A 57,319-nucleotide genomic window follows, 5' to 3' on the forward strand; every position below is an offset into this window, starting at 1 on the left:
AATGTTTCGTGTGAAATTACAATAATATTAAATGAAATTTTAACCCAAAAATGGTCAACCTATATCAGGATAATACAGAGGATTAAAGTTTATTCGTTTATTAAAAAAAGCCATCACTCATATAGTGATGGCTTAAGTTTACATACTTTAAAGCTACTTAATCATTAACTATAAAGGCGTGAATTACGCCTGGTAACCAACCAATCAAAGTAAGTAAAAGGTTTATTAAAAATGTTCCACCAAGACCGTGCTTCATAAAGACTGCAACTGGCGGTAATAGAATATTGAGTATAATTGTTAGTGCTGACATAATATCTGTTTTTTAAATTTGTTATATTCTTTCTTCTTCTAAGTGCTCTTCATCTACTGTTAATAACGGCGAACCTACTGCACCACCTGCAAAGGCAGCACCTGCACCAATAAGAAATAAGAAAAATGCTATAATACTGTATTTTCCGGTGGCATCGGTCGCTTCCTCAGCTGCAATTGTTGCTTTACGTTTAACTTTACCGTAATAACGTTCGGCCTTATCTACAGCTCTATTTATCTTTCTATCCCATTTATTAATTACACCATTAATCTCGGCTTCTGAAAGTTCGGTATTTCAGCTAAGTAATCCTTAATTTCTTCTTTATTCAAAATCTCATCCGCACTTTCTGCATTAATAGTTAAATCGCCATTTTTATCTAAATCTACCGTTAACTCATTAAAAAATTCTTCAATGTTCTCATCGAGATTTAAATCGTTCATAAATGCCTGTGAATCACTTTGAACTTCGTTCATCGTACCTCGTACTTCCTCAGATGCATCATTAGGTAAAATGTTGTTTCGCTCTGCTCTATTTATGAGTTGAAAAGCATCTTGTTTCAACTTTTCAAGTGAGTAATTGGCATCCTTGTTTCCTTTATCTTCCGCTTTTTGTAATGCCTGTGCGAAATTCTCGGCTTTTGTGTCTGTAAAAATAGAGCTTGCAGCACTTGCCATACCATTAAATACGCCACCTATTGTAGATGTAACTAAATAAATGGATAAAATAAGATATAGCGACCAAGCTAAAAACCCGTGCAAACCGCCATCACTATTTGCTGGCATACCGCACATACGTCCTGCGACCATACCACCTATAAAAAGGGCTGCCAGATTAGAAACTGCCCACCATATTAATGTTCCCGTTCCTAAGCCATCCATTGGATTGGCCTCTGTCATAGGATCTATTGTGGTTAGACCTATTCCCAATCCCAATAAATTGAGCAGAAACGCTACTACAATAGCTGTAAGCGTACCTGCTAAAATTGCGCCCCAAGAAATTCTCGATATCTTGGGAAATTTGTTCTGAATGTTGATTAATTGATTCCTCATAATTTTGTTAGTGTTATTACTGGTTTTTGAAATGAATGAAATTTGAACCTTCAAAATTCATCCTCAAAAAAATAATATAAACGAAAATTTAATAGTGACACAATGGAAGAAAATATGAATGGTTTTGAAACAAAGATGAAATTTCAGTTGTGTATTAAAAAAATATTATTTTTATACTAGATATAGAAATTTAAAAGGTAATTATATTCTTAATAGAGTACAAAAATGATTGCATATTATGCACATAGCATCGGTTCTGGACACAGTAATTGTGGACAAGAATTTTGCAAGGTTTTCAAAAATAGAGCGCTTGTCATCACGACTTCAAACTTCAAATTTGATGAGGATATTAAAGTTATCACAATTGAGGGCGAGAATGTTACTCATTCTGAGTATTTAAAAACAACCCATAATCTTCCCAAATATGCACACTTTCTTCCCAAGGACCACTTGAAAATTCTTTTCAGAAACTTTAAGATTTTAGAATCTTGTATTTCTGAACATATAAATTTTGCAGTCATAGATGTCAGTGTAGAAACTGCATTACAGTTTAGAATTGCTGGTATTCCTTATGCATACCATAAGATGTTAGGTAACCGTGATGATGTTCCTCATCAAATAGCGTTTGAAGCGTCAGAATTTTTGTTCGCCCTTTATCCAGTTCAAATGGAAACTGAGACTAGAAAGTCATTACTAAAAAAAATATACCATATAGGTTTTATCTCGCGTTTTCCGTTTAAAAAGCAAAATTTAGATATTAACATTAATTTGAATTCAGAATTAAAGATTTTAATAATTCTGAGTTCAGAAACTAAACTATCTTCTACAGATTTACACACGCTCTGTAATCAAATGAAGAATAGTCAATTCTCTATAATTAGTAACCTTAATGTTGTCAATATTAAAAATGCGACACTACTTGACTATACTAGAAATTTAAAACCTATCATTCTAAATCACGATATTGTAATTGCTTCTTGCGGTTTAAATATGACTTCTGAACTATTGGCGCTGAAAAATAAATTTATTGCCATCGCTGAAAATAGGTACTATGATGAACATCTTGAAACTTTAAAAGGTTTAAAAAAAAATAATTTAGCTGTAGAGCTTGATGTTAGCAACCTCAAAAAAACAATAACGGAATACTTAGAATTACCAGAAGTCAAGAATTTAAAATCCTACTTTGGCACTATGGACTCTTTCAAGAAAATTAAAATATTACAGCCATATTTATTGAGTAGATAAAATAATTAATGTGTTTTTACCCATACTTCAAGTCTGTAGTATTCGGTTCTTTGGTTTGCTAGCATTTTGTAATTTTCTTTTTCTATCATAAATTTTTTTAATTTATTATGTACATCGTTGCCACTCAAAGGATAATCAGGCACAAAACCAATCCAATGAACAACTAAGAATCGACCATATTTAACGAGCGCGCTATCAATTTTTTGATACAATTCTAATAAAGAATCCTTCTCGAAATAATAACCCACCTCACATAGTGTTATTAAATCGAATGTACCTGATGGAAAATCTCGTAAGATATTGGTTACTTTAAATTCAATATTGGTATTCTCATTACAAATTTTCTTTGCCTCACATATTGCTTTTTCGCTTATATCTACTGCAATTAACGAATTACAAATCTTCGCTAAAAGATTTGTCTGTACACCAATTGAACATCCTATTTCTAAACCTTTCTTAAAGTCTGTTTTATTCAATGCAGAGATAGAATTTTTATATTTTTCAATTTCATACGTACTATTTTTAAAATTCCAAGGATCATTACTATTATGGTATATTTTATCAAAATAATCTTTTTCAAGTGCTTTTTGATTTCTTTTGTTTTCCGTAAAAAAATATTCATAATTACCATCAAAAGGTTTCAATAAATCATCAGTTAATACAAACCCATTAGGGTCATCATTTATTATTTTACCTAATTGTGATTTATGTTTTTCAATAGCTCTTTTTTTTATTTTATAATAGTCAGAAATATTAAGTCTTACAGGATTTATTTCACTTTGGAATGGCCAATCATCACACTTACCATTTTTCCAAAGCCATATTGGATATTCTAATTGGATTAACTCATTGTTATATCTCTTTGTAACTAACTTTCCAATAGTGTTGGTAACTATATGATCCGGATGCGGATCTCTACGCCAAGGAAAGAAAATAGATTTTAAACTCTTATTTGCCGTAATACAAACTATGTTGTCAACAGTTTCTATAATTTTTACCGAATCTAATTTTATGAGTTGACCATCTTGAAATCCTAAAAAATGTATATTTTCTTGTAATACACCTAATTCTAAACACGCATTAGTTGCTTCCTTTTCTCGTAATTTAGCCAATTTTTGCGGTGGGTATAAGGATGAATTTAGATGGGAAGCAGAGCCACTTGTTATGTATATAACTATCACATTCTTTCCTGAAGATCTTAACATAGCAATCAAACCACCACAGCCCAAAGACTCATCATCTGGATGGGGCGCAAGTATAAGACTATTTCCAACATCCTCGGCAATACGCTCTTTATTCAGGAATGGTGCTTCTTTTAAATCCAATTCTGTAATTCTATCCTTCATTGGTTAATTCTTTATGAAAGCTTGTCCAATATTTAAAAGCGTACTATCTGGACCTGGTTGTTTTAAATAAACAGATAAATCCCGATGGATTCTTTCCATCGGATGTGGTTTTAAAAATCCTTGTAAACCTACGCTCATTTCACAAAGACTCATTACTTCTTCACAGATTTCCCTTGTAATTGTCCTGAACATATTCGCCTTGTGCAGACAGTCTATTGGATTGGTATATCGATTGTCAAATGCTAGACCTGCATTTTCTAACCACAAATGTCCCGTTTCTTTTAAGAGCGCAAGTTTTGCCATTCTGGAAATCTGGTTCAAATCTTCAGTACGATTCATTTCTTTTAGGTGTGCTAAAGTTATTGCTATCATAGCTTCAGCACCACCTAATTGAACAGCTGCAAAACGAACAGCACCACCAGAAAAATCTGGCTGTTCAAAATACGCATTGGGCGAACCTAAGAATTGCGATTTTGTAATCTCTAAGCCTGTAAAGTTAAATCGACAACTAACGGAAGATTTCATTCCTAATGGTTGCCAATAGGTATAATCCTCTTCAAATTTTCTCTCTTTCAAATCAAGCACTAGCATTTGTTGCTGTCCGTTATGCTCTGCAGTAACAATAGGTCTCAAAACGTTATTCGCACCTGAGCAGAACACTTTTGAACCTTCTAATTTTAATTTTTCTTCAGATTTCTTAAGCTTTAAAGGCTCGTTTGGCATTTGGGAATTCCAAATTCCAAAAAGAACGCCACTTTTAGCTTCGGAAAAATAAACTTCTTTTTGAAGTTGAGTGCCATACCTTTCGATAAGTAACATTGCATTGAGATGACCTTCAAAAATTCTACCAGCTGATAAATCTCTAGCACCAATACCTTTGAGAATATTTAAAATATGATAGTTTGATTTTTCTAGCTTACCAAAACCACCACCAAATTCTGAGGGTACATTTAAAACCATTAACTCGCTAGATTGAATTTTATTCATTAAATCCCGAGGATAATCTTCTGAGTCTATGGTGTAGTTTGAATCTAGAAAAGGATAAGGGTTTTTTTTATTTTCTGTTTTTGAACTGGTCATTATTGCTAATTGACTTAATTAAATTAATAAGTTTGAAAATCTATTTTAATAAATTAAGAAGTTGAGTGTTATTCCATAGTCTTCTTTATTTTATTAATTGAGCGTGTCCACTTACCTAAAATTTCTTGAGGTTTGGGATACGCTTTAATGTTATATTCCCAAGGCAGATAAATGGTATTATCATCAATCGCACTTAGTTCAGAAACATACTTTTGAATAAATTCCTTTGAATTGTATTTTAAAGATTGGTGTATAGGATTGGTGTACCAAATCTCATACGCCTGATAGTGCCAATTCATCCAATTAGCACTTACGTCATAATCTATTAGCTTGTTCTCAAAATAGGCTGCACCCCAAGTCCAATCTACTTTATAATCATACACTAAAAAACTGGCACAATTTACACGACCTCTATTGCTCATAAAACCAGTTTTGTTTAACTGTCGCATATGGGCATCAATAAATGGCAGACCTGTTTGACCATCGCACCATCTTTGAAATAGATTTTTGTTATTTTCCCAATCTTTCCCTTTTCCTTTAAAACCTTCGGTCTTAAACATTTTATTTCCAACATTCATTCCCCTAAACGTAAAATAATCCCGCCATACCAATTCAAAAACTAACCACCAAGTACTCTGATTTTTCTTGATGAGTTCTTCGTACTGTTTTACTTTTTGAAAAATCAAACGTGGCGAAATTGCACCTACTGCAAGATAAGGCGAAAATTTAGAGCTGTAATCCATACCCAAAGACCTATTGCGAGTCCAACGGTAACTTGTAAGCTGTTGTGTCTCGAATGTGTAATGGTGTAAGCGTTCTAAGGCAGCCTTCTCGCCAGACTTAACATACAATTCTAATTCAGAATCTTCCTTGAAATTGAATGTTGAGAAATCTGGAATATGACTTTCTGGAAAATCATCAATTGTAGAAATTGATTCAGGTGCTAGAAAAGGCGCTCTCACTTCGGTGGTTTTTCCCGTATGGATGCGATAGGTCTTACTCGTTTTTGGGATGTCCTCAATAGCATAGGGAATATCATCTATATGGTAAAGCGTTTTACCCCACGTAAGATGTAGTTCGCAAGACTTGGGAAGTCTGTGTTTTAGAGCGTCTAAAACTTGAAGTTCTTCATAGGCATATTCATCCTCGGCATAAATTCTGGTTACATTATATTCTTCAACTAGCTTTGGAATAATTTCTTCGGGAATACCATATTGAATATGTAAATTTCCACCGATTGCTTTTAGATTTTCTTTAAGTTCGAGCACAGTCTCACGTAAAAAATGAAATCTGTTATAGCCTGCTTTGCGAAAACCTAAATCCAAATCATCGTATAACCTGCTATCAAAAATAAAAATAGGAAGTACTGGCAGTCCATCCGCTATCGCTTTACACAATGATTCGTTATCGTGCAATCGCAAATCGTTTTTAAACCATAAGATGTTACATTCCTGTTTCATTTCGAATTCTTATAATTACGTTTAATTGTATGCTTATCTAAAATGCGCTGTCTTTCAGATTTAAAGTAATCAGACTTTCGCATTCCATATAATTTATCAAGTGCTTCTTTTCGAGTTATGGACATATCTATAATACGGTTGGGATAATCTCTACCAACTTTAAAACGATACATCGTTTCATCCATTTGGGTCATAGACCAAGGTTCGATTGCTAATTTTGGTGGTAAATGAGCCAGCTCTTTAACCCAATTTTTAATGAACATAGCCTCATTGTCGTGGTCGTGTACATTTTTTGTAGGATTATATATCCGTATTGTATTAGTTCCCGTAAAACCAGCCTGCATTTGTAACTGACCATAATGAATTCCAGGTTCAAAATCCAAAAATTGCTGTGCCAACCAATCACTCATATATTTAAAATGCTGAAATAGATGGTGGCAGAAAAAACTTGTAATCATTGTCCGCATCCTAAAATTGAGATACCCTGTTTCTTTTTAGAGCTCTTACACTTGCATCTACTAACGGGTAACCTGTTAATCCACTTTTCCAAGCATCGATAAATCTTTCATTTTTAGGTTGTGGTAGTTCTAAAAAGACTCTATTTACTGCCTGAAATTCCATACGAGGTTCCATCTCAAATTTTTGGATAAAATGGCTTTGCCAACGTAACCGTGCTAAGAATGCATTAATCGGTCTTTTGTCCGTAGCCTCATTTTTAAGTTGTATTGCACGTTTATAAATCTCACGAATAGATAGATTTCCCCAAGCAAAATAGGGCGATAATCTGCTGCACGTTTTACGGGACAGTTCTGGTTTTGATATACCTTCATTATAGTGAAAGATTCGATTTTGAAAAAACGAATCTGCCCACCGAATTGCTTCATTCCTACCACCTTTTTGAAACTTGTGTTTAGGTGTCTTACAATCGATTATCTTAAAATTTCTTTGAATACTTTCAACATCATCTATCAATAATAAATTAGAATCGTCTAGATTAGGATAACATTCTTCAGCGTTCATATACTTTTTCCAAGCATAGGACCATCCTTTTCTGTTCTTTAATCCTCTTATAACGCCATTGCACTGGGTTTCTGTCCAAACTATATTTTTCTCTTCAAACCATTGCGCCATTTCTATGTCACGCTCATAGGTAATACTAATGCCAATTTCTTGCGTACTGAAAACGGTCTTAATATTGTATTCAGAATGTAATTTTTGAAAGGTAGGTTTTACTTCATCTTGCACTAAAAGAATTTGAGTATTAAAAGCTTTTAATAGCGTATTGAGGTTAAATAGGCTTTCCTTTATAAATTGAACGTGTCGAAGACTGGTATGTTGATTTTCGATTAATGATGGCTCTAATATATATACTAGAAGCAATGGTTCAGGAAATTCACAAGCTAACTGCAAAGCCGCATTATCCTCTAATCTCAAATCTCTTTTAAACCAAACAACATTCATATTTTAGTTTTTCTTATCTACCTTTTCATTTGTGTCAATATCTTCATTATCATCTACTTCTTCAATATCATCGTTTTCAGTAGCCAACATCCTATGGTCATCCATTCCTAAACCAACAATAGCAATAATGTTAGTTACAGTTCCATACAGCATTAATATAGTTGTAACCATCATTCCGCTAATAATTGAAGATGCGAATAAGGTTGCCCAATAAATATATTTAAACCAAGATATTTCTACCTTGTCTGCTTCAGTAATCGGAATATTGAAAAATTGAAACAAAACCAAAGCACTAATAAATAAAATAGTATCAAATTTGGCAATATTCATCACTTGCTTGTAGTGCCTATCCTTTAAGGTGGTATCGGTACCTGTACTTATACCCAATAAAGTTAATAGCAAAGCCAGTATGGTAGCTGAAGCTAATACAATAGTATTACACAACATATTTAAGCCTTGCATAGAAGTATTCAACAAATTTTTAGCCTCATACCCAGAAATGTTTCCAAGCAGAAAAACACCCAAGCCAATTATTACAGTAGTTATAATCCCACCAGTAAATGCCTTTTTATTTACAGAAAAGAAATCAATTATGTTTTTCATAAATCCTTTGTTTTAATCAAATACGCAACATTTTTGAAATTTAATTATCCTATTAAATAGCCTGAATTATAAGTACCATTGTTATTCCAAAAATTATATGTGCAGGGATTAGCTGCAACAAATAACCTATTTTATTAATTTTTGGTGGATTTGGATGAAGTTTTAAAGTTGTTCCCCAAAATAAAGCCCCTATTAACCCAGCTAAAAAACCAAAGATAGCACCATCGAGCACAGTTGTATCAAACAATTCCATTGGCAAACTAACATAATAACATACCACAAAGGCTATCCCGATTATAAAATGTATTGTCCATCCTAAAATATGTTCTCGAACCAATGGAAAAGAAAATGTACCTGCTCTCTTAAACAAGATATTAATTAACTGCGGTTCTTCAAATTTGCTATTAGTTATAGCAGATAGCGCATAACTAAATGCCGTCATTGCTAAGGTTGCAATGATTCCGATGGCAATTATGTTTAAGGCCAAGTTCATATTTTATGATAGTTTTACATCCTTTAACAACCAATTTTTTAGCTCTTTATCTTTGTCAGTAGAATGCATTACAACGATATTTCCAGTAGTCTCAAAAACTACTGCTCTAATATCTTCTAAATCCAAAACATTTGCTTCTCGAAGTTTAGACCTTAAATCGCCTTCTGAAAGTCTTGCCTTCCTTAAATTATCTTTTAGGATTTTGCTTCCGGACATTAGTAACAATGGACTATTGTCAACCGCATTTCTGAATAGTTTCCACCTTCTACCGAAAGCGACACTTAGTTGAAAAAGATATATCATAAAGAGTCCCACTAAGCCATCCATTAAAGAAACCGAAGGCGACAGCGAGGTGGTTGCTATAAGCGAACCAACTGCAACTGTCATTGCAAAGTCAAAGCTGGACATTTTGGAAAGACTACGCTTCCCAAACATACGTGTATAAGCGATGACTGCAATATATATAGCCAATGTTGAAAGGGTTATTGCCAAAATAGCTTGCGGTGACGACACAAACCATTTTTCTATACCTTCGGTTATTTGAGATAAATTTTCCATAGAATTATTTTTTTAATCTAGTATTTCATAACCAATAGGCTTAAATGTACCACCGTTACTGTCCTTTGCAGAACAAGCAGTTAATGCTACAATTAAATCCATTTGTGCCTCAAAAATTATATAATCTTTTGCTTTCGAAGTGGGCGGTACTACACTCACTTTACCATCTGGCTTGAATTGAACATTCATAAATATATTGAAGGCGCTGGGTATATCATCTTTTTCAATGCCAAATTGTTGCAAGTTTTTATACAAATTTTCAAAACAACTGGGATGATACCCGTCCATATTATAGAAATGTTCAAACGTTTTCATATCGCAAGGTGCTAACAAAAAATCGTTTCTACCATTAATGTCCTCAACAATTCTTACCATTTTGTTACTTCGGTTAGACCATAAATAATTTCCTTTGGTTAATAGAATGGTCTCTTCATAATCGAATGTTTTGCCTGATGATAATTTTTCAGCAACGTCATCTCGATTATAAAAAAGGATATCTGAAACTTGCATTCCTTCAATATCTGTAACTTTAAGCCTTTGACCACTTTTTAGAACTAACGATGCGCCTGATTTTGGTGGTATAATATTCATTATTCAGATTTAAAGTTATATGGGCATTTCCAATCGTCTTCTACAGCTCTACCACTATATTGTCTGGCTTCGCTATTAGTTCCAAAATCTTCGAGCATTGGATTTACTGAACCTTGAAATGCTTTATCTCTCTTTCGTATTAAATCACGAACCCTAGAATAACGACCCACACTACGCAACAGTTCAAACTGGCTATGTAAGTTAAAAACAATCATAGGAAATGGGGATGACCTAGCAAAACGTGAGGAATTAGGATGCATCCCAACAATATAAAAAGATGTACCTAACAAACTAAAACTGAACTTTGATGATGTTGTGTCTGGACTCGTAGTTTTATCCCACGGATGGGTATCTATGGAATGTAAGGTGTGCAATAATTTCCAAAGTGCATTTTCAAAATCTTTTTCGGTTTCAAAATGTGAATCCTCGAACGTAGCGATAAAGCTTTGAAATTTCATAGAATTTTCTTCTACATCAGCCACATATTCTTTTAAGTCGTTTAATAGATTATTAGGGCAAAACCCTTGCATTGTTCCATAGCTTTCAATGGTGACATTATCATCTGCAATAACACTTTGTGCCATCACGCAAGGATGGTCATCGAGAATAAAATCACGTACCATACTAACTATATCGTTCTTATTATCTATACTATCTATCATCATCTTTTAATTTTTTATTTAAATATATTCCTAGCATTATAGCATTTAGAATAAATGAAATACCATTGGTTAGTATAATTGGCCAATCGTTTTTCAAAACACCATAAACTGTCTAAAGTCCAACACCTACAAGAAGTATGCTAAAGAAAAAGGGACTTATATCATCCACTTTTTTTGTTTTAATGGCCTTATAAATTTGTGGAATTACCGCAATGGTTGTAAAGATTCCGGCAAGCATCCCAATTATTTCAGTAGTATTCATAACATTCTATTCCTTTTGAACACCTGTTAAAATATCTTCAGATAAATTACCCTCTTTACCTTCCGAATGAATTACAGAAATATCGCCTGTGCTTTCTAGTATTACCGCAAATACTTCATCTTTATTTTTAACATTAGCTTCCCTAAGTTTTGCATATACATCTTGTTTACCAACATTTGTCCTTTTTAAATTATCTTCTAAAAATTTGCCATTGCGCATTAATAACATTGGCTTATTAGTAAATAAACTATCAAACCAATCCCAATTTCGCTTTCCGTAAGAAAATAGACTTTGAAAAAATATAATACCAGCAAGTGCCATACCACCCTTTACAATGGATTGCCCTGAGTTCATAACCACACTAGCCAAAATTGAACCTACAGAAATAGTGGATGCAAAATCGAAACTAGACATTTTTGCAAATGTTCTTAACCCAGAAATTCTAGTGATTACAATAATTATTGTGAAAATTGCAATAATGGTAATAAGCACCTTTAATAAAATTTCGAAAGAAGGATATAACCAATTTTCCATATTATTGAGATTTAATTATTTAGCGGCATAAAAATAATTATTCCCGACTGCAAAAATGGCAACTTACGAGAAAAATACTATCGCTATCCGTAATAGCCTAGCTATTAAAAACTAGATTTTTATTAATTTACTTAGCGATGGCTAACTGAGAAGTACCACCTTTATTTTCCTCTAAAACCAACAATGCATTCCTTGCACGTTCCCACATTAGTTTTGTCCGTAGTTTACTCGCTTTTTTTCTAGAATCTTTTTTAGATTGACTAAGAATAAGGTCTGAATCCAGTAATTTGAAACTGGATAAAGTATCTGTGATAAATAGTGATGGTTTTTCTAAAAATGCCATATCCCAGTTATCAAAAGTCTTACCCGATTTGAAACCTTGATAGATAACTTTTATATTTCTATGACGCTTATCGTTCTGTATTGCATTGAATGTAGAGAGTACAACCTCTTTAGGACCTTCTAAAATTTGAAAAAAATTCTGTTTATGATAAATAAGACAACCCGTAATATCATTGGCTTCGTTATTCATTCTTGCTTCTTGTAAAATATTCTCAAAGTCTTCACTCAAAAGCGCATATTTTGCTGTAGAGTAATAAGATAGTTCATAGGTGGGATTATGAATATGAAAATTTTTACGATATTCACTAGGTAACAAACCATACTTTACCGAAAAAATCTTTGAAAAATAACTACGACTATTAAAACCAATAGCATAAACAATTTCAGAAATATTTAAATCTGTGGTCTCTATTAGTTCTTTTGCCTTCAAAATTCTCAGATTACCAATATATTTATTTACAGACATTTGGAAAAAGTATCTAAAACCGTCTTGAATTCTCTTTTGGTTTAAACCACACTCTCTCTCAAGATTTACTAATTTTAAAGGTTTATCCAAGTTGGCAGCTATGTATTCAGTTAGCTCTATGACAGAACGCAATTCAGATTTTGATAGCTTAACGGACTTCTTACGTTCACGCTTTAAATTCAATTCTCTATTTAAAAATTGACACGACAATACATTGAGAACACTTGCTTCAATTAAGAGCCTATTGGTTAAATTATTAGGCAATGTTTTCAGTATTGTTTTAACATAAGCAGATGCTCTATTTGAAAAATTACCAAAATAACCATAAGACTTTTCCGAAGCTAAACTTTTAAGCACATCATTTAACAATTCCTGTAATCTACCTCTTTTGAAATTATTTGTAGATTCCGTCTTTTCCAACGTAATTATCACAAATTTAAGCTTTGTATCCTTGGGTAATTTTAGTGTACTAAAATCTTTGGAATTACTACTCAGAATAACATTCTGAAATCTTGAAGCATTTGTGGTATTATCGGAATTTTGAAATTTATGGTCTAAGAATCCTTCCTGAATGAAAAGGCAATGCAAATAAGACTCGCTAAAATTTAGATAATCAAAATTTAAAGATTTGGTAAGGCATATATTAAAACTGAGAACTTCAAGACCAAAAAAGATCTTTAAGGCCTTAATTTTACCGTTCCCATACTCATTGTTAAATATGAAGTAACCAGTATCTGTTCCTTCATTAAAATTAGCATTAAGTACCAACGCTAAATTTCTAACTACTTCTACAGAACTCGTTTTATCCATACCTATAAATTTTCAGCAAACCTAAACTGAAAAATTTATTTGCGCTATAAATAAAAAATCAAAAATTATAAATTATGGTTTTTTTATTGGCTCTTAATTTTCTAGTATTTAGTAATATATGTAATCAAGAATACGGTTCATCGACAACTAAAGTGGCTTCAATTTCTAATATTGTAGGTTGCTTTAAAATCTCGATAGGTTCTGTTCTGTCTTCATTCCAGATAACAAGTCCGCGCTCTGCAAATTTCTGTAAATGATTTATCATAGGCCAATGCTTCCATTTACTATAAAAATAGTTGCAATTTTTTATAATGGAATTCATACTATTTAAAGGTGGTCGGTAAAAGGAATGTTGTTGGTGATAGACTTCAAAAGGTGTTAGTATAAATTTAATACCCAAAGATTCGGCATTAAAAGCAAAATCTGTGTCCTCTGCACCATAGCCGGTGTAATTTATATCGAACCCATCTATTTTTGAAAATGTCTTATGGGTTAAAAAAAATGTTAGTGACCAGAACATTCCATAATCATCTATTTGTCTAACGGAATTTTGCTCAGGACGGTGTGGATGAATTTCACTTTTTGATTTCAATTTGTATTCATCGACTGTTTTAACCTTTTCTGAAAGATATTTGGGCAATCCCATATATAAACAATCGTCTTGTATTTGTAGATTTTCGATGGATTTCATATAATCAGCGGAAGGAATGCAATCCACATCCAAGAATGCAAGAATATCCTTTGTTGACCAATATGCACCAAGATTTCGAGCTTCAGCAATTGTTAGACTACTAGTTTCGGTAGTTGGTAATAAATAATGTTTAATATCCAGAAGACTTTCTGGAATAAAAGATTTTTTAATATCCATTTCAACTAGAATAATCTCATCAGGAATCATTGTACCGTTCTCAACCCCTTTGAGCACTTGCCTAAGATGTTTTAGCCTTTTATGAAATATTACAATTAAGGATATTCCTCTATTTCTCATATTCCTCTATTTTATTTTTAAATGCACTCAATAGTTCATCGTTAACAAACCAATTCTTTAATTCTTTAGGTGGTTTTAATTTTAAACATTTTTTTATACAACCCTGTATATCATCTGTATTGAAACGTATTGCAAGATTATTTTTCTCTAAGGCCTTACACATAATTTCCTGTTCATTATACGGTCTTTCTTCTGGGACAGCTACAAACTTATTTTTTAGCGCTAAAATTTCTGAAGTTAAATTGAGACCACAACTGCTTATTACAACGTCTGCCTTTTTTAAAAAATGTTCAATATCGTCAACAAAACCAATATAATTATAGGTTGGAATTTGTTGTTCATTCTCAATATTGCCTAAAATTTTTACTTCACACTTTGGCAATTCATCAATAATTTTATTAACTACATTTGCATTAACCTTTGTACCACCATTTCCACAAACAACTACAATTTCTTTGTTCTTCAAAACTGGTCTTTCATATAGAAAACAATACTTTGGGGTAAATTTAAACTGAGAATGAAATCCTAAAAAGTAGGTTTTATTAATAACTTTTTTAGGCAAAGAATCAGCTAATTCGACGGGTATAAATGAATATAGGAAGTCTGCGGCATCAAAGGCAATTTTATGAGGATTGTCATTGCGGTTTCCTAATAATAGGTGGTAGCCATAGGGGACAGAAGCAATTCTAAAAATGATTGCAGTTTCGACACTCACATCAATCAAGGCAAGCTTTATATCACAGGCAATAATAATATCTAAGATTTGCTTTGTCCTTTCTACTATTTTGGGATTGCTTTTTGGTAGATAATGTGCATATTTTGGCAGATTTTTGAGAGCAGATTTGTATTTATCTACTGTGGTATCTTCATCATTAATTTGGGCAATGGGGAAATGACTTTCATCAATTTCTTTAATACCTGTGATTATTAATGAATTTTCATAGATGTTCTCACAAAATAAATAGGCGCTATTTAAATGCCCTTTTCCGTGTGTATGTGCGTAGTATGCAACCATTTTATATTGCCTTCACTAAAAAACTTTCACTATTTCGTTTGTAGAGCTTTTCATAATCATCCACCATTCTTTTATGACAGCAGAAAATTTCGGCCCTCATTCTACAATCTTTTCTTGAAATATGTTGAATGGTCTCAATACATTTTCTAAAGGTTTCTGGTTTTTGTAGGTTAAATAAACAGCCAGTGTCAGCATTTAGAATTTCAGGTGCTGCACCTACATTATTGGCCAAAACTGGCACACCAGAAGCTAGAGCCTCTGCTATTACAAGTCCATAAGGTTCGTCCCATACACTCGAAAACATAAATGCTTTAGATTTACCTATCAAATCATTAAGTTGCGGCTGTTTGAGATGCCCAACGTACTCAAAATTGTCATATTTTAAATTCGGTTCAACCTTTTCCTTAAAATAGCTTGGTTCAGAAATCGGTCCTGCAAATTTTAAATTTATATTTTCCAATAAGCATAATTCCATTAATTGCGCTAATCCTTTTTCTTTACATATTCTTCCTGACCAAGAATAATAATTTTCTGTTGAATTATAATTGTAGTTCCATTGGTTTACATCTATACCGTTGTAAACTGTATGTACTAACGGTAATGTTTTTTGGTATAAATTTGCTGTACACTTGCTAACACCAACAAAGGTTTGATTAATATTAGCAGATACAGCTTCTATCGCCAATTTTAAATAGGGAAAGACAGGTGTATGAAATGTCGTTATGAAATTATGAGCAGAAATATTGCCCATTAATATAGACTGATAATGTAATGAATGATTTTGAACTACATCAAAATCTTGAAGTAAAAAATTGTTTAAGGAATATGATATGCACTTTAAAGAATTTAACTCTTGGCTATCAAAATCGTGAGGTAATTCATTTTTAGTATAAAAAATCATTTCCCCAGCCAATTCTGAACCCTCTAAGCACAAAGATACTACTTCGTGTCCTCTGCATACCAATTCTTCAACAAGTAGATAGGTTATCATTTCCAAGCCACCTTGAAAAGGTTGTGCAATGGGAAACGCATCATGACAAACAAAACCAATTTTCATTTTTTAGACTTTTTATATAAATTGAACTTAGACCAAATAATTTCTTGGTCTTTATGGAATTTTGCGTAGATAAGTTGTATTGAAAATGCACATATTACGACACCTAATATGTTGTACTGATTCAGAAAGCAAATTATTCCGAGAGCAAAAACAATAAGCGGAAAAATGTATAATTTGTTGGTACTAGATACAGGTGCAATAAATTTATTTGTTCTAATAAACGGTTTATTTTTTGACACAAAATAATTCATCCAATAAAATGAACCAATCTCTAATAATCCTAAGTGTATAAGAAAACCATTCCATCCCTTTTTAAGATTATATCCTGCGATTTTATTAAAAATAAAAAACTGAAATAGACAATGTAAGGCAATTGCACTCAAACCGGTGTAAAAAATAGTTTCGCCAGTATGCGTTCCTATAATTAATAATGGGATGGCTAAAAATAAAATTAGAAATACAAACCCAAGAAGATTTAACCAAGCAGTTAAAAGTGTACTTAAATGAATTTTATTCATAATTGAAATTCCATTTACCTTCCAAACCTTAGCTAATACTTGAAAGTTACCAAATACCCAACGTTTAAATTGTTTGCTATAATCTTTAGATTCAGTAGGCATTGTACCTTTACCAATAATATAATTGCAGAAGGCTATTTTCATTTTACGACTCACAAGGTCAACACCTAAGCTAGCATCCTCTGTTATAGAATCTGTTGGCCATAGATAACCATTATTAAAAACTTTAGTATCAATTAGGGTAAGAGTTCCTGTTGGCAATGCCAAAATCGCACTTTTTTTACTAGATAGGTAACAGTCAAAATAGTGTTTATAGTTAATTTCTACACCATTAGTTTCTGGCGAAATATTTCGGTAGGATTGGGGAAATTGCAGAAGGTCAACTTCCATTTTTTGGATAGTTCCAATTGCAACATCAATAGCATCCTTATTAAGTACATAATCTGCATCTAGGGTAAAGATATAGTTTGCTGACGAATTGGTATAGCCCAGTCCATAATTTAATGCACCAGCCTTGAAACCCTTTATTTTATCTTTATGAAGAAATTTAAAACGATGGTCTAAATCCGCAATTTTCTCTTCTATTGGTTTCCATAGATTCTTATCTAATGTATTATTAGAAATAATGAGAAGCTCAAAGTTGCTATATTGTAACTTCTCAACACTTTCAATAGTTTTCAAAACTAATTTAGGCGGTTCATTACAGATTGGCAAATGAATACTTACCAACGGATTTCCGTAAACCTTTTTTGAAAATGTAGAATTGCGTGAAGTACTCAAAAAATACAGTCGGATAATTCCCATTACAATAATAACTATTGTAACAAAAATCACAGCTATTTCTAAAGTCGAACTATAGACCTCAAAAAAGTTCAAATTTTCTATATAAAATTTTATCTGCAACATATTATACAACAATATGATACAAAGCTAATTCTATAACAGACTACTTAGTAACCCTAATAAGTAAATGATGGTAAGTTTTAGGAATGATTATTATAAAATTTTCTAAAATTACTTGGCGTATGCTTAAAATATTCCTTGAAGAGTTTTGAAAAGTAGCTTGGGCTATCTAAACCTATTTTGTTTGCAATAGTAGTGAGTGGTTGGTCAGTAGTAAGCAGTAATAATTTAGCAGTTTCCATTCGCCTTGAAATTATATAGTCACGCACAGTTTTACTAAATATATATTTAAAACCTTTCTGAAGTTTATTAGGATTTAATCCAGACTGACGACTTAAAACCTCAATAGTAAAATCTTTATCTAAATTCTTTTCAATATAATCTGAAAGTTCTTTGATTCGTTCTAATTCATTATATCGAAGTAATAGCTCTTTACTGTTACCCTTTAAATCATCTTCAAATAATTGAATTTGTTCAACAAAAATATCGAGTGCTTTACTTTCAAGATGAAATTTTCTCAACAGCAGCTCATTCTTATATTCATCTATAGAATTTAGAATTGTATGGAATTCCAAACTATAAAAACCCTCGTGATAGAATGTTTCAGATGCATTGGTATCACTAAAAAGGTTTTGAAGCTGAGCGGATAAATGCACCTGTTCGCATTCAGATTTCCTTTTAAAAGTTTTCCTATCTATTTCTAAACTTACCAAATCAATATCTACATTACCTTCAAAATATAAATTATGACCATTATGCTCTTCACTCGCAACCAATGTAGCCATTCTTGGTTTAAGTTCGTGAACTATATCCTCATTGGAAAATTGATGTTTCAAAAATCCATTGGCAGTATAAATATACTTCAAAGGATGTACTTTGTCCACAGTAAAGCTTATTTCTGTTGCTTGTTTAAATTTGCAACGGTACACTATAATACCTAATCCATTATCAAAATTGATTCCTCTAATTTCTCCCGAACCTATTTTCTCTGGTATGTTGACTATATACTCTGTACATTTTTCGTGAAACGATGTATTCATCTCATTGGCCAAATCACTTACTACGTCTCGAAGTGGTAGAGACCTAACATTAAATTTTGTGGTCATATTTTTTGTTTGGCTTATGAATGCTAAAAATACTTCGAAATAATTTGAAATCTAAACAGATTTGCAAATTTGATACAACTTAACCCAATACTTACCACATTCTTAATATCCAATTGTTATATTGAGTGATAATTGAATATGATTGAAGACCGCATAAATACCTTACTATAATTAATTAATTCATTAAGTATATGAATGGTTTAAGTGAAGTATGGCAATGAAATATAAATGAATGTAGAAATTAATATAAAACTGAATTAAAATGGCAAAGCAAAAAACAAATCTAGACAAAAATGCACAATCTAGTACAAAACACGCTAGAGGTAGTAAACAAGTGCATAGTGAAAAAGATAACTCAACAAAAGATGGCTTTAAGCCTCAAGGTGTAAGTGAAGAAGAAGAATAGAGAAACAAATTCTCAAACTCAATATCCCATACTTTTTTAGTTTGGAATATTTTTTTATACTCAATCAATACTTGTAATCAATAATTAGAAAATTTAGTATCTAAATTAATTTTGAGTGCAATTCGATGTAATTGCTTTTAGAAAAAATTTAGTAGTGATAAAAGGCTAAATGTTGTACCTATGTTGTACCTGAGCATAAAAAAAGCCGAGATTTTCATCTCAGCCTTTTTTGTACCGAAGGCGGGAATCGAACCCGCACGCCTTGTGAGCAATGGATTTTGAATCCATCGTGTCTACCAATTCCACCACTTCGGCATTTAATTTCACGCAATTTCAAATTTGGACTTTGAAACCAGTTCAGGGTGACAGGTCTTAAAGAAAAATGACAAACAAAATTGTTATGCTAAATTTAGTTCAGCATCTCCTTCTCGTATCTTGTCATGCTGAATCCAGTTCAGCATCTCAAAGTAGTTTGCTGCGATGCCAATCGTAATGAAAACATTTTAAGTTTTAAAGCGTGAGACCCTGAAACCAGTTCAGGGTGACAGGTCTTAAAGAAAAATGACAAACAAAATTGTTATGCTAAATTTAGTTCAGCATCTCAAGTAGTTTGCTGCGATGCCAATCGTAATGAAAAACATTTTAAGTTTTAAAGCGTGAGACCCTGAAAGCAGTTCAGGGTGACAGGTCATAAAGAAGAATGACAAACAAAATTGTTATGCTGAATTCAGTTCAGCATCTCAGGGTAGTTTGCTGCGATGCCAATCGTAATGAAAAACATTTTAAGTTTTAAAGCGTGAGACCCTGAAAGCTGTTCAGGGTGACAGGTCATAAAGAAGAATGACAAACAAAACTATTATGCTGAATTCAGTTCAGCATCTCCTTCTCGTATCTTGTCATGCTGAATCCAGTTCAGCATCTCATAATCTTTTATCTCATTGCTAATCTTAAAAAGACTAATCAAACTAAAAAGCTTGAGACCCTGAAAAGATCCCGATCCTTCGGGGCAGGGTGACAGGTGATATGGAAGGAGTCTAGAATGATATGAATTGCCAGGAATTTCTCCTATTGAGTAACAGCCCATTTGATCGGAAAGTAAAATGGAACAGTAATTCCGCTATTCCTTTCAAATCTTTCCAAAAGAATTAATGCATACTCATTTAAATTTTAATAGTAAGTTAGGATCGGGGCAATTGCTTTTATAAAACTCTAAATCTTTCGCCGCGCAAACGCCTGGATAATCTCCCCTATTGCCTTCCAAATCTTTAATAATCTGAAAATGCAAATGAGGCGCATAATCTCCGTTTTCTTCAGGCTTACCTAAATATCCCAAGACTTCTCCCGCTTTTAATTTGGAGTTGATTTCAATTCCGTTAAGGGAAGTAAGGCTCAAGTGTCCATAAAGCGAATAAAAAGTTTGTGCTTGGTATTCATGTTCTACAATAATTGTAGGACCATAATCTCCATGATTAATATTGTTTTGCAAACTATGTATTTTTCCGTCTAACGGAAGCAAAACCGCAGTATGTGCAGGAGACCAAATGTCTATTCCTAGATGAATGTTTCTAGAATTAATTTTAGTAGACGTAAAATAGGTGCTTCGGTTATAAAGGTTGCGCACTTCTAAATATCCACCAATAGCTACTTTTTTGTTATGCGAGCTAACAAAATTCTCTATAAACTGTTGAAACCATAAGGAAGATAATGTGTGAGCTTCTTTTAAAATTTTTTGATGAACAGATAAATCAATCTGAATGTAATCTTCTTTAGAAGTATATTCTACAATGGGAGTAAACTCTTCAGTGAGCGAATGTAAATAGTTACTGAAATTCATACATTACTTTTTAGGTTAAAAATTAAGCTTTTTAAGCTATAAAACCGAATATTAAGAAATCATTTTGATAAAAAACATGTAAAGTTCTTTTAAAATTTATACAAATGAAAGTTTATCACTAGCCAAAATACTAATTTTGAATAGGAGTAAAAAACTCCGACAATTAACTCTCAAAAACAACAATAATGAAAAAGATTTTACTATTTAGTGCTTTTGTATTTCTTGGACTCACAAGTGCAACGGCGCAACTTCAAGAAGGAAATGTGATGCTAGGAGCCGACTTAGGAAATGGTTTATTAAACAAATCAAGTTCAGGTATATTCGGTTTTAATTTTGGCTTAAATGATGGCGCTGGTTACAGTGTAGGTATTAACCCTAAAGTAGGTTATTTTGTGAAAGATAACTTTATGTTAGGTGGTATTGTAAATCTAGGATTCAGCAAATCTGCCGAAAATAACGGTGTTTCTACTAAAGCAACTAGCTATGGTGTGCAAGCACTTTCTAGATATTATTTGACGCCAAACGAAGCTGGAGTAAACCTTACCAAAAAAGGCCGTTTCTTCTTAGAAGCAAACGCTGGTTTTGCAGGGGTGAACATTAAAGATGGCCCTACTACAAACGGATTTGTTTTTGGAGCTGGCCCAGGTTACTCTTACTTTCTTAACAACCACGTTGCCTTAGAAGGTATCATTAAATATAATGGTCTTGTAGGAGGAGGAAATACCACCTACCAACATTCTATTGGATTAAATGTAGGGGTGCAAGTATTTCTATTTTCTGATACCGTGAAAAATAAAGTAGATAGGTATGAAGAAGAAATTGAAGATGAAATGGATTAATTTCAACTAAAACCTTCTTAGATTATTAAAAGCTGTCCGTAAAACGGACAGCTTTTTTTGTTTAAATTCTTGGCGATAAAATCAATGTCTTGCTGAGCCTGCTGTAAATGATTATGGATATTTCTTACATAAGAATAATTCTAACTAAAAAGAACGAGACCCTGAAACCAGACCTCATGAATGGATTCATCTCGGGCAAGTTCAAGGTGACAAGTCATGTGGAGGAATCTTTTATAGTATCATAAAGATTCTTCACTCTGCAAGCTTAGCCTTTCTTGAGCCTTTCGACTTTCGCTCAAGACAGGCTTTTGACGAAAGGTTATGAATGATCAACCAACATATTATCACCGCTCTTGAAAATTCTTTATTTAATAATCAAATCACTAAACTTAGCGTGGATCATAATGTTACTATCTGTATTTCTAGATTTATGATAGCCGTTAATCAACTGATTTCCGTAGCTATCCATTTTTTTCGTGGTTAAATTCTTCGGAATTTTAATGGCACTCCTAGAACCATTATAAGTAAAATTAAAAGAAGATTTGGGTAAATTCAAAACTAAGTCGCTATTCTCTAAACTAATATCTAACTGCTCAAAATTTTCACTTACCTCTTCAATGCTTAACTCCCCAAAAGAACCTGAGACTATCCCAATTTTTTCAATCTCTCCAATATGAACTTCGCTTCCTTTTGATGAAAGTTGAATACTCTTCGCTTTATGTATTTGACTATCTTTTACATAATTCATCTGTAAGTTTCCATGTTCCCAATAGTCTATATGTAATGGAGAATAAGCAATATTTAAAAAATTATTTTGTCCTAAGATACTGGCAGCCTTAAAATTTGCATACGAAACGGAAGCTTTTAAACTTTCTACATCGTCTTGAAGTTCTATTTTTCCATAGCGTACATCCATCTGCAAAGCGGCATCTTTTGGCATTTTTACGACAATTATTTTTCTAATGCTTTCATTTTCATCTGTAGATTTAACAGGGTTTCTAGTGCCACTAGAATAAGTAATCATGGTTGATTTTCCTCCATTAGGATGCACCACTACTTCCTTTTTGTAGTTTCCTGCATTGGCATCAAACTGTTTTGCCCAAGCCTCCATTTTGGCTCCATACTGCTCTCCCCATTGTTCCATTTCTTTTCCAAATTGCTCTCCCCATTTCTCCATTTTTGCACCATGAATTTTTTCGAAATTTTCCATGCGAGCTTCTAATTGTTTTGACCAAACTTCTGCATTTTTCTCAAAACCTTCCCCCCACTTTTCCATCGCTTGTTCAAAATCCTTTCCGAAACTTTTCTCTACTTGCGCTTCATACTTTTCAATATACTCTTCTCCGTCCTGCTGATAGGCTTCATAATCAAATTTTAAACCACTCATACTTTCATAAAAACGTGCAGGTAATTTAACATCGCCCATTTTCTCTAACATTGGCCCTACCAAATTCACCATTAGAGGTTCTATCAATTCAGTATTCATCGCTTTTAAACTGGCCAAAGGAACTGCCTCTGAAGCACTTCTTAATCCCGGTACAAAATTAGACCTACCTCCTCTAGAAATGATAGATACGCCTTTGCTGTTTCCTAAGACCTGTATTTTCCAGTTCTTAGCGATTTGTTCTACTTCTTCTTTAGAAAGCTCATCGGCTTCTACATAAGCTTCTACAGAAATAGAATTTCTATTCCAAGTTTGAACCATCACCTGCGTATGTTTGGTATCTAATTTAACGCTAGGTTGATTCTCTACTTTGTAAGACTCAGAAAGCTTTTCTAATTTTTCTTGTGCATAAGCACCCAATCCTAAGAACACAAAACCTAGTATTCCTAAAATAATTTTTACATTATAGTTCATTATTATTTTTTTTAAATTTTCACTCCCTGTATACTCTCTTTGGAAGCTTGCTTCATCTCTCCCAATTTATTTTTAAGTTTAGATAAAAGTCCTACTCTTAACTCTAGATTGTTAATGAGGGAATTTACAACAGCTTCATTTACTCCAGTTTCGTCCATCTCTTCATTGAGGCGCGTGTACTCCTTATCCAATTCTTCTAGCTGCAGCATAAAAGAATCTATAAGCTCTTTGTTATCCTTGGTTATCGTCAGCTGCGCCAACTCGGCATTGATATTCCCCAAATAATAATCTTCTATCTTCTTAAATTGTGGGGAGACATCACTTAAATAAACTGGGGTTATCGACGGACTTTCTTTAGGAGTATTGGTAAGCATAGGCACCTCTGAACTAGTAGTTATGAATTGCTCTTTCATAAAAAAACTTGTCGCTAGCACTACTACCAAAACCGCAGCGATTTTCATCCATAGATAAGAGTTACTTTTCTTATCTTCTGGAATTTCTTCCGCCAACCGACTTAAAAATCTATTTTCATGCCCTTTCGCTAACTTTGGTCTTTGAGCATATTTTTCTTGATTCATCAATTCTCTAAGATCCTGTGCCATGGTATAAATGCTTTAATTTTTGTTGTAATTTTTTCTTGCCTCGGTGTACTAATGTTCTAGAAGAAACCGAGGTAATTCCCAATATTTCTGAAATCTCATCGTGATCATAACCTTCAATTAAGAAGAGCATCATTGGGTACTTATATCTTTCTGGTAGTTCTTCAATTTCATTTTTAACTTGATCAATGGTTATTTCATCATTTATATTCCAATTGTTATCTTCTTCAACCGTTCCCAATGTTTGCTCATTAATAGCGATTACATTAAGCTTTTTCGCTTTAAGCATATCAATACTCTTATTGATAACAATGCGTTTAAGCCAAGCACCAAAGGTCACCTCTCCGGTAAACTGATGAAGTTTTATAAAAGCTTGTATAAACGACTCCTGCATGGCTTCTTCGGCTTCAAAAGAATTTTTGAGAAACCTAAAAGCGACATAGTACATAGCATCACAATACTTATTATAGAGCTTCATTTGCGCTTTTCTGTCGTTTTGCCGACACGCTTCTATGAGTTCAGTTTGTAACAAAATTTTCTGGTTAGTTGCTATTCATGTATAAAGACGAAACTTAATTCTTTTTGTTGCAACTTTGCTAAATAATTTTATCTTTAAAGATTAATCGTGTCCGATTAAGATGTTAGACCGCGCCGCAATTAGTATTCGGGCCAGTCTTTAAGAACATCTTTACTAGGCGTACCCGTCCGAAAGTTTTACTGGGCGGACGCTTTTAGATTATAGAAGTTAGATTTGATTTCAATCCCATTTAAAAGAGTAGCTTAATTTTTAAATGTTTTTTAATTTTAGAATTATAAGACTCATGTTGAACGTAACAAGTAAATCTAAAAATGCTTGGTTTCTCACTTCTATCATTTAGAAAACTGACATTTTTAAAACCTTAATCCAACAAATAGTTAAACATAAAAAATGCCAAAGAAATTTAGATTTACGGTTAGTATTCTAATTGTTTTAATCCTGGGAGGCACCATTGGTTTTTACGTTATGAAGAACCAAACCAAGTCTTTTAGTCCTGAAGAAACAATTAATTACCGCAACGATAACTTAAAAGTGACCGTATTTTACAACCGTCCTTATAAAAAAGACCGCGTTATTTTTGGAAATCTCGTTCCCTTTGGTGAGGTATGGCGAACTGGCGCTAATGAAGCTACCACCTTTAAAGTGAATCAAGATATTCTGGTAGATGGTTCTTTATTAGAAGCGGGAGAATATTCGCTATGGACGATTCCCAATAAAGATTCTTGGAAAATCATTTTTAATAAAAAAATGTATGCTTGGGGTATTGATCTCACTACCGAAAAAGCGGCTAGAGAGCCTGAATATGATGCCTTAATTATTGAAGTGCCCGTGCGCAAAAAATTAAATAGCACAGAGCAGCTCAGCATTTATTTTGATAAACAACAGGATATGCATATGATGTTTTTAACTTGGGGAGAAACTTTTGTTTCATTTCCGTTTCAAAAAGCAAATTAGGTATACTCTAGAGACTAGAGACTAGAGACTAGAGACTAGAGACTAGAGACTAGAGACTAGAGACTAGAGACTAGAGACTAGAGAAAAAAAATAAGAAAAATTTATTATCAAAAAAATAAGCATAAAAAAAGCCCAAAGTTTTTTAAACTTTGGGCTTTTTAGAATATGACATTAAAATTATTCGTCTAAAAGTAGGTTAAGTGTTACCGTAATATTATCTCTTGTAGCTCTAGAGAACGGACAAACTTCGTGCGCTTTGTTCACTAAATCCTCTCCTGTTTCTACATCTACTCCAGGAATATAAGAATCTAGAACCACCGCCAATTGGAAGTTATCCTTTTCGGTTCTTCCAATACTTACAGAAGCCGTTACGCTAAAATCTCCCATATCAATTCCTTTCTTTTCTGCGATAGATTGTAAAGCACTACCATAACAAGCAGAATAGGCCGATGCAAAAAATTGTTCTGGATTGGTTCCTTCACCACCATCGCCTCCCATATCTTTTGGGACACTCAAGTTCATATCTATTTTCCCATCATCGGTTTTAACGCTTCCAGAACGTCCACCTTCGGCGGTTGCTTTTGCAGTATACAAAGTTTTCATTTCGTTAGTTTTTTATCAATTAATTTATAAATTCAAGATAGAAAGGATTCGTTCGCTTTTCAAAAATGAATTCATAAATTTGTCCTAAATATTTTCCCACATGTGTACAGCTAAAAATAAATCCGCGTTAAGCGAGAATGAAAGTCCCTCTACGCCTAAAAGTATAGGTCAAAAAAGTGCCGAAAGAATTAAAGCTTTACGGAAAAAAAAGTTGGACATTAACCAATTGCTTAAAGATATCCTTAACGGAAATAAAACCGCACTAAGTAGAGGAATCACGCTGGTAGAAAGTAAAAACATAAAACATACCCAACCTGTCAACACCCTAATTGAAGGTTGCCTGCCGCACGCTAACCAATCGGTAAGAATTGGGATTACTGGCGTTCCTGGCGTGGGAAAAAGCACCTTTATTGAAGCTTTTGGGAATTATCTAATCGAAGAATACGGGAAAAAAGTAGCTGTACTTGCCGTAGACCCTACGAGTAGCGTTTCTCACGGAAGTATTCTAGGCGACAAAACCCGAATGGAAGAATTAGTAAAACAAGAAAACGCCTTTATAAGACCTACAGCCTCTGGGGATTCGCTTGGCGGAGTAGCACAAAAAACGAGGGAATCTATCATTTTGTGCGAAGCCGCAGGTTTTGACACCATTCTCATAGAAACCGTAGGTGTGGGACAAAGTGAAACCATGGTGCATAGTATGACCGACTTCTTTTTATTACTGAAATTAGCCGGAGCCGGAGATGAATTGCAAGGGATAAAACGTGGTATTATGGAAATGGCCGATGCGATTGTCATTAATAAGGCAGACGGCGATAACTTGAAACCTGCTCGACAAGCTAAAATGGAATTTAAAAAAGCTCTTCACCTCTATCCTATTAAAAGCAGCGAATGGAAACCCAAAGTATTACTGAGTAGCGCTCTGCAGCAAAAAGGAATCTCGGCGATTTGGGAAATGATTGAAACTTATGTGACCTCTACCCAAGAAAACAACTACTTCTTCCATAACCGGAAAGAACAAAATAAGTTTTGGCTATTGCAAACCATTAATGAACAGTTGAAAAGTAATTTCTACAACCAACCCGAAATAAAAGTAGCGCTACAACAACAACTCTTGGCGATAGAAAACAACGAAACTACCCCTTTTGAAGCAGCGAATTATTTGTTGAGAAAAGCTAAGGAATTGTAGTTTTCACCAAATAATTGCTCTAGTTGAACACTGTACAGGAATAACAGCATATTCAGTATTTAGTAATGCGGAGTAAAAGGAAAAAAGCGGCCGTTGAGTGAAATTCGATAGCCCCGAAACTTCGGGGTGTATCGAAACGATAGCGGTGTTATACAGTGAAAAGTGAAATTGAAGCTAGAAAGCTATTTCGATATTTTCATTTTTAAGCTACAACGGTAAAAAGGAAAAGATTCCTCCTGCGTAGGAATGACAAGTCGAGGAACAGTATAGCATTAAAGCCTTATTCAATTAATGCCAAATTATATAAACCAATCAAATCTCAATTTTAATCCGTAGGGTGTTGTGGTTTTAAATAATTCCTAGAAATCCATTTAAAAAGTTTATAAAAGCCTATTCCTATTAAAATTCCTATGAACATTCCTGTTAGAACGTCACCAGGATAGTGCACGCCTATATAAATGCGACTATAACTTACCACCAAGGCCCAAATTATCAATAAAGGAAAAGCATATTTATAAAAGCGCTTTAGTAAAAATCCCATAAAAATGGCTAAGGCTGTACTACTCGCAGCGTGAGCCGAAAAATAGCCATAGCGTCCGCAACGCACGGCAATGTACCTTCCTTGTTCTATAAAATCTTCTTGGCAAGGTCTAGGCCGTTGAAACCCGTGTTTAAATACGTTGGCCAATTGATCTGTAGATGTAATCATGGCCGCTACCAATAGCATGATCGTAAGCGTTGGCCTTATACCATAGTTTTTATAGAGTAAAAAAAGTAAAAAGGCGTATAAAGGTATGGAAGCAAATTTATTGGTTATAAATAACCAAAAACCATCCCAAGGCGAAGAGCCTAAATTATTAAAGAAAAGAAATATTTCTTGATCTAATTTTAATACTTCTTCCATAGAAATTAATCTTGATAGCGTTCTACTTCTCGATCATAAAACGTGGAAGCTTCTTCAATAAGTGTTTCTGCTTCGCTGGCTAACTCTTCTTCATCGTGAGCATCAAAATCTTCCAACCATTCTACCTCATCGTCTTGGAGATTGATGATAAAACGAGGAAATTGAGTGTGTACTACAAAAATAGCTTCGGGATAATCGGTATTATCTGCTAATAAATATTTTGGGAATTCCATGTAAGCGGTATGTTTTAAACGTTAATTATTTTTTCAAGTCTTCATTTTAGGTATAAATTCAGAAATTTTTCTTACTAGCAGACCTCACAGGTTTTAGAAACTTTTGAGGTGTCCCGTGATACGGAGCTAAAATTGAAAAATTCAGAATAGAATACGATCTACATTACGTATTACTCGTTGCAAATATTCATATTATTTTCTGATTATCTGCTTTCATCTTAAAATTAGTTTTTTTTGCTTCTGAAGTTTCGGAAAAGTACCAGTCTAAATTAATAGATTCTATTCGAACTGTCAAAGCGAAAATTGTAGGGAAACAAAAGCCTCGACGTAAAAAGAACATACTTACACTATGCTTGACACTTGGTGCTTTATAGATTTCTTTGAATTATCCATTGATTACTGGGTTGGTGCTAAGCAAGCTCTGCTTTATCAATCATCTTTTTACTTAAATAAGCAAATCTAAAATACAACATAATTGCGGAAGCCGATAAACCCGCAAGAAGACCTACCCAAATCCCCATACTTCCTAAAGCTTCTGCCTTTCCTGTATAATATGAAATGGGAAAACCAATGATCCAATACGAAATAAAACATATCAATGTGGGAATCTTAACGTCTTGAAGTCCGCGTAAAGCGCCTAGAATTACTACTTGCAAACCGTCACTTAGTTGAAATAAAGCTGCAACGATCAACAATTGGGAAGCTAAGAAGATCACTTCAGCATTGTCTATATAAATAATGGGAAGAATATCTTTCAGCAGAATAAAACCGACGGCAAAAACCGCTTCGATGACAAAAACGAGTAAAAAGGTAGAAATGGCAATTCTTCTAAGTTCTTTAAAATTACCCATTCCTTTTTGATTTCCTACCCGTATGGTGGCCGTTACTCCAATTCCCACTGCAATCATAAAGGTCATGGAAGCTAAGTTGAGCGCCACTTGATTGGCTGCCTGCGGATTGGTTCCCAAAGTCCCCGCCAGAAAGATAGAGGAGGTAAAAATACCAACTTCAAACAGCATCTGTAAAGCCGTAGGAAAACCTAAATCCCATAAGCGTTTAAACACGTGTTTTTGTAAAGATTTCTTAGCCCAAATAAAATACGTAGCAAATTTTTTCTTAGTTTTTAAGATATAGAATAAAAAGAAGAGCATAAAAATTCTGGAAATAAGCGTTCCAATGGCTGCTCCTTCCAATTCTAATCGAGGAAAAATCCACACTCCATAAATCAATAAATAATTAAAAAGTACATTCACTACATTAGCGATAATGGTAGCGTACATCGCATACTTGGTCTGTGAAAGTCCGTCGCCAAACTGCTTAAATGCCTGAAAAATCATAAGCGGAATCAGTGAAAATGCAACAATATCAATATAGGGCATCGATAAATTAACCACTTCTTCGGGTTGATCGAGATGATACAATAGCGGTTTACAGGCCAGCAAGATGAGAAAGAGCAGAATTCCGTTAAGGGAACACATCACAATTCCGTGTTGAAAAAATGATCTTCCTTTCTCCACATCCTTTGAGCCATCTGCTTCCGCAATAAGCGGCGTAATTGCAAAACTAAATCCAATCCCTACCGAAAGTGCTATAAAAACAAGACTATTTCCCAAAGATACCGCTGCCAAGGGAGCAGCTCCCAATTGGCCGACCATAATATTATCTGCCAAACCTACCAAGACGTGACCCAATTGTCCCAACATAACGGGATAGGCAATGTGTAGATTCTTCTTAAACTCTTTGGTATATTGGGATAGTTGCAATGTACAGAAATTTTGGGCAAATATATTTTAAATATGTACAATCCATTCTTGTTTTAAGATAAGTTTTGTGCCTTTTTAAAATATAATGCGGAATAAAATAATACTCTTTTGAGTGCCAAGTTGAGCCTTTAAGAATTCATCTTGACGAGCTCGTCCAAACGGAACGGGCAGACAATCGAGACCTGACGATCTCCCGATTTTAGCCTTTCTTGAGTGAAGATAATTTTATAACTATACCTTAACTTTGCTTAGCACGAGTGGCTATGAAAATCAATTGCAATGTCATTGTCACCGAACTAAAAAGCAACTTCGCTTTCTTTGCTATATTTCAACTTCAGATTGGTTTTAATTACTCAAAATAACATAGATTCCAAGTTTTATGATGACTTTAATATAAAATAAGCAGGAATTGAATAATTTACTAAAAATAAACAAGACAATTTGTACACTCATAAAGTCATTCCTGAAATCATTTTACCTGAAGTAGAAAAGGCGCTTACTTTTTATCCTGAATTAAAGGATGTTCCAATAGAATTTAAGTTTAAAAAAAGCATTAAAAAATCTACCATGCAAGCCCAACCCGTATTCAAGAGTTTTTTTGTACCTCGGGATCAAAGGGCTTATATCATTTTGATTAGCGAGAAATTTCATATTGAAGATGAAGAGTATAAAATTACTGATATGGATAAAGATGTGCTCATTGGATGGATTGGTCACGAGTTGGGACACGTGATAGATTATAAAGACCGTAGCGCATTTGGAATGCTTCTTTTTGGCTTAAAATATCTTTTTTCTCCGATGCATATTAGAGAGGTAGAACGCACCGCCGATACTTTTGCAGTGCAACGAGGAATGCAAGATTACATCCTAGCCACCAAAGATTTTATATTAAATAACACTCAAATATCACCCAAATACAAAGCGCGTATCAAGCGTCTATATATGTCTCCCGAAGAAATTATGGAGTTAGTGAACAAACAAGGACCTAAAGAAACAGAAGAGAAAGTAGATAAAGAGTTGGAAGAAAAACCGAATTAGTAGCATTTCATTTTTTAAACAGGAAAGCCATATCCCGCTAAGTTATATGGCTTTCTTTGTACGCTAAACTAAATTAGTTATAAATAATTTCTATCTAAAATCTTTCACAAACTCTTGAAACTCTTGGAGTTTTTCTTCTTTCATCACCTTTTCCATTTTTACTTGTCCGCCTTTTTTCTTATTGGCTCCGCTCCATTCGTAGAAAGCTTTTAAGGGAAGAACTGTTACTTTAACTCCCTTTAAAGCCTTTCCGCGTGCCACTTTATAATTCTTATTGGCATTTTTTAAATTTTCATCTAATTTTTCAGCGATTTCTTCTTCGGAAACATTTAGATCTGAATCTGAACCTATATACCATTGGTGATAAAACTCATTGTCAATTTTTACGGCTCCAACCGTAAATTCTGGCAATTGTATATCGTAGATTTCTTCTAGTTCTTTAATGGCATCATTCATCTTATTCACAGAAAGCTGAGACCCCACAACATTTAAAAAGAACTTGGTTCTCCCAGTAATTTTAATTTCTGATTTTTCTTTATCTGTAAACGCGATGGTATCACCAATAATGTAGCGCCAAGCGCCAGAAACGGTACTCATAAGCAATACATAATCTACATCTTCCTCTACATCTTCAATACTCATCACGGGTGCTTCTTGTTTTAAAGAACCATCTTCATTGATATAATCGGGTTGAAAAGGGACAAATTCGAAAAAGATTCCATTATCTGTAATCAATTTCATCGACTCGGTTTCGGGGCGATTTTGAAACGCTATAAATCCTTCTGAAGCTAAATACGTATCAATCACCGTGATGGGTTTGCCTAATAAGGCATTAAAACTTTTCTCGTAAGGTTGAAAAGCTACTCCGCCAGAGGTATATACTTTTAAGTTAGGCCAAACTTCGTGAATATTTTCTACCTTATGATGTTCAATTACTTTCTTAAGCATTAATTCCATCCAAGAAGGAATTCCGCTTAAAGCGCCAATATCCCAGGTTTTTGCATTTTTTGCAATGTGTTCTACCCGCTCATCCCAATCGTCAATTTTTGCAATATCTTCTCCTGGTTTATAATATCCCTTAAACCAAAACGGAATGTTACTTGCGCTTATTCCACTAATCTCTCCTTCCAGTTTTCCTTTGCGTTCTTGTAAATTGGTAGAACTTCCCAGCATCATAATTTCTGTTTCAAAAAAATCTGGTGGTAGATCAAAATTAGAAAGTGCGGCTACTTGCTTAATTCCTGCTTGGCGAATAGAATCAATCATATCTTCGGTTACTGGAATACGCTTACTTGTTTTTCCGGTAGTTCCAGAACTCAAGGCATAGTAATCTGGTGATCCTGGCCAAGTAATGTCTTCGCTGCCTTCGTGCAATTGCTGCCACCAACGTTCGTTGAGTTGGTGGTAATCAAAATAAGGTACTTTTTCTTGAAATGTTTTGATGACATCCTCTGACTCCAAAATGCTTGAAAAGTTATAAAACTTTCCAAAAGCAGTGTCTTTTGCTTTTTCTAGAAGTTCTTTTAATACCGTTAACTGATTTTCTTTCACATTACTGTCAGCATCAGAAATACTCCCTGTAACGTCAATCACTTTTTTTATAATCGAGCCTATAATTGCCATACGTATGTTTTTTACCAAAGATAATTTTAAACTTTAATGCATAAAAAAGCCGCCGCATAAAAGTTTGTTAATAAAGCTATTTATATTCCATGGAGTTCTTAAAAACATCTTATGAAATGCTTTTAACTTACTTTTTCAGCATTTCAATAAGAAGTGAAAGAATTTTAGTGTTAATCCTTATAATTTATAGGTTAGAGGTTAGATGAAATTTTGCTTTTAGTTTTTAGTTTTTAGTTTTTAGTTTTTAGTTTTTAGTTTTTAGTTTTTAGTTTTTAGTTTTTAGTTGAAATAACTATTCTTCTTTTAAAGCCGCAATGTATTCATCTATATTTTTTTCTACTTCTGGAGAGACAGAAGGTTCTTGCACATCTTCATATTCTAACAATTTTTCTCTTAAAATTTTTGCCACTAAATATCTAGCTGCTTTTTTGTCATCTGAAGGAATGATGTACCACGGTGCTTTTTCTGTAGAGGTTTTATTGATTGCTTTTTCGTAACAATCTTGATATTCTTTCCATAATTTTCTTTCTTCTAAATCTCCTGGAGAAAACTTCCAATTCTTTTCTGGTCTTTGCAATCGCCTAAGTAAGCGGTGTTTTTGTTCTTCCTCAGAAATGTGAAGAAAAAACTTAAATATAATGGTACCATTATCTACAATTCCTTCTTCAAAATCTCTAATTTCTTCCATTCGAGTTTCCCAGAAATCTTCGTCTATATCTTCTAAGGTATTGATATGCGGAATGTTTTCTCCTAAAATATATTCGGGATGAACTCGAGTCACCAATACATTTTCATACTGTGTTCTATTAAAAACCCCAAACTTTCCTCGTTCTGGTAAGGCTACATAATGTCGCCAAAGATAATTATGACGCAGTTCTCTTTTAGAAGGAGTTTTAAAACTATGCACCACTACTCCACGGGAATTAAAGCCTTGAAAAACTTCTCGTATTAAACTGTCTTTTCCAGAAGTGTCCATTCCCTGCAAACATACCAACACAGAGTATTTTCCGTGAGCATAGAGTTTATCTTGCCATTTTGCCAGTTTCTTTCTCGTCTTTTTTAGAGCTTTCTTTTTTGTTTTTTTATCCGCGTCAAGCGAAATAGAAGTGCTTACTTCACTTATTTTTATAGGTTGTGTAACCTTAAATTGATTTATATTAACGTCTTTCATCATAATTATGGATTAGAATCCTAAATATACAATCTTTAAGACACATTATTTATTTATCTTCGCTCTCTAAAATTATCCCATTGAATATAGATGTTATTATAGACCGCGTTGCGGAAATTTTGAAGGAAACTCCGTCTGCACAAGATATTGTAAAAAAAGGAGCCGATAGAGATCGTAGATTTCATTATTTAGCGACACATATGGTGAACAAAGGCCTAAAGAAAGACGCACTTGTTCTTTCTGAAAACGGCATGGGAATCGCTATTTTATTCAAGACTAGCAAAAAAGACGGTAATTTTTGGAATGATATTTTTCAAGAATTAGGCTTGGTATATAGGGTTACTGGAGTAAAAAATGCATTTAATATCTTAAAAAATCAAAAGTATATTAAAAATCAACGTCCGCAAGAAGGAGAGTATTTATACTGTTGGTTTTGGGGAATTGTTCAAGGAAACCGAGGCGCCGACACCCAAATAGGGAAAGAAATGAAAGATGAATTTTTGCGCAGAGCAGATCTATATAATATCCCGTTATATGCAGAAACTCGCATTCGTAAAAATGTAGTGGTATACCAACGATTTGGTTTTGAACTTTTTCATACCTGGGAACGTCCCGAAGGAGATAAAATGTGGTTCTTACGTTACGTCCCCGAGGCATTAAAAGAAAAGCAAGCAAAAAACTAGAAGTTACTTGCCTGCAAATAATTTTACTGATTTTTCATCAATCTTTTGGGTTGTGCTTAGAATAATTAAGCGTTCTACCACGTTTCTTAATTCTCGAATATTTCCAGTCCAATCATAGTCTTTTAGAAGCTCTAAAGCTTTATCTGAAAATGTTTTCACCGCTGTACCCTGCTCTTTGGCTATTTTTTCGCAAAAATAGTCTACCAATAACGGAATATCTACTTTTCTATCATTCAGTTTAGGGACTTCAATTAAAATCACCGCCAAACGATGGTATAAATCTTCTCTAAAGTTCTTTTCTTTAATCTCTTCTTTTAGATCTTTATTGGTAGCCGCAATCACTCTTACATCTACTTTTATATCGCGATCGCTTCCTACACGCTGAATTTTATTTTCTTGTAAGGCTCGCAATACTTTCGCTTGCGCGGAAAGACTCATGTCTCCTATTTCGTCTAAGAATATAGTTCCGCCATTCGCAGCTTCAAACTTCCCTGCTCTATCCTTATTGGCCGAAGTAAAAGCTCCTTTTACGTGGCCAAAAAGTTCACTCTCAATTAATTCTGAAGGAATTGCGGCACAATTTACCTCTATCATATTTCCTTTAGAACGATTACTTTTTTGATGCAGCCAATGTGCTACTAATTCTTTACCAGTTCCATTATCTCCGGTAATCAATACGCGCGCTTCTGTAGGAGCGACTTTTTCGATCATTTCCTTAATGTTGTCAATTTCGGGAGAGTTTCCTATCATTTGATAGTTTTTGCCCACCTTTTTCTTGAGACGCTGATTTTCTACAACCAATTCCTTTCGGTCTAATGCAATTCTAACCGTATTTAATAAGCGATTTAAATCTGGTGGTTTTGAGATGTAATCAAAAGCTCCTTTTTTCATAGTTTCTACGGCAGTCTCTAAATCGCCGTGTCCAGAAATCATCACCATCGGGATTTCAGGTTTTATCTTTTTAACAGCTTCTAAAACTTCTACGCCATCCATTTTTGGCATTTTGATATCACAAAGCACCAAATCATAATCTTGATCCTTAATTTTTTCAATTCCGGCAAGACCATCTTCCGCCTCATCCAATTCGTAGGTCTTACTTTCTTCAGATAATATTTTCACCAATACTCTACGTATCGCAGCTTCGTCTTCAATTATTAAAATCTTCGGCATTTATATTTTAAATTTTATTCCGGTTCGTATGTAAAATGTATTGTCATTATCTATCACAAAAACATCATCTTTGTTATTGTCCCTAATTCTATATTCATTATAAACGGTATGTCCTCCATAAAGGTAGTATTGCAAATGATCTGTAAAATAAAACTCATACCCCAAACCTACCGTAACATTCGTCATCGATATATTTTCTCCAGGTCTTGAATTTCCTGGAACCGTTACTGGATTTTGAATGTTAGCGAAAAAATTATCTAAACTCGCAAAAGCGTGTAAATGATTTTTTTCATTAAAGGTATACCTTATCAAACTTTTTGGCACTCCCACGGTGTAAGACCAGGTCTCATTCACTTTTTTAAAGTAGTTAATTAATGGAAGTGGATAATTTCTTCCAGGAGTACTGGTGTAAACGAGTCCCACAATCAATCGGTACGGTTTTCCTATAATAACTCCCTTCTCATCTCTAATTTTAACATCATTGATCGCATATACCGCACCTAAATAAATAAGATCATCTTTTTCTAAAGTGGTTTCAAAGGTAGAAGCTATTCTTACACCTCCTCGCGCAGCGATGCGCCAATTGGTATTTTTAATTTTTTTTACATAGCCAAGACTTGCTTCTATACGTTGTGTAGATTCTAATCCTTCCGTCTCGAAGGGTGCACTTTCTCTAAAATCTAAATCTAGTTTACGGTACTCTGCCCCTATTACTAAATAATCTTCTTTAATAGGAATTGGAGCTTGAATAAAGGCTCTAAATCGATTCATAGATTGATCTCCATTACTAAAGGGAACACGCATATATTCTATTCGCGCTAAATCTGTACTTTGTGCCCGAGAGCTATAAGTTGACAGACAAAGTAATGAAACTACTAAGATGCTTAGGCTGAAGGTTTTTTTCATAAAATGTTTAGAAATGATAGTTAGCAAATCTAATATAAATAAATAGAAGGTATCTCTTAAAGGATTAACTTTAATTTGGCGCATTGCAGAATAATTTATAAAAAAATTAATATTTTAACCACTTAAACAATTCCTTATAGCTTGGTTTTTTACCGTACATTAAAATTAAATATATAAGTGTTACTTATCTAAGCTTATATCTAGTATATTAAAGGAATGAATTGAATTAATATCTGCTACTGGTAGCATACGTTTTCTTAATTTATTACCTAGGAATGTACCAGATACCATGTAAATATCCCACATCAAAGTATCATTAAGTCTAGAAGTGTCAGGTTGGTAAACTAGTTTTGAATTTGCTTCTATCATTTGGATTATTATATTAAGACTATCCTTTTTTGCCGTTACAAGATTTGAATACTCTTTTTTATTTATATTTTCAACATCCCAGCTAATATCTTCAAAACAGTTTAACTTATAAATAGAATCATTTTTTTTGTTTTTAGCATAGATAAGGGGATAAGTGGTATAAGACTCTGCTGCCTTCGTTAAAGCAAGATTATCTCTTAAACTATAAACTATAAGAGCATCAGTTTTTTCTGCAAAAGGCTGATAATATTCCATTCTCTCTTCATTACTTAAAAATAATTGTGGGTTCTTGATTCCCAAGAATAGCTTTAAAGCAGGTTGGCACGAAAAAAAGCCTAATATAATTAAGCATATTAGAATTAAATTTTTAATCTTTATTCTCATCTTATTCTTGGTTTGAATTACCAATTTAATAAAAATTAATATTTTAACCACTTAAACAATTGCTTGTAGCTTGGTTTTTTACCGTACATTAAAATTCCTACGCGGTAGATTTTTGCTGCCATCCAAATCACTAAAAATACAGTAGCAAACAAGATACTCAATGAAATCAACACTTCCCACCAAGCGACTCCAAAAGGAATGCGCATAAGCATTACTATAGGTGAGGTTAAGGGAATATAAGAGAAAATGGTAGCCACAATCCCGTGCGGATTTTCAATCACCGAAAAGAAACCTACATAGATTCCTAACATTAAAGGCAAAATCACTGGAAACATAAATTGCTGGGTATCGGTTTCGCTATCTACAGCAGCGCCTATCGCCGCATAAATAGAACTGTACAAGAAGTAACCTCCTATAAAGTAAATTAAAAACGCAACGGTAATCGTTCCTAAGGGTAATCCCATAATATCCCTCACTAACAATTGCATTTCATCTTGATTGACCGCTGTAGCCGCAACCTGCCCGTGAATAGAGGTGTTCTCCATCCCAAAAATAGCAGTCACCGAAAATAACAAAATGCCTCCAAAAATAATCCAAATGAAAAACTGAGTAATTCCTGCCAAGCTAGTTCCTACAATTTTTCCCAACATCAATTGAATGGGTTTTACCGAAGAAATAATAATCTCAACAATGCGATTGGTTTTTTCCTCAATAACACTCCGCATTACCATATTTCCATAGATAATAATAAACATCATTAATAGATAACCCGCAGCTCCGCCAAAGAACATTTTCACATAACTGGCCATTTTTGACGTGGTTTGTCCAGAAAAGTTCTCAATTTTTATATTTACTTGTGCTTTTGAGTTTTCTATAGTAGCAAGATTGACTCCCGTATTCTCTAATTTCCTATTGGAAAGAACTCCGCTTATCTTCTGTTCTAAATCAGATAAAAAGAAATTGCTGGGCGCTTCTTTGGCGAAAAATTCTACGTTGTTAGACAATTCTTCATCGGTTTCTACAGAAGGAATGTAAAGAAGGCCGTAGTATTTTTTTTTATCAACCGAATCTATCGCCGTTCCTAAATCTACATGAGAAAGGTTAAGATAGATCGTATTTTCTTGCTCTGGAAGTTGATCATAAACTATATTAGAAACATCATGAACCCCTACAATTTTCTCTTCGTCATTGTTTAAACTGGTAAGGTACGCGATGAGCATTACCATAGCCACCATAATCACCGGACTAAGAAACGTCATCACCACAAAGGTTTTATTTCTTATTCTAGAGAGGTATTCTCGTTGTATAATAAGTGGAAGCTTATGCATGTTGCCCTACAGTTTTAATGAATATATCGTTTACAGAAGGAATGACCTCCACAAAATGATTCACCTGCCCCAAACTTATTAAATGGTGCAGCAAATCGTTTGCGCTGCTATGATCTGATATTTTTATATGCAATTTGGTATCGTCGTGAATGCTATGATAATGTGCAGAAGTTACTTCAAAATGTTGCTTTAACCCCCCTATAAGTTCTTGTTGCCTCCGCGGACTTATTCCCACTTCGTACGTATTCGATCTGAAATCTTTTTTTATATCTGAAACCTTTCCGTCAAGAATTTTGTTAGACTTATGAATCAGTGCCATATAGTCACACAGTTCTTCTACGCTTTCCATACGATGTGTTGAAAATAGAATCGTCGCGCCATCTTTTTTCAACTGAAGAATTTGATCTTTAATAAGATTAGCATTTACAGGATCAAACCCACTAAAAGGTTCGTCAAAAATGAGCAATTTAGGCTGATGAATTACCGTAACAATAAACTGAATTTTTTGAGCCATTCCTTTGGAAAGCTCCTGAATTTTCTTATTCCACCAATCGCCAATTTCTAATCGCTCAAACCAATATTTTAAACGCTGGGTGGCTTCTTTTTTTGAAAGACCTTTTAACTGAGCCAAATACAATACTTGCTCACCTACTTTCATACTCTTATACAAGCCTCGTTCTTCTGGCAAATAACCTATATGCTGCACATCACTAGGCTGCAAAGGTTCGCCATCTAACAAAATCTTGCCTGTATCTGGCATCGTAATTTGATTGATGATTCGTATAAATGTGGTTTTACCTGCACCGTTAGGACCCAATAAACCAAATATGCTTTGCGCTGGCACTTCTATGGATAAGTTATTAAGAGCTTTATAATTCCCATAAGATTTGGAAACATTTTGAGCGACGAGTAAGTTCTTCATAGTTACTTTTGAAAGGATAAAGGTAATCATACCATATTAAAATAATAGTATCGGTATTAATTCGTTTCGTTTATACTTACTTTTTATTAAAACCTATTACCATAACAAAGGCTATGCTCATCATTTTTAAATTCAATGAAACATATAATAATTCAATTTCTTAATACGACATTAAGCATCTAAATCGAATTAAATGGCCTGTTTTAAAACACAAAACCCACCCTTAAATCTTTTAGAAATAAGGATGGGAAAAAAATTGCTATGAAAAAGAAAAATATCACTATTCACATAGTGATATTCAAATATATATAAAATTTTGTTAATAAATTGAATTAAGAAAACATATCTTTAACTTTTTCAAAAAAGCTTTTATCATTTTTTTCTGGATTTGGTTCAAAATTTGAGTCCCCACTCATCTTTTCAAAAAACTCTTTTTGCTCTTTAGAGAGTGTTTTGGGAGTCCATACATTTACATGCACTAATAAGTCTCCTTTCCCATAACCATTGATACTGGGAATCCCTTTTCCGCGTAAGCGTAAGATTTTTCCACTCTGCACTCCAGGCTCTACTTTAATACGTACTTTGCCATTAACTGTTTGTATTTCTTTAGATGCTCCTAAAGCAGCTTCAGAAAAACTGATGTATAAATCGTAGTGCAAATTATCGCCTTCACGCTGTAATTGCTCGTGTTCTTTCTCTTCTATGGCTACCAATAAATCTCCTGCAATACCATTACCCGGCGCATCATTACCTTTACCAGCTACTTTTAACTGCATTCCTTCTACTACTCCTGGTGGAATTTTGATAGAAACCGTTTCTTCGTGCATTTTTAAACCTTGTGCATCTGCATCGGCAGGTTTTTTATCTATCATTTGTCCAGAACCCCCACATACAGTACAGGGAGAAGCGGTTTGCATTCTACCTAAAATCGTATTGGTTACTCTTGTTACCTGTCCCGAACCTCCACAAGTAGAACAGGTTTTATACGTAGTCCCGTCTGCTTGAATTTTTCTTTTAACTTTTATTTTTTTCTCTACGCCAGTGGCAATTTCTTCTAAAGTAAGTTTCACACGAATACGTAAGTTACTTCCTTTAGCTCGACGTTGACCGCCACCAAAGCCGCCAAAACCGCCTCCGCCGCCAAAGCCAGAACCAAAAATATCTCCAAACTGACTAAAGATATCATCCATATTCATGCCACCAGCGCCACCGCCAAAGCCTCCAGAACCGTCAAAAGCTGCGTGTCCCATTTGGTCGTAACGTGCTCTTTTATCGGGATTGCTCAATACATCATAAGCCTCTGCTGCCTTTTTAAATTTCTCCTCCGCTTCGGTATCATTTGGATTCTTATCTGGATGATATTTTACCGCTTTTTTTCGGTAAGCTTTCTTTATATCGGTTGCAGAAGCGCTTTTGTTTATCTTTAATATGTCGTAATAATCTTCTTTCATCAATTTAATTTTATATGAGAATGCTTATTTTCCAGTAACTACCTTGGGATACCTTATAATTCTTTCTCCTAAAGTGTATCCTTTTTCTACTACATCAACAATCTTACCTTTTAATTTCTTGTCTGGCGCAGGAATTTGTGTAATGGCTTCGTGCAAATCGGCATCAAATTTATCTCCAGATTTTACCGTCATTTCTGCAAGTCCTTTACTCCTTAAAGTTTCTCTAAGCTTATTGCTGATTAACTCTACTCCAGTAAGCAAGCTTTTATCTTCTGTTTTCTGAATTTCATTTAGAGCTCTATCAAAATCATCTAAAACTGGAAGCATCGATTGCATTACTTCTTGGCTAGCCGTTTTAAAAAGCTCTAAACGTTCTTTACCAGTTCTACGTTTATAGTTTTCAAACTCTGCAAATAGACGTAAAAATTTATCTTTCTCTTTTTGTACTTCCAACTTTAATCGTTCGGCTTCAGAAAGCTCTTCCTGCTCTTCTTCCGCGGAAGCGTCATTATTTTCCGCGGAAGCGTCATTATTATCTGCATCTTCTATAGCTTGGTCTAGAGTTTCTTCTACTTGATCTTTCAAAGAATCCTCTTGGGCTTGTGAATTTTTATCTTGGCTCATCGCTTTTCTTATTTTTTTAAACATATTGGCAAATCTACTGCCATTGTTTTAAAAATGTCAAAATGTCACTCCTTAATTTTTAATATTTCTTTATGATTTGATTTGATACTCTTCTCTTAGATTTGTCGCAAATTAAATAACACAAAATCTTACACATGAAAAAAGTATTTTTAAATGCGATGTTAGTTGCTTTTATAGGAATTACGAGTGTTTCTTGTAAAAATGAACCTAAGAATGAAACTAAAGCCAATGAAGCGGAAGAAGTAGCAGTAGCTGCAGATGATGCTCAAGTTTTTATGATTGATGCCAATAACTCAAAAATTGAGTGGAAAGGTGCTAAACCAGGAGGAGAGCATACGGGAACTATTGCTGTTAAGGACGGTAAATTTTCTACGATGGGAGAAAAATTAGAAAGTGGTTCTATTGTTATTGATATGGAAAGTATTACCGTAACAGATTTGGAAGGTCAAGACAAAATGGATCTTGAAGGTCATTTAAAAGGTACTGCGGAAGGAAAAGAAGATCATTTCTTTAACGTTGCAGAACATCCTGTTGCTAAGTTTGAAATCACCAATTTAATGGAAAAAGATGGAAAAACTTGGTTGTCTGGAAATTTAGTAATGAAAGGTAATTCTAAAAATGTAGATATTCCTGTAAATTATTCTATGAAGGATGATGGAGAAAAATTAATGATAGAAAGCGAACCTTTTACAATTGATAGAACACAATGGAAAGTGAATTACGGATCTAAATCTGTGTTTGACGATTTAAAAGAAAAATACATCAACGATAAAATTGAAATTAAATTTATGGTTGAAGCTAAAAAAGCTTAATTCATTTTAATCCTATAGGAAAAGCCACAATTTTTAAAATTGTGGCTTTTTTTTATTTTAGAATGTCTTTTAATGCAGGAAGAATGTGACTGTAATGGTATTTAAACCCGTGAGCATCTATTTTTTGATTGCTCACCAATTGACTAGCCAGTACTATTGTTGCCATCTCTCCTAAAATTAATTTGAGCATAAACGCTGGTACATTGGGCATCCATAAATTCTTGTTCAGTACTTTGGCAATACTATTGGTAAGCTTTTTATTAGTAACTGGATTAGGAGCAACGCCGTTATATACACCCTCTAAGTCTTTTTCTAAAGCAAAAAGAAATATTCTGGCGAGGTCTTCAATATGTATCCAAGACTGCCATTGCTTTCCACTTCCTAAGGGAGAACCAAAACCATTTTCTATAGGCTCTTTCATTTTCTGTAGAGCACCTCCACCTTCGCCTAAAACTACTCCAATTCTAATTTTGGCAACCTCTATTCCCAATTTTTGAAATTTATTTACCGCTCGCTCCCATTCAATAACCACATTTCCTAAGAAATTATCGGCTACGTTGGGACTGTCCTCGTGGTAAAGCTTGGTCAAACTGTCTGGATAAATCCCAATGGCACTTGCAGAAACGATTTGTGTGACTTTATTTTCTTTTTTATCCAATAAGTTATAAAGTACATTAGCGCATTCTACCCTACTATCTATGATGGCTTTCTTTTGTTCATCTGTCCACCGTTCTGCAACACTAGCGCCCACAAGATTAATAATCTTATCTACACCTTCTATGCAGTTTTCATCAATTTTATTTTCCTTAGGATTCCAATAGAATCCTTTATAGTTTTGGGAATTTTCTATCTTCTCCTTACTTGTAGTAAGGTAATATACTTCTATACGTTTCTCTAAGCAAAGCTTTGTGATGGAGGATCCTATTAATCCTGTCGCACCGGTTATTAATACCCTCATGTTTTTTATTGGAAAGTAGTCATTTACAAGCGTGACCTACCCAGGTTTAATACAGCTTTAACAACCAAAAATTAAACTTTATGATTAAATTATAAATTCCCTTTCGTTGCGCGCAGCATTTCTCTTTTTCCTGGAGGACCTTCGAGTCTTTCTACTGTATAACCAACTTCTTGCAAAGCACGCCTTACGCTTCCTTTAGCCGAATAGGTAACTAGAATTCCGTTTTCTTTTAATGCTTCATACATTTTTTGAAACATAGCTACATCCCATAATTCGGGTTGTACTCTGGCACCAAAAGCATCAAAATAAATAAGATCAAATTCGTTTCTATTCTCAATCTCATCAAACATTTTTTCTTGCTTGATCAATTGAAATTGATCGTGAACTTCAAAATTCTCTTCCCAGTCTCCCTCATGAATATTTTGAAAATACACTTCCGCGGAAGCGTGATCTAAAGCAGTAGCATAATTAAGCTGCGACATCTCTTGTAAAGAAACAGGATAACCTTCTACCCCGCAATACTCCACATTTCTATCTTGATTTTTTGCTTCTAGACTGGTGATGAGTGCGTTTAAACCGGTACCAAATCCTATTTCTAGAATTTTAATAGGAGAAATCTCTTTGGGGAAGTGATTAAATCCTGTTTTAATAAATACATGATAAGCTTCTTGAATAGCGCCGTGTTTGGAATGATATTGCTCATTCCATTCGGGTATATGGATGGTTGTAGAACCATCTGCGGTAGTCATTATCTCTCTTTTCAAAACTTAACGGATAAGCAATTTCTTAATTCTTGGTATGGGTCCCGTGCATTTTATTTGATGGCAACTAATACACATATTGATAGCCTTGTTGTAGTTTTCTTTTTGCTGAAGGCTATCGCCAATTAAATTCTCCTCATATTCTACGTACAGTTTTGCCTTTCTTTCATATTCGGCATCGCGGTCTGTACTATCTGTCATTCTTGCGTAAAAAAGCTTTGACAAATCGTAGTGTAGAGAATCTACTTTTTTGCCTGCTTGGATTTCACCTTTTATACGCTGGTGATCTACGTACATATTTTCCATAAAAGCAGCCATTTCAGACATTTGATATAGCTGAAAAGGCTCCTCTTTCTTAATTATATCCTTTTCTTTTTTGTCCTCCGTCTTGTTATTACAAGCAATCAAACTACTTAAGAAAACAAAGTAGAATATTTTCTTCATGATTACTCTTGCGTGGGCTCTTCCATTAAAACTCCGGTTGCCATAAAAGCATATTCTGTTTTAGACTCTGTAATTGCCGCTATTTCTTCTTTAGATTTGCCAGCATCTTTTGCGTAATGTCTCAATTCATCTACAGAAGTTTCGGTTACAAAAGCTTTACCTTCTAGAATAGTTTCTCTTTCTTCAGCATTTAATGGTACAAAAAAACTGTAGTCTTTAAAACGAACAAAAGAAGTTAAAGAATCATCTAATTTTACAGACATCCAACATCCTTTTTTCTTACAAACCTTCTCTACCTCTGTCTTAAACTTCACGTCTAGGGTGTCTCCAGTTTTCATAGAAGTAAATTTCTCTTTCATTTCTGAAGCTGAAATCACACCTTCCTTATCTATTTTTTCTCCGAAACTGGCATAAGAAATATCTGCACTTGCAATAATTTCTTTTTGCTTCTCATCTTGCATTTCATTGGAAGCATCCTTTTTCTTAGTATTGTCTTGGCAAGCTATAAGAGCCAAGGCGCTGAACATTAAAACTAATTTTTTCATAATTTAAACCCTTATCAATGATTTGTTTATATTTGCGAAATTAAGAAATACATTAGTTTTTCTTATGTCTTTATTTTAATACTTTTGTAAAAATTAAATAATATTTCATGAATACTCCACAAAAAGGCCTTGATATTACTAAGGCTAAGTCATCCCGTTTAGACCAAGTAGATTTTGATAATTTAGTTTTTGGTAAGTCTTACGCAGATCATATGATGATTTGTGATTACAAAGATGGAGCATGGCAAACGCCAAAAATTTTGCCTTATGGACCTATGGAAATAGAGCCTTCTTCCAAAGTTTTTCATTACGGACAAGCAGTTTTTGAGGGCATGAAGGCTTTTAAAGATGACGATGATAAAGTATGGCTTTTTAGACCTGAAGATAATTTTGAACGCATCAATATTTCTTCTAAGCGTATGGCTATTCCTGAGTTTCCTAAAGATTATTTTTTTAATTCTTTAGAAACTTTGTTAGATTTGGATCAAGAGTGGGTAAAGAAAGGAGAGGGTAACTCGCTATATATTCGTCCGTTTGCGATTGGAACAGAATATGGAGTTTCGGCTTCTCCCTCTAACGAATATAGGTTTATGATTATTTGCTGTCCTGCGAAAGCTTATTATGCTACGCCAGTAAAAGTTTTAATATCTGATCATTATAGTAGATCTGCCGACGGAGGTGTAGGTTATGCAAAAGCTGCTGGAAATTACGGTGCTTCTTTCTACCCAACTAATTTGGCTAAAGAAAAAGGTTATCAACAAGTAATTTGGACCGATGCTAATACGCACGAATATTTAGAAGAAGCAGGAACTATGAATGTTTTTTTTAGAATTGGTGATACATTAATTACCGCTCCTACCAGTGATCGTATTCTAGATGGGGTTACCCGTAAAAGCATTATTCAATTAGCGAAACATGAAGGAATTGATGTGGAGGTTAGAAAAATAAAAGTGAGTGAAATTGTAGAGGCTGCTAAAAATGGAAGTCTTAAAGAGATTTTTGGAACAGGAACCGCAGCGACCATCGCTCAGATTTCTGGTTTTGAACAAGACGGCACTTTTTATGACCTTCCAGAAGTAGAAGATGCTTACAATGTAAAGCTAAAAAAGAAACTTCAGGATATTCAAGCCAATAAGGCAGAAGATCCTTTTAATTGGCGCTATGCCGTTAAGACTTCATAATATCTAAAGCGCTGTAATTACGGCGCTTTTTTTTTCTGTAAAAACGCGTTCTAGATTCAGTTTGAACCAGTGGAGTGCTTTTTTATAATTTTTCATCGTTCCAAAATATGGGTTTCCCTGAGTCAGCTTTCCTGTTTCAGATTGATACTCTTACTATTTTTCCTTCAGTAGAATTTAACATGTGAAGTAATTAAATCTTCCAAATGCTTCGTGAAATTATTTTACCGCATCAATTCTTTCCTTCATAAGTTTTATAGTCTTAATTTTGCATAAAAATTATCTGTATGTTTTCCCAAGGACAACTTTTTTTTGCGGGCTTTTTTGTCGTAGCTTTTGTTATTATTATAATAATTAGCTATCGTAAAGATTTAAAATTACATAAAAAATACTATAAAGGCAGCCTATTCGTTCTCTTGGGCTTTCTGATTTTTATTGGGTTTTTATTTGTGGTTAAAAAATTCTTGCAATAAGTTCATTTTTCTTTTTTAAAATAAGAATTATGTATCTTCGTAAGCCTAACCAAGCTAATGAAAGCAACTATACTATTAGATCAAAAAGAAATTCATGTTAACCTTAATGAGCCTATAGATATTTCTTTAAGGCTTAGCGCCGAAGAAAATAATCCTACGGCTTGGTATTTGGATGCCCCAAAAATTCAACCTGTGCAAGATGGCGATTGGATTGCGAAAGTAAGTGAAGGCGCTTCGGTTAATTTTAATAACATCGCATTTAATCCGCATGCCCACGGAACCCACACGGAATGCGTCGGACATATATCCAAAGAGTTTTATAGCATTAACGATTGTTTACAGCAGTTTTTCTTTTCGGCCAAAGTGGTTAGCTTAACGCCAGAAGCTCGTGGAGAAGATTTGGTCTTCAGCAAAAAGCAAATTGAAAAACATTTCCGTAAAGGAGAAGCAAAAGCTATTGTTATTAGAAATTTACCCAATTCAGAAAAAAAACGAAGCATGCATTACAGCCACACCAATTGGCCTTATCTTTTGGAAGAAGCGGCACTTTATTTGCGAGCTTGTGGCGTAGAGCATTTGCTGATTGATTTACCCTCTGTAGATAAAGAAAAAGACGACGGGAAGCTATTGGCACACCACGCCTTTTGGGATTATCCCAATAACACCCGACTTAAAGCTACAATTACTGAAATGATTTATGTGCCTCCAACGGTGGAGGATGGAAATTATTTACTTAATTTACAAATCGCATCGTTTCACAATGATGCGAGCCCAAGCAAACCGGTGTTGTACAAAATTGAATCTTAACTTATGGAATTACTATTTATAGGCCTTGCTGCCGGAGCCATTGTTGCCTATCTCATCTACTCATTTTTTAATAAGAGTAAAAAGAAGGAAAAAGAGCAACAGCAATCTGTGGTGTTGATGGAGAAAATTAGAGCGGTTTGTAAATTTATTACGGTAGAAGGAGATTTTTCTGAAATTTACCATTACGCCAATGTAAAAGACAAATGGCTCAACTTATTTTTAGGAAGCAAAAAAGCCTTGGTGCTTATTGAAGCGAAAGCGCATATTGGATTTGATTTGACCAAAATAAAAATGAATTCTGATGTGGAAAAGAAAACTATTATTTTAAGTAATTTTCCTCTCCCCGAGCTTTTATCTATTGAAACAGATTTTAAATACTACGATAAAAAAGAAGGCTGGGCCAACCCGTTTACTTCTTCAGATTTAACTGATATTAACCGGGAGGCTAAACAATATATTGTAGAGAAAATCCCAAACAGCGGCTTGCTAAACGAAGCTTCTAACCAAGCTTTAGAAACCATTCAGCTTATGGAAAAACTGGTAGAAACCATCAACTGGAAATTGGATTATTCTTCCTTAGAAATAGGAAATAACACGACAGCTCCTTTACAAGATAAGAGAAAAGATGCCATCGAAAATTTGTAAGTATGGAAATTGATGAATTAAGAGATTACTGCCTCTCCAGAAAAGCCGCTACAGAAGATTTTCCTTTTGATGAGCACATCTTGGCATTTAAAGTAAAGAACAAAGTATTTGCTTTAACCAACCTAAAAAAATGGGAAAAAGGAGATCACAGTATTAACTTAAAATGTGATCCAGAAAAAGCCATCGGACTCCGTGAGAAATATCCTGAAGAAATTTATGGAGGTTACCATATGAACAAAAAACATTGGAACACCGTAATCCTTAACGGACCTCATTTTACAACTAAAAACATTCAAAGTTTTATTAATCACAGCTACGAGCTCGTGGTTAGCAAGCTGACTAAAAAACAAAAAGAAGAGTTGAAGAGTCATCAATCCAATTGAGATTTTAATATTTGAATATGTTCATCTAAATTTTGACTGCAATTACTTTGAACTATCAAGTTATTATTTTCATCTAAGATAAAGAAATCTGCATACCCCATAGATTTTTGATTACAGGAATCACATAAGTTTTCTACTACTCTTTTATATTTTTTATTATTAAAAATAGCTGAGTCATCTATTATATATACAGGAATTTGATATCCCTTAAAAAATAAATAGTCTTGTAAATATTGCTTATTTTTTTTATTCCCAAAACTTACGACAAATAAATCAAGATTTGATATTTGCTCTTTATAAAAAGTATTGATAGTAGGCATCGATTCTACATTATACGGGCATCCTGTTTTAAAAAAATAAACAACTTTTAGTTTCTTTTTAGAACTAAACACTAATTGCTTAAGATCATCAATAGATAAAACATCAAAACTTAAAACAGGTTTTGTTTCAGTATTTATATTTTGTGCCTTGATATTTATAAACACTAATAATATAGCTAAAAAAAGAGTTAGTTTTTTCATTGATTAGAGACTTTTAATAAATGTTCTCTTTTTTCTTTTGACATATTCCAAGAATCTTGAAAATCCATATTTAATAAAACTATATGTATATTTTCGTCTCTATCTGTTTGTTGCCTTTGCAGAACTTTATACCATTTAGAAAGTTCTTTTACACTATCTGGTTTTTTAAGAAAAAGAGCCCAGTTTAAAACAAAATAATAATCTACTTTATCTTTTTTAACTATAGGTTCTTGAGTTTTATAATTAACCAAATTATTAAACCAATCATCTACAAGAATTGCTTTTTTAGAAGGTTTATTCTTTATTTTCTTAAAGTTAGAAAGCTTTTTCTCTACTTCGTAAGGTTCAATACTTTCCAAATAAAGACCTTTATCATTAAAAACGTGAACTAGCGGACCTGCCAAATAACCCTCATTATTAAATTTTATAAATGCTTCAAAATCATTAAAAACGAACACATCCTCATTTTTAAAATCTAACGCATGAGTGTTGACATATTCTTCTATTGTTTGGCTGTTTTCAAACTTAAATCGATCTTCGTTTTGTGCATTTATATTTAAAAATGTCAGCAAAAATAAGCTAGTTACTTGCATTACTTTAATATAATAATTCCTCATAATTCCTAATTAATTTATAAAGATACTTATTTTAGCAGAAATATTGTAAAAGCAACCATGCAAGACCCACATACCACCTATTCTTCTTATATTCTCACGTACAGTTACCAACTTAAAAAACTAAAACAACAACTTTTTGTATCTAGCATGCTGAGGCTTGTTCTTTTTTTGCTTTTAGCTTTTTTAGTGTATCACTTCTTTGGAAACACCAAAGTAATTGTTGGGACTGTGATTGGTGCGATTATCGGATTTATTTTTTTAGTATCGAGGCACGCCAACCTTCAGCAGAAAAAGAAAAAGTTAGAGGCTTTAATTGGCATTAATGAAACAGAAATCAAAGTTTTAAATCGGGATTTTCAGGAGCTCCCTACTGGGGAAGAATTTGCAAATTCACTTCATCATTTTAGTCAGGATATAGATTTATTTGGGAATCGCTCTTTCTTTCAATACCTCAACCGGTCTGCTTTAGCTTCAGGAAAAAAGAAATTAGCGCAACTTTTAACCAGTAACCACATCAATTTTATTCCGAAGAAGCAAAACGCAATTCAAGAACTTGCCGAAAAAGTAAAATTTAGACAAGAATTTTCTGCGGTGGCGCAATTGGTAAAAGTAGAAACCAGCACACATATCATTTTAAATTGGCTCAAGCAATACAAAACTTTTGTGCCTTCGTTTATTTCGTGGCTGCCCAAAGTTTTTTCTGTACTTTCTATAGCAGTAATTGCGGCTTATTTTACAGATTTAATTTCGGGATATATTTTATTAGGATGGATGATTTTAGGTTTAGTGATCACCAGCAGATACCTAAAAAACATTAATGAGCTTTCTTCTCGGGTGAGCAAAGTGCAAGAAACCTTTAGACAATATTATCAATTATTAGCGCTACTAGAGAAAGAAGAGTTTAGCAGAGAATTATTAAAAAAAGAAAAAGAGAAAATCATCAATGATAAACACAAAGCCTCACAAACTTTAAAGCGTTTTTCTAAGGCAATTGACGCCTTAGACCAGCGAAATAATTTACTCTTTGGCGTTTTTGGAAACGGATTTCTACTTTGGGATTTACAACAATCTTTGAAGTTAGAACGGTGGATTGTGAATCACCGTCAAGAAGTGGACGAATGGTTTCAAGTAATCGACTTTTTTGATGCGTACAATTCTTTGGGGAATTTTGCCCTGAATCACCAAGAATATGTGTTTGCTATTATTAATGAAGATGAAAATACCATAAAAACCACTCAAGCGGTGCACCCTTTAATAGATCCTGAAGAGGCGGTCACCAACGATTATCAAATCAAAAAGGAAGATTTTTTTATCATTACGGGTGCCAATATGGCGGGAAAAAGTACCTTCTTAAGAACGGTTTCTTTACAAATCATGATGGCTAATATAGGTTTACCTGTTTGTGCTAAAACTTGTGAATACTCGCCCATTAAATTGATTACGAGTATGCGCACCGTAGATAGTTTGGCAGACGAGGCTTCTTATTTCTTTTCAGAATTGACGCGTCTAAAATTTATCGTGGAAGAAATTAAAACAGATCGTTATTTTATTATTCTGGATGAGATTTTAAAAGGAACCAACAGTACTGATAAAGCCATTGGTTCTAAAAAATTTATAGAAAAATTAGTCGGTTCTCATTCTACAGGCATTATTGCCACACACGATTTAAGTCTTTGTGAGGTATCTAAAGAATTACCTCAGGTGAAAAATCATTATTTTGATGCTGAAATAGTAAACAACGAACTCTTTTTTGATTATAAATTTAAAGATGGAATTTGCCAGAATATGAATGCTTCTTTTTTGCTTAAAAAAATGGAAATTGTAGATTAATATGGATTCACTTACCCAAATCGTTTTAGGAGCTGCTGTAGGAGAAGTAGTTTTAGGAAAAAAAGTAGGCAATAAAGCCATGTTGTATGGAGCTATTGCGGGTACCATTCCAGATTTGGATGTATTAGCCTCCCACTTCACCCATACCGTAAATGCGCTAGAAATACATAGAGGCTTTACGCATTCTATCTTTTTTTCGGTGTTATTTGCGCCTATTTTTGGCTGGCTGGTTTCTCGTTATGAAAAATTAGGTTCTTTTAAGGAATGGTCTTGGTTATTTTTTTGGGGCTTTTTGACTCATCCCCTACTCGATGCCCATACCACTTGGGGAACGCAATTGTTTTGGCCGCTCGACCTGAGGTTAGCGTATAAAAATATTTTTGTCATCGATCCTTTATATACCATTCCGTTTTTAATTTGTGTGATTTGGGCCATGCGATTACCTAAAGAGGCCACTAAACGAAGAAAAATAAATCACTTAGGACTCATTTTAAGCTCCTCGTATTTAATAATTACACTTCTTCTAAAAGCCTATACGTATCCAAAATTTATACAAGCTTTAGATAATCAAGGAGTTAATTATACTTCCGTACAAACCAAACCTTCTGCTTTTAATAGCATTTTATGGACGGCGAATGTAGATACGCCAAATGCCTACCTCATTGGGCATTACTCGATTTTTGATACTCAGCCTATTAAATTTGCTAACTATCCCAAGCAACATCAACTACTCGGAGAACTTAAAGAAGAAGAAAAAGTACAACAACTTATTAAAATTACTGAAGGCTGGTATACCATTACTCAGAAGGAAGAAGGCTTATTTTTTAATGATCTAAGGTTTGGCGTCTTAGGTTTTTCTCCTACAGAAGATAAGTTTGTTTTTAGCTATGAACTTATAGGAACTCCAACAGGTATAAAGGTAGAAGAAGTCGAAAAAGACAGAGAACAAGCCAAAGAGTTAATGGGAGAATTAGGAAATCGCATCTTAGGAAATTAATACTTACTGAAGTCGCATTTTCTTCAAATCCTACTTTTGTGAGTTTCTTAACTTGAAGTTAGTCTAAAAAAATCCAAATTAGCTTAAAATATGAGGCATGAACAAGCGGCAGCATCGAAAAAGATTTAAGAAGAAAAGATATATAATCCCTATAGCACTTATTATTTTACTCATTGCGTTTCGCCTGTATCTACCAACTTTGGTCAAGAATAACCTCAATAAAGTTTTAGCAGATATTCCTGGTTACCACGGTGCAATTGAAGACGTAGACCTTTCTTTATGGCGTGGTGCTTACCAATTGGAAGGCTTATACCTCAATAAAATAACTGCTAAAAGTGAAGTCCCATTTTTAAACTTCCCAATGACCGATATTTCTATTGAATGGAGGTCTCTCTTTAAAGGTAAAATTGTAACCGAGATTGAGATGCACAATCCAGAAATTATTTATGTTCTAGAAGATCAAGAAGAAACTCCTAATGAGGGAGAAGCAGATACCGAAGATTGGACAAAAGCTTTAACAGATATTGTTCCGCTAGACATTAATAGTTTTGATATTTATAATGGGAAACTTGCTTTTGTACAGTTAGAATCTGACCCTAATATTGATTTAAGCATTCATAATTTAAGACTAAGTGCTAAAAATTTGCGCAATGTAAAGCAGACAGAAAAAGTGCTTCCGTCTACGATTACGGCTACCGGAACAAGTATTGGAAATGGGAAATTAAATTTGGACGGAAAAATTAATCTTATTAAAGAAATACCAGACCTAGATATGTCTCTTTCCTTGGAAGACGTAGATGCAACAGCCTTAAATGAGTTTACTAGTTTTTATGCCGGTCTAGATTTTGAAAGTGGAACTGTTGGTGTTTTCACTGAATTTGCTATTGCAGACGCTCACCTTAAAGGATACGTTAAACCTCTTTTAACCGATACCAAGTTAATAGGAAAAGAAGATGGCTTTTTAGAAACGTTATGGGAAGGCTTTGTGGGCGTTTTTAAATTTATTTTGAAAAATCAAGGTACCGATACGGTGGCTACCAAAGTGCCAATAGAAGGGGATTTTAGTGAAGCAGGAACCAAAATTTTACCTACCGTTTTAAATATTTTTAAAAATGCGTGGATTCAGGCGTTTACGGGAAGCGTTGATGGTAATATAGAATATCAAGATGCTTTTAAAGAAAGTAAAAAAGACGATAAAAAGAAAGCTAAAGAAGAACGTAAGGAAAAGCGTAAAAAGGAAAAAGAAGAAAGAAAAGCAGAAAAAGACAAAGAATAGTTCAATTAAGTTAAAAATTTCGCTTCCGCGGAAGCAAAACTAGTACGTATCTATTAGAAATTTTAAAGTAGAAACTCTAAAAAACGGCTATCTTTACTTTTTATAAAATTATTATGAGCTTAGACCAAGATTTAATGCAACGCGCAGATTCTAAATGTGAACTCTGCGGAAATAAAGAAAACCTAGAAATTTACGCTGTTCCTCCAGAAGAAAAACTCAAGGTAGATACCACAGTGCTTACTTGTGAAACTTGTTTTGATCAATTACAAGATCCTGAAAAAATAGAACCTAACCATTGGCGATGCCTTAACGATAGTATGTGGAATACCACTCCTGCGGTACAAGTAGTAGCTTGGCGCATGCTCACCTGTTTAAAAGATGAAGGTTGGCCGCAAGATTTGCTAGATATGATGTATATGGAAGAAGATACGTTAACTTGGGCGAAATCTGCTGGCGTAGAAGAAGAGGAAGCTCCAAAAGGATTGGTACATAGAGATAGCAACGGAGTTGTGATAGAAGCGGGTGACACCGTTGTTCTCATTAAAGATTTACCAGTAAAAGGTTCTAGTATGGTGGCAAAAAGAGGTACGGCTGTACGAAGAGTCTCTCTGGTTCACGATAATGAAGAGCATTTGGAAGGAAGAGTTGACGGACAACAAATTGTTATTCTTACCAAATTTGTTAAGAAAATGTAAGCAAAATTTTTGCTCCTATTATAAATTTAAAAATCCGTCTTAATGCTAATAGTTTAGCTTGGAGACGGATTTTTTTATGCAAATATATTATTTAAAGAATCTTTACAAAAACTCTTTAATGTCGTTGCTTAAGTCCAACACTTCTAATTGAGGAAGTTTATTTTCTAAAATACTGCTTCCAGCCGCACTTCTATATCCTGCGGCACAATGTACCACAACAGGTTTATCTGTAGGAAGTTCATGCGCTCTTTCTCTTAGTTCGTGTAGCGGTATGTTGATAGAACTTTTAAAAGGCTTATTTTCTTCTACTTCGGGTTTGTTTCTAACATCTACAATGGTATAATCTTTTTCATTTCCTTTTAACTTCTCTCCCGATATTTTTGCTGAAGTTTTTAATAAGCGATGCTCAATAGTAAGTATTCCCTTCAGTTGTTTTTCGTAACCAATTTTTGCAATTCGTTCTAGATTTTTATCAAAATTAGTCACTGAATCTACCACTAAGTAAAATGGTTCTCCCGGTCTAACAATTGCTCCCAACCAAGTTTCTAATTTTTGTGCTTCTCTAATGGCTTCAATATTAATACTATTAGGCAAATGACCTGCTTTAAAATCTTCTATTGCTCTGGTATCTACCACCGTAATATTTTGATCTACTTGAGATCTATTGATGAGTCGAAATACTTCTCCTAAACTTTTTTCTATATTGCTGGCTCCTACTTTATTGGTATCAACATCAAAACCAAAATAATGCGGAATCATAGGTTGGTCTTTTAAAATTTCTTGAACAAACTCTTCTTCGGTTTGCTCTTTAAAAGCCCAATTGCTTAAACGTTCTTGTCCTAAAGTGGACGAAGAAGCATCACTCATATTTTTTCCGCAGAGAGAACCTGCTCCGTGTGCAGGATAAATTACGGTTTCGTCTGGTAAATCATTAAATTTTGTCGTTAGCGTATCGTACATAGCTTTCGCTAGCTCTTCTCGCTTTGCCCGCATATTTCCTGCTTTCTCTCTTAAATCTGGTCTACCTACATTTCCTATAAAAATCGTGTCGCCTGTAAAAAGTACTTTTTCATCTGCTTCTTCTGCCAAAATACAAATACTATCTGGCGAATGTCCTGGAGAATTAATGGCAGATAATTTTATGTTTCCAATAGAAAAATGATCGCCATCATCGAATTTATTATGAGGATACTCTGCTCCTAATAATTCACTTACATAAATAGTCGCTCCGGTTTCTCTATGAATTTGCAAATGGCTGCTTACAAAATCGGCATGCGGATGTGTTTCTATCACGGCTACAATCTTAGCGTCTTGCTCTTCCGCGTAAGCGTAATATTGCTGCGGATTTCTTGAAGGGTCTATTACTGACATTTTACCATCTGAAACTATGGCGTAAGAATAATGCGCTAATGCCTTGTCGTTAAACTGTTTAAGTGTCATCTTATTAATTTTTATAATGTTTCTTCTGAAAGGGATGCATGGTTTGATGGACAAATCCACCTGGAAAATCTTCATCTCCTTCAAAACCTAATTCTATATTTTTTCCGTTTTTCGGAATATAAGCGGTTCTAAATAAATAGTCCCAAATGCTAAGAGAAAGACCAAAATTCATTCCTTTCTTAAATTTCTCTGGCAATTCTTTAGAATGGTGCCAAATGTGCATTTTTGGATTGTTGATAATATAGCCAAAATAACCGTAACTCCAACCTAAATTAGCGTGATTAAGATGCCCTATAAAAACGGCAAACATATGTACCACAAAAAATTGCTGAATTCCAAAGCCAATCATTGCCAAGGGAATATATTGCACCGATTTATAAAAGATAGTTTCCATAAAATGGAATCTAAATTGCGCGGCAAAGGCCATTTCTTTTACACTGTGGTGCACTTTGTGAAATTCCCACAACCACGGTCGGCGGTGTAACTGTCGGTGTACATTCCATTGTATGAAATCGGCAATGACAAACATAATGAGCAGTTGCACCCATTGCGGAAAGTGTTGCACCTCTATAGCCACCAGATTCGTAATCCCAAATAAAGATAAAACATCATTAAACAATTCTACGCCCACATTAGAGATGGCATTGTAGCCTACTAGTGAAAACAGA

62 protein-coding genes and 1 tRNA gene (1 of these 63 cut by a window edge) are annotated in these 57,319 nt (G+C 34.0%); 16 read left to right on the forward strand and 47 right to left on the reverse strand.

From position 1 onward, the window contains the following. Positions 1-157: 157 nt before the first annotated feature. Complete coding sequence (locus RLT85_RS00005; RefSeq protein ID WP_311399990.1) at positions 158-310, reverse strand: YqaE/Pmp3 family membrane protein; 153 nt, start codon at positions 308-310, stop codon at positions 158-160. 257 nt (positions 311-567) lie between these two features. After that, positions 568-1,359: a hypothetical protein gene (locus tag RLT85_RS00010; RefSeq protein WP_311399991.1), complete on the reverse strand. Its 792-nt coding sequence runs from the start codon at positions 1,357-1,359 to the stop codon at positions 568-570. A 225-nt stretch (positions 1,360-1,584) separates the two neighbouring features. On the opposite strand from RLT85_RS00010, the gene RLT85_RS00015 reads away from it, so the two are divergent. Further along, on the forward strand, positions 1,585-2,604 hold the full coding sequence (locus RLT85_RS00015) for a hypothetical protein (RefSeq protein WP_311399992.1): 1,020 nt from the start codon (positions 1,585-1,587) through the stop codon (positions 2,602-2,604). Between the two features lie 5 nt (positions 2,605-2,609). Here RLT85_RS00015 and RLT85_RS00020 read toward each other — a convergent pair whose 3' ends face one another. The 18 genes from RLT85_RS00020 to RLT85_RS00105 form a co-directional block, all read right to left on the reverse strand. Continuing rightward, positions 2,610-3,950 (reverse strand): PIG-L family deacetylase, encoded by a 1,341-nt coding sequence (locus RLT85_RS00020; protein WP_311399993.1) that lies wholly within the window; start codon positions 3,948-3,950, stop codon positions 2,610-2,612. 3 nt (positions 3,951-3,953) lie between these two features. Continuing rightward, complete coding sequence (locus RLT85_RS00025; protein ID WP_311399994.1) at positions 3,954-5,030, reverse strand: acyl-CoA dehydrogenase family protein; 1,077 nt, start codon at positions 5,028-5,030, stop codon at positions 3,954-3,956. A gap of 68 nt (positions 5,031-5,098) precedes the next feature. After that, positions 5,099-6,490, reverse strand: coding sequence for a DASH family cryptochrome (locus RLT85_RS00030; protein ID WP_311399995.1), 1,392 nt, complete (start codon positions 6,488-6,490; stop codon positions 5,099-5,101). Continuing rightward, positions 6,487-6,957 carry an FAD-binding domain-containing protein gene (locus RLT85_RS00035; protein WP_311399996.1) on the reverse strand — a complete coding sequence of 157 codons (471 nt, stop codon included), beginning with the start codon at positions 6,955-6,957 and terminating at the stop codon, positions 6,487-6,489. Before RLT85_RS00035 ends, RLT85_RS00030 begins: the two co-directional genes overlap by 4 nt. 1 nt (position 6,958) lies before the next feature. Next, positions 6,959-7,951, reverse strand: a complete 993-nt coding sequence (locus tag RLT85_RS00040) for a deoxyribodipyrimidine photo-lyase (protein WP_311399997.1) — start codon at positions 7,949-7,951, stop codon at positions 6,959-6,961. Between the two features lie 3 nt (positions 7,952-7,954). Next, positions 7,955-8,554, reverse strand: coding sequence for a hypothetical protein (locus RLT85_RS00045; protein WP_311399998.1), 600 nt, complete (start codon positions 8,552-8,554; stop codon positions 7,955-7,957). A 52-nt stretch (positions 8,555-8,606) separates the two neighbouring features. Further along, entirely contained in the window at positions 8,607-9,047 is a 441-nt protein-coding gene (locus tag RLT85_RS00050) for a hypothetical protein (protein ID WP_311399999.1), read from the reverse strand. Positions 9,048-9,050: 3 nt separating this feature from the next. Continuing rightward, positions 9,051-9,605 carry a DUF421 domain-containing protein gene (locus RLT85_RS00055; protein WP_311400000.1) on the reverse strand — a complete coding sequence of 185 codons (555 nt, stop codon included), beginning with the start codon at positions 9,603-9,605 and terminating at the stop codon, positions 9,051-9,053. A 12-nt stretch (positions 9,606-9,617) separates the two neighbouring features. Then, positions 9,618-10,196 carry a DUF1989 domain-containing protein gene (locus tag RLT85_RS00060; protein ID WP_311400001.1) on the reverse strand — a complete coding sequence of 193 codons (579 nt, stop codon included), beginning with the start codon at positions 10,194-10,196 and terminating at the stop codon, positions 9,618-9,620. Next, positions 10,196-10,861, reverse strand: a complete 666-nt coding sequence (gntA, locus tag RLT85_RS00065; protein WP_311400002.1) for a guanitoxin biosynthesis heme-dependent pre-guanitoxin N-hydroxylase GntA — start codon at positions 10,859-10,861, stop codon at positions 10,196-10,198. The genes RLT85_RS00060 and gntA overlap by 1 nt, the downstream gene beginning before the upstream one ends. 109 nt (positions 10,862-10,970) lie before the next feature. Continuing rightward, positions 10,971-11,120, reverse strand: a complete 150-nt coding sequence (locus RLT85_RS00070; RefSeq protein ID WP_311400003.1) for an SWEET family sugar transporter — start codon at positions 11,118-11,120, stop codon at positions 10,971-10,973. Positions 11,121-11,126: 6 nt separating this feature from the next. Then, positions 11,127-11,654: a DUF421 domain-containing protein gene (locus tag RLT85_RS00075; RefSeq protein ID WP_311400004.1), complete on the reverse strand. Its 528-nt coding sequence runs from the start codon at positions 11,652-11,654 to the stop codon at positions 11,127-11,129. Positions 11,655-11,781: 127 nt separating this feature from the next. Continuing rightward, the gene (locus RLT85_RS00080; RefSeq protein ID WP_311400005.1) at positions 11,782-13,272 is read right to left on the reverse strand and encodes a BLUF domain-containing protein; all 1,491 of its coding nucleotides are present in this window, start codon (positions 13,270-13,272) and stop codon (positions 11,782-11,784) included. 124 nt (positions 13,273-13,396) lie between these two features. Continuing rightward, the gene (locus tag RLT85_RS00085; RefSeq protein WP_311400006.1) at positions 13,397-14,260 is read right to left on the reverse strand and encodes a glycosyltransferase family 2 protein; all 864 of its coding nucleotides are present in this window, start codon (positions 14,258-14,260) and stop codon (positions 13,397-13,399) included. Beyond that, positions 14,250-15,275: a glycosyltransferase gene (locus tag RLT85_RS00090; protein WP_311400007.1), complete on the reverse strand. Its 1,026-nt coding sequence runs from the start codon at positions 15,273-15,275 to the stop codon at positions 14,250-14,252. The genes RLT85_RS00085 and RLT85_RS00090 overlap by 11 nt, the downstream gene beginning before the upstream one ends. 1 nt (position 15,276) lies before the next feature. Further along, positions 15,277-16,332: a glycosyltransferase gene (locus tag RLT85_RS00095; RefSeq protein ID WP_311400008.1), complete on the reverse strand. Its 1,056-nt coding sequence runs from the start codon at positions 16,330-16,332 to the stop codon at positions 15,277-15,279. Continuing rightward, complete coding sequence (locus tag RLT85_RS00100; protein WP_311400009.1) at positions 16,329-17,756, reverse strand: glycosyltransferase family 2 protein; 1,428 nt, start codon at positions 17,754-17,756, stop codon at positions 16,329-16,331. The genes RLT85_RS00095 and RLT85_RS00100 overlap by 4 nt, the downstream gene beginning before the upstream one ends. Before the next feature lie 77 nt (positions 17,757-17,833). After that, on the reverse strand, positions 17,834-18,859 hold the full coding sequence (locus RLT85_RS00105; RefSeq protein WP_311400010.1) for a helix-turn-helix transcriptional regulator: 1,026 nt from the start codon (positions 18,857-18,859) through the stop codon (positions 17,834-17,836). 262 nt (positions 18,860-19,121) lie between these two features. Here RLT85_RS00105 and RLT85_RS00110 point away from each other — a divergent pair, with 262 nt between their 5' ends. Next, on the forward strand, positions 19,122-19,265 hold the full coding sequence (locus tag RLT85_RS00110) for a hypothetical protein (RefSeq protein WP_311400011.1): 144 nt from the start codon (positions 19,122-19,124) through the stop codon (positions 19,263-19,265). Between the two features lie 232 nt (positions 19,266-19,497). Here RLT85_RS00110 and RLT85_RS00115 read toward each other — a convergent pair. The 3 genes from RLT85_RS00115 to RLT85_RS00125 form a co-directional block, all read right to left on the reverse strand. Then, positions 19,498-19,580 (reverse strand) — tRNA-Leu (locus RLT85_RS00115). A 541-nt stretch (positions 19,581-20,121) separates the two neighbouring features. Beyond that, on the reverse strand, positions 20,122-20,349 hold the full coding sequence (locus RLT85_RS00120) for a hypothetical protein (RefSeq protein ID WP_311400012.1): 228 nt from the start codon (positions 20,347-20,349) through the stop codon (positions 20,122-20,124). 72 nt (positions 20,350-20,421) lie between these two features. Continuing rightward, entirely contained in the window at positions 20,422-21,099 is a 678-nt protein-coding gene (locus RLT85_RS00125; RefSeq protein WP_311400013.1) for a peptidoglycan DD-metalloendopeptidase family protein, read from the reverse strand. Between the two features lie 185 nt (positions 21,100-21,284). Here RLT85_RS00125 and RLT85_RS00130 point away from each other — a divergent pair, with 185 nt between their 5' ends. After that, positions 21,285-21,938, forward strand: a complete 654-nt coding sequence (locus tag RLT85_RS00130) for a hypothetical protein (RefSeq protein WP_311400014.1) — start codon at positions 21,285-21,287, stop codon at positions 21,936-21,938. 364 nt (positions 21,939-22,302) lie between these two features. Here RLT85_RS00130 and RLT85_RS00135 read toward each other — a convergent pair whose 3' ends face one another. From RLT85_RS00135 to RLT85_RS00145, 3 genes are read right to left on the reverse strand one after another with little or no spacing between them, the layout of a single operon-like run. Next, the gene (locus tag RLT85_RS00135; RefSeq protein WP_311400015.1) at positions 22,303-23,796 is read right to left on the reverse strand and encodes a YggN family protein; all 1,494 of its coding nucleotides are present in this window, start codon (positions 23,794-23,796) and stop codon (positions 22,303-22,305) included. Positions 23,797-23,807: 11 nt separating this feature from the next. Beyond that, a complete protein-coding gene (locus RLT85_RS00140; RefSeq protein ID WP_311400016.1) occupies positions 23,808-24,398 on the reverse strand; it encodes a hypothetical protein in 591 nt (196 codons plus the stop codon). Next, positions 24,382-24,873, reverse strand: coding sequence for an RNA polymerase sigma factor (locus RLT85_RS00145; protein ID WP_375712323.1), 492 nt, complete (start codon positions 24,871-24,873; stop codon positions 24,382-24,384). Before RLT85_RS00145 ends, RLT85_RS00140 begins: the two co-directional genes overlap by 17 nt. Before the next feature lie 450 nt (positions 24,874-25,323). Between RLT85_RS00145 and RLT85_RS00150 the strand changes: the two genes are divergently transcribed. After that, a complete protein-coding gene (locus RLT85_RS00150; protein ID WP_311400018.1) occupies positions 25,324-25,887 on the forward strand; it encodes a DUF2911 domain-containing protein in 564 nt (187 codons plus the stop codon). Positions 25,888-26,064: 177 nt separating this feature from the next. Here RLT85_RS00150 and RLT85_RS00155 read toward each other — a convergent pair whose 3' ends face one another. Then, entirely contained in the window at positions 26,065-26,490 is a 426-nt protein-coding gene (locus RLT85_RS00155) for an organic hydroperoxide resistance protein (RefSeq protein WP_311400019.1), read from the reverse strand. Positions 26,491-26,590: 100 nt separating this feature from the next. Here RLT85_RS00155 and meaB point away from each other — a divergent pair, with 100 nt between their 5' ends. Further along, the gene (gene meaB, locus RLT85_RS00160; protein ID WP_311400020.1) at positions 26,591-27,679 is read left to right on the forward strand and encodes a methylmalonyl Co-A mutase-associated GTPase MeaB; all 1,089 of its coding nucleotides are present in this window, start codon (positions 26,591-26,593) and stop codon (positions 27,677-27,679) included. A 325-nt stretch (positions 27,680-28,004) separates the two neighbouring features. Here the strand turns inward: meaB and RLT85_RS00165 are convergent, their stop codons facing one another. The 3 genes from RLT85_RS00165 to RLT85_RS00175 form a co-directional block, all read right to left on the reverse strand. After that, on the reverse strand, positions 28,005-28,583 hold the full coding sequence (locus RLT85_RS00165) for a phosphatase PAP2 family protein (protein ID WP_311400021.1): 579 nt from the start codon (positions 28,581-28,583) through the stop codon (positions 28,005-28,007). Between the two features lie 5 nt (positions 28,584-28,588). Then, the gene (locus RLT85_RS00170) at positions 28,589-28,816 is read right to left on the reverse strand and encodes a DUF8828 family protein (RefSeq protein WP_311400022.1); all 228 of its coding nucleotides are present in this window, start codon (positions 28,814-28,816) and stop codon (positions 28,589-28,591) included. 410 nt (positions 28,817-29,226) lie between these two features. Next, on the reverse strand, positions 29,227-30,579 hold the full coding sequence (locus RLT85_RS00175; protein ID WP_311400023.1) for an MATE family efflux transporter: 1,353 nt from the start codon (positions 30,577-30,579) through the stop codon (positions 29,227-29,229). A 441-nt stretch (positions 30,580-31,020) separates the two neighbouring features. Here RLT85_RS00175 and RLT85_RS00180 point away from each other — a divergent pair, with 441 nt between their 5' ends. Beyond that, positions 31,021-31,617: a hypothetical protein gene (locus RLT85_RS00180; protein ID WP_311400024.1), complete on the forward strand. Its 597-nt coding sequence runs from the start codon at positions 31,021-31,023 to the stop codon at positions 31,615-31,617. 90 nt (positions 31,618-31,707) lie between these two features. Here RLT85_RS00180 and RLT85_RS00185 read toward each other — a convergent pair whose 3' ends face one another. Together RLT85_RS00185 and RLT85_RS00190 are read right to left on the reverse strand one after the other, a co-directional pair. Continuing rightward, a complete protein-coding gene (locus RLT85_RS00185) occupies positions 31,708-33,240 on the reverse strand; it encodes a GH3 family acyl-acid amido synthetase (protein WP_311400025.1) in 1,533 nt (510 codons plus the stop codon). A 292-nt stretch (positions 33,241-33,532) separates the two neighbouring features. Next, positions 33,533-34,411, reverse strand: coding sequence for a PPK2 family polyphosphate kinase (locus RLT85_RS00190; protein WP_311400378.1), 879 nt, complete (start codon positions 34,409-34,411; stop codon positions 33,533-33,535). 80 nt (positions 34,412-34,491) lie between these two features. Between RLT85_RS00190 and RLT85_RS00195 the strand changes: the two genes are divergently transcribed. Continuing rightward, positions 34,492-35,094, forward strand: a complete 603-nt coding sequence (locus RLT85_RS00195; protein WP_311400026.1) for a hypothetical protein — start codon at positions 34,492-34,494, stop codon at positions 35,092-35,094. Between the two features lie 3 nt (positions 35,095-35,097). Here the strand turns inward: RLT85_RS00195 and RLT85_RS00200 are convergent, their stop codons facing one another. From RLT85_RS00200 to RLT85_RS00230, 7 genes are all read right to left on the reverse strand, one after another. Further along, the gene (locus RLT85_RS00200; protein WP_311400027.1) at positions 35,098-36,264 is read right to left on the reverse strand and encodes a sigma-54-dependent transcriptional regulator; all 1,167 of its coding nucleotides are present in this window, start codon (positions 36,262-36,264) and stop codon (positions 35,098-35,100) included. Then, a complete protein-coding gene (locus RLT85_RS00205; RefSeq protein WP_311400028.1) occupies positions 36,265-37,170 on the reverse strand; it encodes a DUF6268 family outer membrane beta-barrel protein in 906 nt (301 codons plus the stop codon). 180 nt (positions 37,171-37,350) lie between these two features. After that, positions 37,351-37,923: a hypothetical protein gene (locus tag RLT85_RS00210; RefSeq protein WP_311400029.1), complete on the reverse strand. Its 573-nt coding sequence runs from the start codon at positions 37,921-37,923 to the stop codon at positions 37,351-37,353. A gap of 35 nt (positions 37,924-37,958) precedes the next feature. Next, the gene (locus RLT85_RS00215; protein ID WP_311400030.1) at positions 37,959-39,251 is read right to left on the reverse strand and encodes an ABC transporter permease; all 1,293 of its coding nucleotides are present in this window, start codon (positions 39,249-39,251) and stop codon (positions 37,959-37,961) included. After that, positions 39,244-40,173, reverse strand: a complete 930-nt coding sequence (locus RLT85_RS00220) for an ABC transporter ATP-binding protein (protein WP_311400031.1) — start codon at positions 40,171-40,173, stop codon at positions 39,244-39,246. Before RLT85_RS00220 ends, RLT85_RS00215 begins: the two co-directional genes overlap by 8 nt. 332 nt (positions 40,174-40,505) lie before the next feature. Beyond that, positions 40,506-41,624 (reverse strand): molecular chaperone DnaJ, encoded by a 1,119-nt coding sequence (dnaJ, locus tag RLT85_RS00225; protein WP_311400032.1) that lies wholly within the window; start codon positions 41,622-41,624, stop codon positions 40,506-40,508. A gap of 24 nt (positions 41,625-41,648) precedes the next feature. Further along, a complete protein-coding gene (locus tag RLT85_RS00230) occupies positions 41,649-42,272 on the reverse strand; it encodes a nucleotide exchange factor GrpE (RefSeq protein WP_311400033.1) in 624 nt (207 codons plus the stop codon). Between the two features lie 131 nt (positions 42,273-42,403). Here RLT85_RS00230 and RLT85_RS00235 point away from each other — a divergent pair, with 131 nt between their 5' ends. Next, positions 42,404-43,081: a YceI family protein gene (locus tag RLT85_RS00235; RefSeq protein ID WP_311400034.1), complete on the forward strand. Its 678-nt coding sequence runs from the start codon at positions 42,404-42,406 to the stop codon at positions 43,079-43,081. A 52-nt stretch (positions 43,082-43,133) separates the two neighbouring features. Here the strand turns inward: RLT85_RS00235 and RLT85_RS00240 are convergent, their stop codons facing one another. The 4 genes from RLT85_RS00240 to RLT85_RS00255 all read right to left on the reverse strand — a co-directional run bounded on the left by RLT85_RS00240 (position 43,134) and on the right by RLT85_RS00255 (position 45,789). Further along, the gene (locus RLT85_RS00240) at positions 43,134-44,039 is read right to left on the reverse strand and encodes a TIGR01777 family oxidoreductase (protein WP_311400035.1); all 906 of its coding nucleotides are present in this window, start codon (positions 44,037-44,039) and stop codon (positions 43,134-43,136) included. Positions 44,040-44,128: 89 nt separating this feature from the next. Beyond that, entirely contained in the window at positions 44,129-44,803 is a 675-nt protein-coding gene (mnmC2, locus tag RLT85_RS00245) for a tRNA (5-methylaminomethyl-2-thiouridine)(34)-methyltransferase MnmC2 (RefSeq protein ID WP_311400036.1), read from the reverse strand. 3 nt (positions 44,804-44,806) lie between these two features. Continuing rightward, complete coding sequence (locus RLT85_RS00250) at positions 44,807-45,244, reverse strand: hypothetical protein (RefSeq protein WP_311400037.1); 438 nt, start codon at positions 45,242-45,244, stop codon at positions 44,807-44,809. Positions 45,245-45,246: 2 nt separating this feature from the next. Next, positions 45,247-45,789 (reverse strand): DUF4920 domain-containing protein, encoded by a 543-nt coding sequence (locus RLT85_RS00255; RefSeq protein ID WP_311400038.1) that lies wholly within the window; start codon positions 45,787-45,789, stop codon positions 45,247-45,249. A gap of 107 nt (positions 45,790-45,896) precedes the next feature. Between RLT85_RS00255 and RLT85_RS00260 the strand changes: the two genes are divergently transcribed. The 4 genes from RLT85_RS00260 (at position 45,897) to RLT85_RS00275 (ending at position 49,275) form a co-directional block, all read left to right on the forward strand. Continuing rightward, positions 45,897-46,970, forward strand: coding sequence for a branched-chain amino acid aminotransferase (locus RLT85_RS00260; protein WP_311400039.1), 1,074 nt, complete (start codon positions 45,897-45,899; stop codon positions 46,968-46,970). A gap of 527 nt (positions 46,971-47,497) precedes the next feature. Continuing rightward, entirely contained in the window at positions 47,498-48,247 is a 750-nt protein-coding gene (locus RLT85_RS00265; protein WP_311400040.1) for a cyclase family protein, read from the forward strand. 3 nt (positions 48,248-48,250) lie between these two features. Continuing rightward, positions 48,251-48,892 carry a DUF4230 domain-containing protein gene (locus RLT85_RS00270; RefSeq protein ID WP_311400041.1) on the forward strand — a complete coding sequence of 214 codons (642 nt, stop codon included), beginning with the start codon at positions 48,251-48,253 and terminating at the stop codon, positions 48,890-48,892. Between the two features lie 2 nt (positions 48,893-48,894). Next, positions 48,895-49,275, forward strand: a complete 381-nt coding sequence (locus tag RLT85_RS00275; RefSeq protein WP_311400042.1) for an MmcQ/YjbR family DNA-binding protein — start codon at positions 48,895-48,897, stop codon at positions 49,273-49,275. On the opposite strand, the gene RLT85_RS00280 is transcribed toward RLT85_RS00275, so the two are convergent. Both RLT85_RS00280 and RLT85_RS00285 read right to left on the reverse strand, forming a co-directional pair. Continuing rightward, positions 49,263-49,796: a TlpA family protein disulfide reductase gene (locus RLT85_RS00280; protein ID WP_311400043.1), complete on the reverse strand. Its 534-nt coding sequence runs from the start codon at positions 49,794-49,796 to the stop codon at positions 49,263-49,265. The two genes, RLT85_RS00275 and RLT85_RS00280, sit on opposite strands and share 13 nt — an antisense overlap. After that, positions 49,793-50,413, reverse strand: coding sequence for a hypothetical protein (locus RLT85_RS00285; RefSeq protein ID WP_311400044.1), 621 nt, complete (start codon positions 50,411-50,413; stop codon positions 49,793-49,795). The genes RLT85_RS00280 and RLT85_RS00285 overlap by 4 nt, the downstream gene beginning before the upstream one ends. A gap of 57 nt (positions 50,414-50,470) precedes the next feature. Here RLT85_RS00285 and RLT85_RS00290 point away from each other — a divergent pair, with 57 nt between their 5' ends. The 4 genes from RLT85_RS00290 to RLT85_RS00305 all read left to right on the forward strand — a co-directional run bounded on the left by RLT85_RS00290 (position 50,471) and on the right by RLT85_RS00305 (position 55,211). Beyond that, positions 50,471-52,243 carry a MutS-related protein gene (locus RLT85_RS00290; RefSeq protein WP_311400045.1) on the forward strand — a complete coding sequence of 591 codons (1,773 nt, stop codon included), beginning with the start codon at positions 50,471-50,473 and terminating at the stop codon, positions 52,241-52,243. Between the two features lies 1 nt (position 52,244). Beyond that, complete coding sequence (locus RLT85_RS00295; protein ID WP_311400046.1) at positions 52,245-53,240, forward strand: metal-dependent hydrolase; 996 nt, start codon at positions 52,245-52,247, stop codon at positions 53,238-53,240. Between the two features lie 97 nt (positions 53,241-53,337). Then, positions 53,338-54,516: a DUF748 domain-containing protein gene (locus tag RLT85_RS00300; protein ID WP_311400047.1), complete on the forward strand. Its 1,179-nt coding sequence runs from the start codon at positions 53,338-53,340 to the stop codon at positions 54,514-54,516. Positions 54,517-54,629: 113 nt separating this feature from the next. Then, a complete protein-coding gene (locus RLT85_RS00305) occupies positions 54,630-55,211 on the forward strand; it encodes a PhnA domain-containing protein (RefSeq protein ID WP_311400048.1) in 582 nt (193 codons plus the stop codon). Positions 55,212-55,313: 102 nt separating this feature from the next. On the opposite strand, the gene RLT85_RS00310 is transcribed toward RLT85_RS00305, so the two are convergent. Continuing rightward, entirely contained in the window at positions 55,314-56,651 is a 1,338-nt protein-coding gene (locus tag RLT85_RS00310) for an MBL fold metallo-hydrolase (protein WP_311400049.1), read from the reverse strand. Between the two features lie 4 nt (positions 56,652-56,655). Continuing rightward, positions 56,656-57,319: the 3' portion of a sterol desaturase family protein gene (locus RLT85_RS00315; RefSeq protein ID WP_311400379.1), read on the reverse strand. It continues 221 nt past the right edge of the window; 664 of the gene's 885 nt are visible here — the last part of the coding sequence; the start codon falls outside the window, past its right edge — the gene reads right to left on this strand; the stop codon is at positions 56,656-56,658.

The sequence above is a fragment of the Mesonia ostreae genome (assembly GCF_031845265.1).
GTDB lineage: Bacteria > Bacteroidota > Bacteroidia > Flavobacteriales > Flavobacteriaceae > Mesonia > Mesonia ostreae.

Bases quoted from the DNA above. Each gene is read 5' to 3' on its own strand.
- RLT85_RS00005 (WP_311399990.1), bottom strand. From the start codon at position 310: ATGTCAGCACTAACAATTATACTCAATATTCTATTACCGCCAGTTGCA.
- RLT85_RS00010 (WP_311399991.1), bottom strand. From the start codon at position 1,359: ATGAGGAATCAATTAATCAACATTCAGAACAAATTTCCCAAGATATCG.
- RLT85_RS00015 (WP_311399992.1), top strand. From the start codon at position 1,585: ATGATTGCATATTATGCACATAGCATCGGTTCTGGACACAGTAATTGT.
- RLT85_RS00020 (WP_311399993.1), bottom strand. From the start codon at position 3,950: ATGAAGGATAGAATTACAGAATTGGATTTAAAAGAAGCACCATTCCTG.
- RLT85_RS00025 (WP_311399994.1), bottom strand. From the start codon at position 5,030: ATGACCAGTTCAAAAACAGAAAATAAAAAAAACCCTTATCCTTTTCTA.
- RLT85_RS00030 (WP_311399995.1), bottom strand. From the start codon at position 6,490: ATGAAACAGGAATGTAACATCTTATGGTTTAAAAACGATTTGCGATTG.
- RLT85_RS00035 (WP_311399996.1), bottom strand. From the start codon at position 6,957: ATGCGGACAATGATTACAAGTTTTTTCTGCCACCATCTATTTCAGCAT.
- RLT85_RS00040 (WP_311399997.1), bottom strand. From the start codon at position 7,951: ATGAATGTTGTTTGGTTTAAAAGAGATTTGAGATTAGAGGATAATGCG.
- RLT85_RS00045 (WP_311399998.1), bottom strand. From the start codon at position 8,554: ATGAAAAACATAATTGATTTCTTTTCTGTAAATAAAAAGGCATTTACT.
- RLT85_RS00050 (WP_311399999.1), bottom strand. From the start codon at position 9,047: ATGAACTTGGCCTTAAACATAATTGCCATCGGAATCATTGCAACCTTA.
- RLT85_RS00055 (WP_311400000.1), bottom strand. From the start codon at position 9,605: ATGGAAAATTTATCTCAAATAACCGAAGGTATAGAAAAATGGTTTGTG.
- RLT85_RS00060 (WP_311400001.1), bottom strand. From the start codon at position 10,196: ATGAATATTATACCACCAAAATCAGGCGCATCGTTAGTTCTAAAAAGT.
- gntA (WP_311400002.1), bottom strand. From the start codon at position 10,861: ATGATGATAGATAGTATAGATAATAAGAACGATATAGTTAGTATGGTA.
- RLT85_RS00070 (WP_311400003.1), bottom strand. From the start codon at position 11,120: ATGAATACTACTGAAATAATTGGGATGCTTGCCGGAATCTTTACAACC.
- RLT85_RS00075 (WP_311400004.1), bottom strand. From the start codon at position 11,654: ATGGAAAATTGGTTATATCCTTCTTTCGAAATTTTATTAAAGGTGCTT.
- RLT85_RS00080 (WP_311400005.1), bottom strand. From the start codon at position 13,272: ATGGATAAAACGAGTTCTGTAGAAGTAGTTAGAAATTTAGCGTTGGTA.
- RLT85_RS00085 (WP_311400006.1), bottom strand. From the start codon at position 14,260: ATGAGAAATAGAGGAATATCCTTAATTGTAATATTTCATAAAAGGCTA.
- RLT85_RS00090 (WP_311400007.1), bottom strand. From the start codon at position 15,275: ATGGTTGCATACTACGCACATACACACGGAAAAGGGCATTTAAATAGC.
- RLT85_RS00095 (WP_311400008.1), bottom strand. From the start codon at position 16,332: ATGAAAATTGGTTTTGTTTGTCATGATGCGTTTCCCATTGCACAACCT.
- RLT85_RS00100 (WP_311400009.1), bottom strand. From the start codon at position 17,756: ATGTTGCAGATAAAATTTTATATAGAAAATTTGAACTTTTTTGAGGTC.
- RLT85_RS00105 (WP_311400010.1), bottom strand. From the start codon at position 18,859: ATGACCACAAAATTTAATGTTAGGTCTCTACCACTTCGAGACGTAGTA.
- RLT85_RS00110 (WP_311400011.1), top strand. From the start codon at position 19,122: ATGGCAAAGCAAAAAACAAATCTAGACAAAAATGCACAATCTAGTACA.
- RLT85_RS00120 (WP_311400012.1), bottom strand. From the start codon at position 20,349: ATGGGCTGTTACTCAATAGGAGAAATTCCTGGCAATTCATATCATTCT.
- RLT85_RS00125 (WP_311400013.1), bottom strand. From the start codon at position 21,099: ATGAATTTCAGTAACTATTTACATTCGCTCACTGAAGAGTTTACTCCC.
- RLT85_RS00130 (WP_311400014.1), top strand. From the start codon at position 21,285: ATGAAAAAGATTTTACTATTTAGTGCTTTTGTATTTCTTGGACTCACA.
- RLT85_RS00135 (WP_311400015.1), bottom strand. From the start codon at position 23,796: ATGAACTATAATGTAAAAATTATTTTAGGAATACTAGGTTTTGTGTTC.
- RLT85_RS00140 (WP_311400016.1), bottom strand. From the start codon at position 24,398: ATGGCACAGGATCTTAGAGAATTGATGAATCAAGAAAAATATGCTCAA.
- RLT85_RS00145 (WP_375712323.1), bottom strand. From the start codon at position 24,873: ATGAAGCTCTATAATAAGTATTGTGATGCTATGTACTATGTCGCTTTT.
- RLT85_RS00150 (WP_311400018.1), top strand. From the start codon at position 25,324: ATGCCAAAGAAATTTAGATTTACGGTTAGTATTCTAATTGTTTTAATC.
- RLT85_RS00155 (WP_311400019.1), bottom strand. From the start codon at position 26,490: ATGAAAACTTTGTATACTGCAAAAGCAACCGCCGAAGGTGGACGTTCT.
- meaB (WP_311400020.1), top strand. From the start codon at position 26,591: ATGTGTACAGCTAAAAATAAATCCGCGTTAAGCGAGAATGAAAGTCCC.
- RLT85_RS00165 (WP_311400021.1), bottom strand. From the start codon at position 28,583: ATGGAAGAAGTATTAAAATTAGATCAAGAAATATTTCTTTTCTTTAAT.
- RLT85_RS00170 (WP_311400022.1), bottom strand. From the start codon at position 28,816: ATGGAATTCCCAAAATATTTATTAGCAGATAATACCGATTATCCCGAA.
- RLT85_RS00185 (WP_311400025.1), bottom strand. From the start codon at position 33,240: ATGGCAATTATAGGCTCGATTATAAAAAAAGTGATTGACGTTACAGGG.
- RLT85_RS00190 (WP_311400378.1), bottom strand. From the start codon at position 34,411: ATGAAAGACGTTAATATAAATCAATTTAAGGTTACACAACCTATAAAA.
- RLT85_RS00200 (WP_311400027.1), bottom strand. From the start codon at position 36,264: ATGCCGAAGATTTTAATAATTGAAGACGAAGCTGCGATACGTAGAGTA.
- RLT85_RS00205 (WP_311400028.1), bottom strand. From the start codon at position 37,170: ATGAAAAAAACCTTCAGCCTAAGCATCTTAGTAGTTTCATTACTTTGT.
- RLT85_RS00210 (WP_311400029.1), bottom strand. From the start codon at position 37,923: ATGAGAATAAAGATTAAAAATTTAATTCTAATATGCTTAATTATATTA.
- RLT85_RS00215 (WP_311400030.1), bottom strand. From the start codon at position 39,251: ATGCATAAGCTTCCACTTATTATACAACGAGAATACCTCTCTAGAATA.
- RLT85_RS00220 (WP_311400031.1), bottom strand. From the start codon at position 40,173: ATGAAGAACTTACTCGTCGCTCAAAATGTTTCCAAATCTTATGGGAAT.
- dnaJ (WP_311400032.1), bottom strand. From the start codon at position 41,624: ATGAAAGAAGATTATTACGACATATTAAAGATAAACAAAAGCGCTTCT.
- RLT85_RS00230 (WP_311400033.1), bottom strand. From the start codon at position 42,272: ATGTTTAAAAAAATAAGAAAAGCGATGAGCCAAGATAAAAATTCACAA.
- RLT85_RS00235 (WP_311400034.1), top strand. From the start codon at position 42,404: ATGAAAAAAGTATTTTTAAATGCGATGTTAGTTGCTTTTATAGGAATT.
- RLT85_RS00240 (WP_311400035.1), bottom strand. From the start codon at position 44,039: ATGAGGGTATTAATAACCGGTGCGACAGGATTAATAGGATCCTCCATC.
- RLT85_RS00250 (WP_311400037.1), bottom strand. From the start codon at position 45,244: ATGAAGAAAATATTCTACTTTGTTTTCTTAAGTAGTTTGATTGCTTGT.
- RLT85_RS00255 (WP_311400038.1), bottom strand. From the start codon at position 45,789: ATGAAAAAATTAGTTTTAATGTTCAGCGCCTTGGCTCTTATAGCTTGC.
- RLT85_RS00260 (WP_311400039.1), top strand. From the start codon at position 45,897: ATGAATACTCCACAAAAAGGCCTTGATATTACTAAGGCTAAGTCATCC.
- RLT85_RS00265 (WP_311400040.1), top strand. From the start codon at position 47,498: ATGAAAGCAACTATACTATTAGATCAAAAAGAAATTCATGTTAACCTT.
- RLT85_RS00270 (WP_311400041.1), top strand. From the start codon at position 48,251: ATGGAATTACTATTTATAGGCCTTGCTGCCGGAGCCATTGTTGCCTAT.
- RLT85_RS00275 (WP_311400042.1), top strand. From the start codon at position 48,895: ATGGAAATTGATGAATTAAGAGATTACTGCCTCTCCAGAAAAGCCGCT.
- RLT85_RS00280 (WP_311400043.1), bottom strand. From the start codon at position 49,796: ATGAAAAAACTAACTCTTTTTTTAGCTATATTATTAGTGTTTATAAAT.
- RLT85_RS00285 (WP_311400044.1), bottom strand. From the start codon at position 50,413: ATGAGGAATTATTATATTAAAGTAATGCAAGTAACTAGCTTATTTTTG.
- RLT85_RS00290 (WP_311400045.1), top strand. From the start codon at position 50,471: ATGCAAGACCCACATACCACCTATTCTTCTTATATTCTCACGTACAGT.
- RLT85_RS00295 (WP_311400046.1), top strand. From the start codon at position 52,245: ATGGATTCACTTACCCAAATCGTTTTAGGAGCTGCTGTAGGAGAAGTA.
- RLT85_RS00300 (WP_311400047.1), top strand. From the start codon at position 53,338: ATGAACAAGCGGCAGCATCGAAAAAGATTTAAGAAGAAAAGATATATA.
- RLT85_RS00305 (WP_311400048.1), top strand. From the start codon at position 54,630: ATGAGCTTAGACCAAGATTTAATGCAACGCGCAGATTCTAAATGTGAA.
- RLT85_RS00310 (WP_311400049.1), bottom strand. From the start codon at position 56,651: ATGACACTTAAACAGTTTAACGACAAGGCATTAGCGCATTATTCTTAC.